Source organism: Variovorax sp. SG517 (assembly GCF_013376045.1).
In the GTDB taxonomy this organism is placed as follows: Bacteria; Pseudomonadota; Gammaproteobacteria; order Burkholderiales; family Burkholderiaceae_C; genus Variovorax.
This window is the reverse complement of the sequence record NZ_JABMJG010000014.1, coordinates 1-56,760: the sequence shown is the minus strand read 5'-3', so window position 1 is coordinate 56,760 and position 56,760 is coordinate 1. Positions and strand designations below refer to the sequence as shown.

Below are 56,760 nucleotides of genomic sequence, written 5' to 3'. Positions count from 1 at the left end.
ACCGGGGCGCTCTACCGCTACGACGCCGACGGCCGCTGCACAAAGCACGACGACGGCTTCGAGGTGACCAACGGCCCGACCTGGTCGGCCGACGGCCGCACCATGTACTTCAACAACACGGTGCTCAACAACCTCTACGCCTACGACTTCGACATGGAAGCCGGCACCGTGTCGAACCGCCGCGTGTGGCACCGCTTCCCCAAGCCCGACGGACTGCCCGACGGCATGACCACCGACGCCGCAGGCCGCCTGTGGATCGCGCACTGGGGCGGCTCCTGCGTGACCTGCCACGACCCGGTGAGCGCGGCCGAACTGTGCCGCATCGCCATACCCGCGAGCCACGTCACAGACTGCGCCTTCGGCGATGCGGACCTGCGCACGCTCTACATCACGACCGCGCGCAACGGCCTCACGCCCGAGCAGGAAGCGGCCGAGCCTTTGGCGGGCGGCCTGTTCAGGGTGCGCATCGACAGCCCCGGCGTGCCGGCGGCGCTGTTCGCGGGCTGAGCAGAAACGATACTCGGCGTCCTTCATCACTACACCCGCGCATCGGCTCCGGCGGCGGCATCCACGCATCGAACATGGCAGCGCTTCTTTCTTCCTACATCGGCAATCTCTTTTCCAGGGTCTTCGCGGGAGACGCACCGCCGCAGCATGCGACGAAGGGGCGGGCGGGCATCCATCCTTGGCTCCAGGTCGGAGAGCGAGTGAATGTCGACGTGCTGGCGGACGGCAAGGCCATCGCGAGGCTGGAGCACACGGCGACGGTGCCGGGGCTGAAGAAGCTGCCATCGCTGGTGTTCGAGCTGCCGGAGAACCTTCGTCGGCTCGAGCTGCGCGGATCGCACGTCGATGCCCAGGGCAAGGCCACCTCGTTCAAGCGGCGCTGGTCGGTGCTCGACATGGCCCGCATCTCCCACCCTCTCTACGACACGGCCCGGCCGCTGGTCGAGCGCATCCGCGCCTTCGCCGAACTCTCCGGACTGGTGGAGGTCGGCGACGCCCATCTGCCTGCCGGCACCAGCGCCGAGGCTGTGCTGCTCGAAGCCGAAGCCCGGCTGGGCACCACGCTGCCCTCGCCGCTGCGCGCACTGCTGGCCGAAGCCGACATCCGGATCGACAACTCGTACTTCGTGCAGCCCCATCGGCTGCAGACGGCCGAAGGCCTGCTGCTCGGCCCCGGCGGATACGGCGACGGCAACGGTGACCTCGGCGTGCTGCTGCCGCATTCGGTCCTGGCGCGCTACCGCCGCAGCGTGGCCGTATTCGTGGAGATCGGCGACGGCCTGGGCGCCCTCGCTTGGGATCCGCAGGGCGTGGTCCCCGGCGAGCCGCCCAACGCCCCCGGCGACCAGGACAACCCCGGCGCGCGGCCCGCGACGCCGAACGAAGGTGTCTGGTACTGGCTGCACCAGGAGCACATCGCCGAGCCCGCACTGCTGCTGGACGACGGCTATCAGCCGCAGACGGCCGAAGCGGCACTGACCCACGTGTTCAAGCGCCTCGCCCTTTCTCAGGCTGCGTCGCCCGAAAGCGAAGAGCAGCTGCTGGTCGACACGGCACACCCGCGCAATCTGCTGCAGCTGCACTTCGACGAGCCTCGAAAGCCGCGGCTGCGCTTTCGCAGCTACGACCACCACTACAGCCTCTATTGACCTGCGATTGCATGTGCAATCGCGAAGACGGCATCAACCCATCAGCGAGAACCGATGCTCCGTCGCGCTGTGGAAGCGCTCGCCGGGCCGCAGCACTGTTGAAGGAAAGTCCGGGCGGTTCGGCGAATCGGGAAAGTGCTGCGTCTCCAGGCACAGCCCGTCGCCCTGCCTGATGCTCGCGCCCGCGCTGCCGAAGAGGCTGCCGTCGAGGAAGTTGCCCGAGTAGAACTGCACGCCGGGCTCGCTGGTGTGCACCTCCATCACGCGGCCCGAGGCATCGTGCTCCAGCCGCGCCGCGAGCGCGAGGCCCTGCGCGGCACCGGTTCGATCGAGCACCCAGTTGTGGTCGTAGCCATGGGCGCGCAGCAGCTGCTCATGGCCTTCGCGGATGCGCTCGCCGATGCGCGTCGGGGTGCGGAAGTCGAAGGGGGTGCCGGCCACCTCGGCGACGTCCAGCGGGATCAGCGTCGCGTCCACCGGGCAGTAGCGGCTCGCGGCGAGCGTCAGCCGGTGGTCCATCACCGAGCCGCTGCCCGCGAGATTGAAGTAGTCGTGGTGGCTCAGGTTCAGCACCGTGGGCCTGTCGGTGGTGGCGCTGTAGTCGATGCGCCATGTGTTCGCCTTCGTGCTCAGCGTGTAGCGCACCGCGAGCCGAACTTCTCCCGGGTAGCCCTCTTCTGCGTCGGCACTGGTGTTGCTCAGCTCGATGGCGATGGCATCGGCGCCTGCCTGCTGCGCGGAGAGCGGCTCGATCTCCCAGTAGCGCTTGCCGAAGCCCGTTGCGCCGCCGTGCAGGGAATTGGGGCCGTCGTTCAGGCCCAGCTGGTGCACCTTGCCATCGAGCGTGAAGCGCCCGCCCGCGATGCGGTTCGCGTAGCGCCCGACGATGGTTCCCAGGTGCGGATGCGGCCCCAGGTAGTCGGCCAGCGAAGGCAGGCCCAGCACCACGCTGTCGCAGCGCCCCTGCCGGTCGGGCACGCGCAGCGCGGTGACGATGCCGCCGATGTTGATGGCGCTCAGGCTCAGGCCGAGGCCGTTGTCGAGGGTGTATTCGGTGACCACGCGGCCGTCGGGCATGCGGCCGTACTCGCGCGAGGCGATGCTGCTTTTCTGTTCTTGATTGCTCATGTGTCTGGTGATCAGGGAAGGAGTGACTCGCGCGCGCACTGCGAGGCGGTGCGCAGCGCGATGCCGTCCTTGAGGTCATGGAAGTCGGGCGGCTCGGCCGCGTGGGTGCGCAGCTCGATGCGGTGGCCGGCCTTGGTCACGGCATCGGCAAAGCGCTCCTGCAGCACGAAGGGCGTGTTGCGGTCCTCGCGGCTGCCTATCAGCACGATGCGCCGCGCCGGGTCGCGCGCGATGCCGCCCACGTGGTCGAGCGGGTCGTAGAACTGCGTGCTGCCTGTGGTGTCGGTGCGGCCGTCCTTCGAGCGGCCCAGCATGCGCGCGCGCTCCAGCAGGCCGTAGGCGCCCGAGGTGAGCACCGCGCAGGCCACGCGCGTGCGCCCCATCGTGAGCAGCGCGGCTCCCGCGGTGGCGCCGCCGCTGTGGCCGACGATGACGATGCGCTGCAGCCGGTGGCGCTGCATGAGCGCGTCGAGCGCCGCATCGAGCGCGTGGAACTCCACGAGCTGGCGGCGCTTGCGGTGGTCGCCCGAAGAGCCGTACGTGCCGGGCCGCGCCACGAAGATCCACGGCACGCCGGCGCGGTCGCGGCTGCGCTGCGCGTCGAGCGTGCGCAGCTCTTCGGTGTTGCCGGGAATGCGCGTGGGCGCCTGGTCCATCACGCCGTCGCGGTCGCCCGAGAACTGCACGATGGCGATGCGCGCGCCGTCGATGTCGTCGCTCGCGAAGTAGCGGATGCACGACGGCCCCTCCGCGGCCTGCACCCACAGGAAGCCGTTGCGGTCGGGGCAGAGGCTGCGGTCGGCGGGCTGGTTCCAGTACAGCACCTCGTCGGCGCCGGCTGCGAAGACGCGCGGCACGTCGGGCCCGGTGCGCTGGGCGCAGGCGGTCTGCGCCAGCGCGACGAGCAGCAGCACGAAGCGCAGTCTTCGAAGCGTGCGCAGCAGCCTCATAGGCTTTGCAGGAGCCCCGGGATGCTGCCGAAGTCGGAGCCGACGCGGTCGCCCTTCACCAGCACGAGGTCGCCGTTGCGCAGCACGCCGCCGAGGTAGAGCGCGAGCTGCGCGGCATCGTCGAAGTGCGGCCCGAGCAGCTCGGCAGGCACTTCCTCGCGCAGCCAGCGCATCTCCTCGCCGTGCGTCACGAGGTGCCCGATGCCCGAGGCCAGCAGCGGCGCGGCCAGGCTGCGGTGCATGGCCTCGGCATCCTTGCCGAGGTTGACGATGCGCCCCAGCACGCCGATCTTGCGCAGCACCGGGCCGTTGTCCGCGCGCTGCCAGGTGCGCACGAAATCCATGGCGTTGCGCATCGACATGACCTCGGCGTTCCAGCTGTCGTCGATCAGCGTGGCCTGCACGCCGGCCTGCGTGCGCAGCGCGCGCACCTGCATCACCGATGCCGGCAGGCGCACCCGCGGCATGCGCGCGCAGGCGGCCTCGCCGTCGAAGCCCATGGCCAGCAGCGCCGCGAATGCGAGCAGCGAATTGCGCACCAGCCCCGCGCTTTCGACAGGGAACAGGTACTCGTAGATGCGTCCGGGAACGGCAACCCGCACGCGGCAGCCACCGCCGGGCTCGGGCCGCGCGTCGAGCATGCGCACGTTGGCGTCGGGGCCGCTGCCCACCACCCAGATCGCGCCGGCCGTGAGCGCGGCGGCGTCCACCACCTGGCGCAGGCAGGGAATGTGGTCGGGCACGATCGCCACGCCGCCGGGCTCCAGCCCGAGGAAGATGCGCGACTTGTAGGCCGCCGTGAGCTCCAGCGTCGATGCCTGCCGGGTCTGCGACAGGCCGATCTCGGTGACGATGGCCACGTGCGGACGAGCCACCAGCGAGATCGGGCCGCGGTCCATCCACAGGCCGCTCTGCGCCATCTCCAGGATGCACACGTCCACGTCGGGCCCGAGGTTCGCGAGCGTGGCCGGCACGCCGACGCGCGAGTTGTAGTTGTCGATGGTGGTGTGTACCCGCGCGCGCTCGGGCAGCAGGTCGCGCAGCATCGCGATGGTGGACGACTTGCCGACCGTGCCGGTCACGCCCACCACCATGCCCTTGTAGCGCGCCCGCGCCGCGGCGCCCATGGCGATCATCGCGGCGATGGGGTCGTCCGCCTGCAGCAGCGGAAAGGCCGGGTCGAGCCCTTCCACCGGATGCGCAACCACCGCGCCGGCCAGCGCGGAGTGCAGCCGCGGCAGTTCGAGATGGCGGTCCCAGTTGTCGGCGCGCGGCTTGCTGTAGCTCTCGTGCACGGCCAGCGTGCGGTAGTCGGAGGCGATGAAGAGCGAGGGCCCGGGCAGGAGCGACATGTGCAAGGGCCCGCGTACCACCGAGTTGGCGAACCAGCCCGGCGGCGGCTCGACCAGCCAGCGCCCGCCGGTGACGCGCTGCAGTTCCTCGGCGGTCCACACGGGCGCGGCTTCGGGGCCGGCACCGGGGCGGTCGGCCGAGAGCACCGGCGCCGGACGCTGCGGCAGCGGCACGGGCGCATCGGGCACGCGCAGCCCGCACCACAGCGCGAGGCGCCGCGCGGGCGGCAGCCCGGGCCATTCGCCGCGCAAGCACACCTCGATCTGCAGCACGTCGCTTTCGAGCAGCCCCGCGCGCGGCGGGCGCAGCCCGTAGCGGTCGCGGTAGATGCGCCCGGGCTCCCAGCGGCTGGTGGGCCACATCCAGTCGCAGGGATCGTGGTCCATGCCCTCGCCCCACGGCGGCATGCGCTTGCTTCGCATCGGTAGCGCGCGGAAGTGCAGGCGCAGGTCTGCGGAAACGGGCGCGTCGGCGCTCCAGAAGGATTCGACCCACAGCATGCGCCGCCCGACGATCTGCCGCGGCACGCAGCGCAGCCCCACCAGGCGCAGGGGGCCGAACTGCAGCGGCGCGATGCGTGCCTCCGCGGGCACCTCGTCCACCAGCCATTCGGGCCGCGGCGCCGGCAGGGGCGCAATGGCTGGAACAGGCTGAACGTGCCGTGCGCCGGCACCGGCCGGGTCGGCATGGAACGCGGGCCGCTCGGGCGGCGACAGGCGAACCGCGCAGCGACCGTCCGGCAGCTGGCTCATCCGCGTGCCGAGCGCGAGGCACTGCGCGGCGAAGCGCTCGCTCAAAGCGCGCGCCTCGTCGCCTTCGAGCTGCCGCGAGAAGCCGAAGCCCACACCGACGGGCGTGAACCTCACTTCCTCCACGCCGCGCGGGCTCAGCTTCAGCGTGAACACGCCGGAGTCGCCGAAGTCGTTGCGCACCGAGTCGAAGAGCAGGTCGCCGGCGTCGTGCAGGATGGGCCTGCCCTTGTGGATCTCGATGCCCTGCAGCACGTGGGCCGAAGTGCCGAGCACCGCGTCGGCACCGGCATCGACGATGGCATGGCCCACGGCAATCTCGGCCGGCGACGGTTCGGTCTCGAGGTTGGCGCCCCAGTGCACCGCCACCAGCACCACGTCGGCCTCGCGGCGCGCGGCCTCGATGCGCGGCGCGAGCGTGGCGGTCCATGCGGCGGGGTCTTCGAGCGGGAGCCATGCGGCGCCCGCGCGCGTGGCGGTGGCGGCAAAGCGCGGCTGCGTGGCATCGAGCGAGAACAGCGCCACGCGCACGCCGCCGGCGCGGCGGAAGGCCGGGCGCAGCGCTGCCTCCAGCGTGCGGCCGGTGCCGGCCTGCGCGATGCCCGCGACCTGCAGCAGGGCGTGCTGCTCCATCAGCGCCTCGGGGCCGTAGTCGCCGCTGTGGTTGTTGGCGGTGGCCACCATGCCGATGCCGGCCTCCGTCAGCACCGCGAGCATCTCGGGGCGCGCGCGGTAGTAGTAGGGGCCGGTCTCGTCCTTGTCCACGCCCTGCTCGCCGACGGTGGCGACCACGCATTCGAGGTTCACGATGCCCAGGTCGGCCTCGCGCAGCGCGGTGATGTCGCCGAGCATCCTGTGCGCACCGCCGAGGTCCTTCAGCCGGTAGTGCTGGCGGCGCGCAAGGTTCACGTCGCCGCCCCATGCGACGGTGCCCGTGGCGCCGCTCACGGCATCGGCATCCGCATCTGCTGTTGCGGCGGCCTCGCCCGCCTTCAGCATGCGGTGGTAAGCCACGTAGCCCGAGAGGTAGTGCTCCACGTCGTCGATGCGCACGCGGAAGCTGTGGTGCTTGATGAAGAACGAGCCCGCGATGCGCGCCGGGTTGCGGAAGAACATCGCCAGCTCGGGCCAGAAGTGGCCGTTGGCGAGGTAGCGCGCGCGGTACTCGAGCGCGCGGTCGAAGCGGTCGCGATCGAGCCCTGCCAGCAACGGGCGCAGCTCTGGGTCGGCCTCCAGCCGCAACACCATGTCGCGCGCGGCCATCATCAGCTCGAGCAGCGTGGGGAAGGTGGTGATGCGCTCCAGCACGAAGTCGAGATACCCGGCCACGTTCTGCAGGCCGAAGCGGTAGTAGCGCAGCTCGGGCCGGTAGCGCGTGAGCTCGTTGACGCAGTAGCTCAGCCAGTGGTCGTGCGCGCGCCAGTGCTCGGCGGCGATGAAGTGCTCGAAGGCCTTCTCCACCACCGCGAGCCATCGCGCGTCGCGCGTGAGGCCGTACAGGCGCATCAGCCCGAAGGCGGCCTCGCCGTCGTAATAGATGACGCGGAACCTGTCCTTCACGTCGAGCGCGGGCGCATTGAGCACGTGCACGAAGCTGCCGGTCTCCGGGTCCTGCATGTGGCGGATGCCGAGCGCGAGCTGCTCCAGCAGCGGCAGGTATTGCTCGTCGCCGGTGAGCTCGGTGTACTTGACCAGCGCGAGCAGGCACACCGCATTGCCGCCGAGCTTGATCTCGTTGCCGATGTCCAGCAAGTAGGCCGCGCGCGTGCCGTCGGGCAGGTTGGCCGGGCGGATCAGCGTGCCGGTGAGGAAGGCCAGCGAGCGGTCGATGGCCGCCTTCAGCGTGTCGTTGCGCGTGAGCTCCCAGGCCTCCAGCATCGCGTAGGTCGAGCTGGCGTGGCGCAGCGTGTTGTAGGTGGGAATGGTGCGGTCGAAGCAGGGGAACCAGCCGTAGTGGAACTCGCCCGTGGGCTTGACCTGTTCGGCGAGGTAGTTGCCCGCGTCGTCGATCAGCGCATGCACCTGCTGCGCGTTCCAGTCGTTCAGTTCGCGAAAGCCCGCGGCCTGCCCTTCGGCGGTGATGGGCCACGCGCCCTTCGCGTCGACGTACACGGCCCGCGTGGTGAAGCACCACACCGGAGCAGCGTCGTCCGAAGGAAAGTCGAGCTCGCGGCCGAAGCGCCGCCGGGTGTGCAGGCGCAGGTTGCCGGTGTTGGGCTCGGCATGGTCCACGTCGCCGTTGTAGAGCACGGCGCTGCCGTGCATTTCCTGCGCGAGCAGGGCGAACTCGAAGTTCGCGTCGAACGCAATGCCCTCGTTGAAGTAGTTGCGCTTGGTCTGCGCGAGCCTGGCCTTCAGGTCGCCCCAGCGCATGGGCACGACCTTGTCGACGATCTCCGCGCGCAGGCGCTGCGGCGGCTGCGCACCTCGCCTGGCCTGCGTGGCGATGGCTTCGGCGGCGGCGTGCCATGCAGCTTCGATGTCCGCGCCGCGGCCCGAGGCCACGCGGGCCCGGCTGCCGTCCTCGCCGATGGCGAAGAAGACCACGCAACCCGCTTGCGCTGTGGCCGCAGCCGCGGCGGGCATCGCGCCCGCCTGGTCCGCCAGGGCCTGCCTGGCGCGGTTCAACAGATCTGCAAGAGGATTCTTCGCGTCGTGATTCATGCAGCCGCGAATCATGACAGGCCCCGGCACGGGCCGCCATCCCGTCAATCCATGGGACCTCGGGCGAGCCTGACCGTTGGCTGACCGCACCCCGGCCGCCACGCGAGGCGCAGCCTCAGGCCCAGGCCTCCATCACGGCCTCTTTCACCGCCTCGACCGCGACGGCGCGACGGGCACCGGCCGGCGCGACCCAGCACAGCCACGTGTGCGAGCGCCAGCCCTTCCAGATCGCGAGCTCGCCGTTGCGCTCGCCCTGCTGCGCCTGATCGAGCCGGATCAGCCCCGCGCCCATGCCGCTGGCGACCATGCTGCGAATGGCGCTTTCGCCGTCGGCCGTGCGGCCCTGGCGGTACTCGCGGCCTGCGCCCGAGAACAGCTTCTCGATATGCACGCGCAGGATGCATGAGGGCGGCGTGCCGACCCACGGCAGGTTCGTGAGCTCGTCGAGCGACAGGTCGGGATGCGCCTCGGCCACCGGCGGCGGCAGCGCCACGACCAGGTCGACCGCGCCCAGGCGGTGCAGCTCCAGCCCCTCGATGTGCTCCGCGTCGCTGAGCACGTAGGCGCAGTCGAGATCGCCGCGCTGCACGGCCGAGAGCGTCTCGTACGACAGCCCCTGCTTGAGCTGCAGCGTCACCTGCGGATGGCGCTGCGCCAGCTTCACCAGCACCTCGCCGAGCCGCAGCGCGACCGGATCGACCACCGTGCCGAAGCGCACCACGCCCTGCGCCGCGCCGCGCAGCTGGTCGGCGGCCGAGCGCATGCGCATCGCGGAATCCAGCGTGCGCTCGGCCTCGTCGAGCAGGCGCACGCCGGCCTCGGTGAGCGACATGCCGCGCGGCGTGCGCTCGAACAGCTTCACGCCGAGTTCGTCCTCCAGCGCCTTGAGCTGGGCGCTCACCGCGGGCGCGCTGGTGAACACGCGCTCGGCGGCGCGGGTCAGGCTGCCCTCGCGGGCGATGGCAACGAAGGTCTTCAGTTGGTAGAGCTCCATGGCTGCCGATTGTGAGCGCCGGCGCCGAAGGAGTCCGTTCGCTTTTTTGGAGCCCCCTGTCCAAAGATGCGAATGGCAATGGCGCCCCGCAGCCCCGATTCTTGGGGTATCGATCCATTGCAAAGAAAAGGCTGGCTTCCCATGTCCACTCGCCAACGCATCGCCGGCACCGCCGCGCTGCTGCTCGCCACCTCCGGGTGGGGCTCCCTGTTCCTCGTGAGCAAGGGCGTGCTCCACCATGTCGAACCGGTGTGGTTCACGCTGATCCGCTACACGCTGTCGGCGCTGCTGTTCGTGCTGCTGATCCTGCCGCGCGGAGCGGCGCCCTGGCGCAAGCTGCGGCGGCATGCCGGGCCACTGGCCCTGCGCGGCGCCGCCGGCTTCGGCGTGTTCAGCGTGATGCTGCTGGTGGGGCTGGCGCACTCGGTGCCCTCGCACGGCGCGGTCATCATCGCCACCACGCCCATGACCACGCAGCTCGTGCGCTGGGTGCTCGACGGCGTGCGCCCCACGCGCACCACGCTGCTGACCAGCGCGCTCGCGCTGCTGGGCGTGGCGACCGTCTCGGGCCTGCTGGCCGGCGGCGCGGGCTCCGCGAGCGGGGCGAGCACGCTGATGGGCGACGCGATCGCCTTCGTCGGCACGCTGGGCTGGGTCTGGTACACGCGCGGCGCCGCGCGCTTTCCGGAGCTCGACGTGATCGAGTACACCGCGCTCACGGTGCTGGCCTCGTGGCCCGTGCTGCTGGCGGCGGCCGTCGGCGCTTCGGTGCTGGGCTGGTCCGCGGTGCCGAGCGTGGAAGGGCTGCGCCTGTCGTGGCATGCGCTGCTCTTCGTCGGCGTGGTGCCTTCGGCCATCTCGGTGCTGGCTTTCAACTACGGCGTGCGCGCGCTCGGCGCGGTCACGGGCACGGCTTTTCTCAACTTCGTGCCGGTGTCGGCGCTGCTGATGAGCGCGGCGCTGGGCCACCTGCCCACGGCGGGCGAGGCCGCCGGCATGGCGATGGTGATCGCGGCGCTGCTGATCCATACCGCATCGAGCCGCAAGGCTTCCGCCGCCGCGGCTGCACCGACGGCGCGGCCACAGCAGAATTACCGGACCTGCGGAGCCACACCCTCATGAGCATCAGCGACAGCAACCACCGAAGCCATCTTTTCGAGCCCCTGCAGCTCGGCCCCTTGAAGATCGACAACCGCATCGTCATCGCGCCGATGTGCCAGTACTCCGCCACCGAAGGCACGCCGGGCGACTGGCACCTGATCCACCTGGGCCACCTTGCGCTCTCGGGTGCCGGGCTGCTGATCATCGAGGCGACGGCGGTGGAGGCCGACGGCCGCATTTCGCCCGGCGACCTCGGCCTTTATTCCGATGCCAACGAGGAAGGCCTTGCGAGGGTGCTGCAGGCGATGCGCGCGCACTCGCCGATCAAGGTCGCCATCCAGCTCGGCCACGCGGGGCGCAAGGCGTCGAGCCGCGCGCCGTGGGAAGGCGGCAGGCAGATCCGCCCCGGCGAGCCCGGCGGCTGGAAGGCCTGGGCGCCCTCGGCCGTGCCGCACGCGCCGGGCGAAGACCCGCCGATCGCGCTCGATGCCGCCGGGCTGGCCCGCGTGCGCGACGCCTTCGTGGCCGCGGCCCGCCGCGCCGCGCGGCTGGGCATCGACGGCATCGAGCTGCATGCGGCGCACGGCTACCTGCTGCACCAGTTCCTCTCGCCCATCGCCAACCATCGCGAAGACGAATACGGCGGCAGCCTGGAGAACCGCCTGCGCTTTCCGCTCGAAGTCTTCGACGCGGTGCGCAAGGAGTTCCCCGCCGACCGCCCTGTGTGGGTGCGCGTGTCGGCCAGCGACTGGGTGCCGGGCGGCTGGGACCTCTACAGCACCGTCGCCTTCTCGCGCGCGCTGCAGGCCCGCGGCTGCGCGGCCATCCATGTGTCCAGCGGCGGCGTGTCGCCGCAGCAGGCGATCACGCTGGGCGCGGGCTACCAGGTGCCGTTCGCGGAACGCATCAAGACCGAGGTCGGCCTGCCGACCATCGCGGTCGGGCTCATCACCGAACCCGCGCACGCCGAAGCCATCATCGCCAACGGGCAGGCCGATGCGGTGTCGCTGGCGCGCGCGATCCTGTACGACCCGCGCTGGCCCTGGCATGCGGCGGCCGAGTTGGGCGCGCAGGTGAAGGCGCCGCACCAGTACTGGCGCTCGCAGCCGCGCGAGTTCAAGGACCTGTTCGAGAACGCGGCGTTCGGCGCGCGTTAGAACGCATCGGCTGCGAAGCGGCCCCTCGTCGCGCAGGCCTTCACTTCAGCTCGCGATAGAAGAAGGTGGTTGCGCAGGGCTCGCCCTGCGGCAGCAGCGCGAAGCCGGGGATCGTTCCGACGCGCACCCAGCCCGAGCGCTCGTAGAGCCGCTCGGCGTCGGCACTCGATGTGTCGAGCACCAGCAGCGTCTTGCCGCGTTCGCGCGCCACCTGTTCGGCCGCCTTCATCAGCAGTGCTCCGACGCCGCGGCGGCGCGCGCGGCGGTGCACGAGCATCTTCGCGACCTCGCCGCGGTGCGGCTGGTTCTCGGGCTGCGCCAGCACCACCTGCACGGTGCCGAGGATGCCTTCCTCGTCCTGCGCCACCAGCAGCGCGCGTTTGCCGCTGTCAACGCCGGCGGCCACGTTGCGCCAGAAGGCCTGCGCGCGCTCCTCGCTCAGCGGATGCATGAAGCTCACCGAGGCGCCGCCATCGACGCAATCGGCCAGCACGGCGGCAAGGTCGCGCAGCTGCGCTTCGGAAACGGAGTCCAGCAGGCGGATGGCCGGGGCGGTGCCGGCAGAAACGGTCGTCATGTTCATCTCCAGGAAGAAGGGGCGGTCGCGATCACCACGGCGTAGCGGGTGCTCTTGCGCGAGGGGTTGTGGTAACTCATGGGGCGGTCGAGCACCATCGCCAGGCAGTCGCCGGTGGCGAGCCGGTGCTGCTCGTCGCCCAGCGTGAGTTCGATGACGCCGTCGAGCACCCACACCTGCTGGTGGATGAGAGGCTCGCGCGCCGAGGTCTCGTAGGCCACGCGCGCGCCGGGCGGAAACTCCACCTCGACGATCTGGATCGGCGACGCGAAGCCGCTGGGCGACACGTTCCTGCGCAGGTAGCCGGAATGCGGATCGCGCCACTGCAGCTGGTCGGCCAGCCGCGAGACCGGGTCGGCAGCGGGTGTGGGCGCCTCGAACAGCGAGGCCAGCGACACGCCCAAGCCAGTCGCGAGCTTTTCGAGCACCACGGCGGTGGGGCTGCTCTCGCCGCGCTCGATGAGCGAGATCATCGAGCGGCTCACGCCGCACTGGGTGGCGAGCGCGTCGAGCGAGAGGCCCCGCGCGGCGCGCAGGTCGCGCACGCGCTGGGCGATGCGGTGGTTGAGGCCGGACGGGCTTTCCGTGTCGGCCGATTCCTTGATTTCCGTCATAGTAGATGAAATATCCACTATTCAGGAAATAGCGTCAAGCCCGCTGGCAGGTTCCTGCCGTCAGCGCGGCGGGCCGACCAGCGCGGCGCGCGCGGCCTCGGAGGGGAAGACGCAGGCCACGTCGTGCGCGCAGCCCGGCACCACCACGACCTCGCGGCGCTTGTCTGGCGCGAGCAGCTTGCGGTCGTACGCCGCATAGGCCAGGCCGCGCTGCATGCGGAACGAGCCCTGCGCGAGCGCGGCGCACGACTTGTCGAGCACGCGGTACGCGGTGCCCCTGGCGTCGCTGCTGTCGAGCGCGCCTTCGAGATAGCTGATGTCGGCCTGTGCGTACTGCCGGCGCGCCTGTTCAGCGGTGCGGCCCAGGTGGGCGGGCAGGTCGTCGGTGCCGTACTTCCAGCGGTTCATCTGCGGGCATGCCGCCGCGTCGGGTGCGGCGAAGCCGGTCACCGAGGCACCGTCGGCCGAGAACTGCGGCCGCACCGGGTCGAAGTAGAGCCAGGTGCTCGGGTCGGCGACCACGTAGCGCATCGCCGGCTTGCCGTCGTGCTGCGTGAAGGCGACGTAGCGCTGCACGAACTGCCCGCCTGCCGAGAAGCCGGCGACGGTGATGGTGCGCAGGCTGGGCCAGCGCTGCACGAGTTCGTCGACGAGTGCATCCATGACCGCGAAGGAGCCGATGCGGTTGCCCGATGCCGAGCGCACGCCTTCGAGCCACGAGCCGCAGGTCCACAGCAGGTCGCCGGGCTGAGCGACTGGCACGCCCGCTGTGTTGCAGCGGCCGGCCACCGCCTTGTCGGCCGCGACCTGGAAGAGCGGCGCGACCACCAGCGTGTCGCCGAGCGCATCGGCGTTGCGTAGGGTGCGCAGTGCAGCTTCGAAGGTCCTGTCGGCATCGCGCGAGTGGCCGTGCATGGCGATGAGCGCCCGGGTCGGCCCGGCTGCCGGCGCATCGGGATCGAGCGACGAGTAATAGTGAAGCGCGCCTCCGGCCCCCGGCGGCGTGAAGCTGCGGAAGCACTCCGCCGCGGCAGAGTCCTGGCAGGCGGAGGCTGCGGCCGTCGCCGCGCGCGCCTGCCATGGCGCGGTGAACGAAGCGGCGAGGGCCAAGGAAAGGAACCATCTGCGGCTGCTGGGCATGTTCGTGTCACTCCCGGAATCGACGGAACGCGGATTCTCTGCCCGCCCCTTCGCACCAACCTGACCGTTGCGCTGGTTTACCGGAGATTTACTCTACCGGAACGCCACTCTTCGAACACAAATTCGGCTTCGAGGCGCGGATCATCCAACAAATCCCACCACGAAGCACCATGAACCCCGACCCCCTGCCCTCCTCCTTCGCGGCCTTCGCCGACGGACTGCCCTCCGACCCGGCGCCGCTGCGCGAGCGCATCACCGCGGCATGCCGCACGCCTGAACCGCAAGCCCTGCCGCCGCTGCTCGCGCAGGCACGGCTGTCCGGCGACCAGGCGGCAGAAGCACAGGAACTCGCCCACCGCATCGCGCGGCAGCTGCGCGAGCGCAAGAGCGCGAGCGGGCGCGCCGGCCTCGTGCAGGGGCTGCTGCAGGAATACGCGCTGTCGTCGCAGGAAGGCGTGGCGCTGATGTGCCTGGCCGAGGCGCTGCTGCGCATCCCCGATGCGGGCACGCGCGACGCGCTGATCCGCGACAAGATCGCGCACGGCCAGTGGCAGGCGCACGCGGGCCGCAGCCCCTCGGTGTTCGTCAACGCCGCGACCTGGGGCCTGCTGCTCACCGGCAAGCTGGTGGCCACGCACAGCGAGAGCAGCCTGTCGACGGTGCTCACGCGCCTCATCGGCAAGGGCGGCGAGCCGCTGATCCGCAAGGGCGTGGACATGGCGATGCGGATGATGGGCGAGCAGTTCGTCACCGGCGAGACCATCGCGCAGGCGCTCGCCAACGCGCGCGAGCTGGAGGCGCAGGGCTTTCGCTATTCGTACGACATGCTCGGCGAAGCGGCGCTGACCATGGAAGACGCGAAGCGCTACCGCACCGCGTACGAAGACGCGATCCACGCGATCGGCAAGGCGTCGGCGCGGCGCGGCGTGTACGAGGGGCCGGGCATCTCGATCAAGCTCTCGGCGCTGCACCCGCGCTACAGCCGCGCGCAGCATTCGCGCGTGATGGCCGAGCTGTATCCGGTGCTGCGCGAACTCGCGCTGCTGGCGCGGCAGTACGACATCGGCCTGAACATCGACGCGGAGGAAGCCGACCGGCTGGAGCTCTCGCTCGACCTGCTGGAGCGCCTGTGCTTCGAGCCCCAGCTCGCGGGCTGGAACGGCATCGGCTTCGTGGTGCAGGCCTACCAGAAGCGCTGCCCCTTCGTGATCGACTTCGTGATCGACCTCGCGCGCCGCAGCGGCCACCGGCTGATGGTGCGACTGGTGAAGGGCGCCTACTGGGACAGCGAGATCAAGCGCGCGCAGCTCGACGGGCTCGACGGCTATCCGGTCTACACGCGCAAGGCCTACACCGACGTGTCGTACCTCGCCTGCGCACGCAAGCTGCTCGATGCGCCCGAGGCGGTTTACCCGCAGTTCGCCACGCACAACGCCCACACGTTGGCCGCCATCTACACGATGGCGGATCCGTCGCGCTACGAGCCGGGGCAGTACGAGTTCCAGTGCCTGCACGGCATGGGCGAGCCGCTCTACGAGCAGGTGGTGGGCCCGCTCGCGCGGCCCTGCCGCATCTATGCGCCGGTGGGCACGCACGAGACGCTGCTGGCCTACCTGGTGCGACGGCTGCTGGAGAACGGCGCCAACACCTCCTTCGTGAACCGCATCGCCGACCCGACCATCTCGCTCGACGTGCTGGTGGAAGACCCGGTCGCCACGGCGGAGCGCATGGCGGCGCAGGAAGGCACTGCCGGCCTGCCGCATCCGGCCATTCCGCTGCCGGCGGCGCTCTACGGAACGCAGCGCGCCAACTCGCGCGGCCTCGACCTCGCGAGCGACGACAGTCTGCGCGCGCTGGGCCATGCGTTGCGCGAGAGCGCGGGCGAGCGATGGCACGCCGCGCCGATGCTCGCCGAAGCCGCGCCCGCCGATGGCGAAGCGGCCGAGGTGCCGAACCCTGCCGACCATCGCGACATCGTCGGCCGCGTGCGCGAAGCCACGCTCGCCGATGTCGAATCGGCCATCGCGCAGGCCCACGCCTTTGCGCCGACATGGGCCGCCACGCCACCCGCCGAACGCGCAGCGCTGCTCGAACGCGCCGCAGACAGCCTCGAACAGGGCATGCCGCGCCTGCTCGGCCTGCTCACGCGCGAGGCCGGAAAGACCTACGCCAACGCCATCGCGGAAGTGCGCGAGGCGGTGGACTTCCTGCGCTACTACGCGGCGCAGGCGCGCAGCGATTTCTCCAACGACACGCACCGCGCGCTCGGCCCGATGGCCTGCATCAGCCCGTGGAACTTTCCGCTGGCGATCTTCACCGGCCAGGTGGCGGCTGCGCTGGCTGCCGGCAACCCGGTGCTGGCCAAGCCGGCCGAGCAGACGCCGCTGGTCGCGGCCGAAGCGGTGCGCGTGCTGTGGGAGGCCGGCATTCCCCGCGCGGCGGTGCAGCTGCTGCCCGGGCGCGGCGAGACGGTGGGCGCGGCGCTGGTGGCCGATGCGCGCGTGCAGGGCGTGATGTTCACCGGCTCCACCGAGGTCGCGCGCATCCTGCAGAAGACGCTGTCGCAGCGCCTCGGTGCGCACGGCGCGCCGGTGCCGCTCATCGCCGAGACCGGCGGGCAGAACGCGATGATCGTCGACTCCTCGGCGCTGGTGGAGCAGGTGGTGGCCGACGTGATGGCCTCCGCCTTCGACAGCGCCGGCCAGCGCTGCTCCGCGCTGCGCGTGCTGTGCGTGCAGGAAGAGGCGGCCGACCGCGTGGTCGCGATGCTCAAGGGCGCGATGGCCGAGGCCGCCATCGGCAACCCGGCCCGCCTCGCGGTGGACGTGGGCCCGGTGATCGACGCAGAGGCGCGCGACGGCATCGAACGCCACGTCGAGGCGATGCGCTCTAGCGGCCATGCGGTGTTCCGCCAGGCCCGCGAGCATGGCGACGACACGCGGCACGGCACCTTCGTGATGCCCACGCTGATCGAGCTCGACAGCATCTCCGAGCTGCAGCGCGAAGTGTTCGGCCCGGTGCTGCACCTCGTGCGCTTTCGCCGCCGCGACCTCGGTGCGCTGGTCGGGCAGATCAACGGCACCGGCTACGGGCTGACGCTGGGCGTGCACACGCGCATCGACGAGACCATCGCGCAGGTCGTGGAGAACGCGAAGGCCGGCAACGTCTACGTGAACCGCAACATCGTGGGCGCGGTGGTGGGCGTGCAGCCCTTCGGCGGCGAGGGCCTGTCGGGCACGGGGCCGAAGGCGGGCGGGCCGCTGTACATGCTGCGCATGCTGGCGGCACGGCCGGACGACGCGATGGCGCGCGCGGTTTCAGGTGGTGCACCTGCTGTGCAACCCGCGCTGTCGGCACTGGCCCGCTGGGCCGATGCCACCGGCCGGGCCGCGCTGTCGGCGCAGTGCGTGCTGTTCGCGGCGCAGTCGCGCTCGGGCAGTTCGCGCACGCTCGCCGGACCGACCGGCGAGCGCAACGTCTACAGGCTGGAGCCGCGCGAGGCCGTGCTGTGCCTGGCCGATGCGGAAGCCGACCGGCTGACCCAGCTTACGGCCGTGCTCGCGGCGGGCAGCAGCGCGATCTGGCCCGCCGATGCCGCAGCGCAGAGCCTGCGTGCATCGCTGCCCGCTGAGGTGCAGCAATGCGTGGCGATTGCAAGCGACTGGTCTTCGGACACGGTGGCGTTCGACGCCGCGCTGCATCACGGCGATGCACAGGGGCTTCGCGAAGTGCTGCGGCGCATCGCCGCGCGGCCGGGCCCGATCGTCGGCGTGCGCGGCTTCGCGCCGGGCGAGGCGCGCATTCCGCTCGAAAGCCTGGTGGTGGAGCGCGCAATCAGCACCAACACCGCGGCGGCGGGCGGCAACGCGAGCCTGATGACGATCGGCTGAGGGCGCCTGCCCAGCCCTGCTATTTGTCGAACGCGGGATCGATCGGCACGCGGTAACCATTGACGAGCCGGTTGGTCTCGTTGGCCATGCCGACCACGGCCATGAGCTCGGCGAACATCGCGGGCGTCATGCCGGCCTTCTCGGCGCCGGCGTGATGGCTCGCGGTGCAGTAGCCGCAGCCGTTGGTCACGCTCACGGCGAGGTAGACCATCTCCTTCACCACCGGGTCGAGCGCGCCGGGCGCCATCACTTCCTTCAGGCTGCTCCAGGTGCGCCTGAGGGTGGCGGGGTCGTTGGCGAGGTACTTCCAGAAGTTGTTGACGTCGGGCACGTTGCGCGTGGTCTTGATGTCGTCGAAGACCGCGCGCACTTCCGCTGAAGCATCCGCGTATTCGATGGGCTGGGGTTTCATGCAAGGCTCCTGCTGGTGTCGAGGCCGACGGTACCAGCCTTCTCGCTGCGCCGGTCGATCCGTCAGTAGGTCTGCAGAAACCGGGCGTGCTCCTTGTGCATGTGCGAGCGCGCGAGCAGCCACTTTCGCAGCGAGGCCTGCGTGTCGGGAGAAAGATCCCTGGAGCACTGGTCGAATGCCTCGCCGAGCAGCTTGAACTCGACGTCCAGGTGCCGGCGCGTAGGCGAGGCGCCGGCCACGGGGCCGTTGTTCCTCGCGAAGTCCAGCAGCGCCACCTGGCCGAAGGCCTCCATCTCCTTGACCAGGCGGCTGCGCTCGAGCATCAGGCGGCGAACGATGGCGTTGCGCCGGCGCGGGCCGAAGCGGCGGAGTATGGGATTGGCGTCGTCGCCCTGCACGGTCGCCAGGATGATGTCCAGCTGCTCGAGCAGACGGAGCCATTGCCCGGCCTGGAAGAACTCCGAGGATGGCGTCGCAGGTGCCTTGTCCTTTTTCACGACGAGCATGGTTGTCTCCTGCTGTCATTCTTTTGCTGAAGAGCCCCGGCCTGCTTCGGACCGGGGCTTCGTTCATTCACTGCTGGTGCACGCGGCGGGAGACCGGCTGGAGCCGGCCTCCCGTTCGCGGTCGATCACCTGAGGTCGAAGCGATCGAGGTCCATCACCTTGGCCCAGGCGGCCACGAAGTCGCGCACGAACACCTGCTGCGCATCGCTGGAGCCATAGACCTCGGAGAGCGCGCGCAGCTGCGAGTTGGAGCCGAACACCAGGTCGGCGGTGGTGGCCGTCCACTTCACCTCGCCGCTCGTGCGGTCGCGTCCTTCGAGCACGTTGGCGTCCGCGGCCGACTTCTTCCAGGCGGTGCGCATGTCGAGCAGGTTCACGAAGAAGTCGTTGCTCAGCGTCTCCGGCCGCTTGGTGAAGACACCGTTCGGCGACTGCCCGAAGTTCGCGCCCAGCACGCGCAGGCCGCCGACCAGCACCGTCATCTCCGGCGCGCCCAGGCGCAGCAGCTGCGCCTTGTCGAGCAGCAGGTCGGCGGTGGCCGCGGGGTTGGTGCCCTTGCGCAGGTAGTTGCGGAACCCGTCGGCCGTCGGCTCCAGCACGCCGAAGGATTCGACGTCGGTCTGCGCCTGCGAAGCGTCCATGCGGCCCGGCGAGAAGGGCACGGTCACGTCCTGCCCGGCCTTCTTCGCGGCCGCCTCGACGGCCGCGTTGCCCGCCAGCACGATCAGGTCGGCCAGCGAGATCTTCTTCTTGCCGCCTGCCTGCGCCGCGTTGAACTCCTTCTGGATGCCTTCGAGCACCGACAGCACCTTCGACAGCTCGGCCGGCTGGTTCACTTCCCAGTCCTTCTGCGGCGCGAGACGGATGCGCGCGCCGTTGGCGCCGCCGCGCTTGTCGCTGCCGCGGAAGGTCGAGGCCGAGGCCCAGGCGGTGCGCACCAGTTCGCCGATGCCCAGGCCCGAGGCCAGCACCTTGGCCTTAAGCGCCGCGGTGTCCTTGTCGTCGACCAGCGGGTGGTCGATGGCGGGGATCGGGTCCTGCCAGATCAGCTCTTCCTTAGGCACCAGCTTGCCAAGGTAGCGGGCGCGCGGGCCCATGTCGCGGTGCGTGAGCTTGAACCAAGCGCGCGCGAAGGCGTCGGCGAACTCCTGCGGGTTGGCCATGTAGCGGCGCGAGATCTTCTCGTAGGCCGGGTCCACGCGCATGGCCATGTCGGCCGTGGTCATCATGGGGGCGTGGCGGCGCGACGGATCGTGCGCATCGGGCACGGTGTTCGCGCCGGTGTCGCCCTTGGGCTTCCACTGGTGCGCGCCGGCCGGGCTCTTCGTGAGCTCCCATTCGTAGCCGAAGAGCGTCTCGAAGTAGCTGTTGTCCCACTTGGTGGGCGTCGGCGTCCAGGCACCTTCGATGCCGCTGGTGGTGGCGTGCACGCCGATGCCGCTTTCGAAGCTGTTCTTCCAGCCCAGGCCCAGCTCCTCGATGTCGGCACCTTCCGGCTCGACGCCGACCTTGGCCGGATCACCCGCGCCGTGGGCCTTGCCGAAGGTGTGGCCGCCGGCGGTGAGCGCCACGGTTTCCTCGTCGTTCATCGCCATGCGGGTGAAGGTCTCGCGGATGTCGCGGGCCGACTTCAGCGGATCGGGGTTGCCGTTCGGGCCCTCGGGGTTCACGTAGATCAGGCCCATCTGCACGGCCGCGAGCGGGTTGGCGAGATCGCGCTCGCCGCTGTAGCGCTCGTCGCCCAGCCACTTGTTCTCGGCGCCCCAGTTGACGTCGTCTTCCGGCTCCCAGATGTCGGGGCGGCCGCCGGCGAAGCCGAAGGTCTTGAAGCCCATGGACTCCAGCGCGACGTTGCCGGTGAGGATCATCAGGTCGGCCCACGAGAGCTTGCGGCCGTACTTCTGCTTGATCGGCCACAGCAGGCGGCGCGCCTTGTCGAGGTTGCCGTTGTCGGGCCAGCTGTTCAGCGGCGCGAAGCGCTGCGCGCCCGCACCGCCGCCACCGCGGCCGTCGAAGGTGCGATACGTGCCGGCCGAGTGCCAGGCCATGCGGATGAACAGCGGCCCGTAGTGGCCGTAGTCGGCGGGCCACCAGTCCTGCGAATCGGTCATCAGCGCGCGGAGGTCCTGGACGACGGCGTCGAGGTCGAGGGTCTTGAACTCCTTGGCGTAGTCGAAAGCCTCGCCCATGGGATTGGACTTGGCGGAGTGCTGGTGCAGCAGCTTCAGGTTGAGCTGGTTGGGCCACCAGTCGGTGTTCGTCGCGGCGCGACGAGCGGTGCCGGTGGTTGCATGGCCCGGGAACGGGCATTTGGCTTCATCGGACAAGGGGTTCTCCTTTGGTTGTCGGGTGCTCGGGGGTGGAGCGGGCTCAGTCTAGGTAGGCCGGGCCCATCCATCAACCAAATTGGGTTCATTGGGTGAATAGCGAAGAGCTATTCACCCAATGTGAGCAGCGCGGGCGCGTCGGGGGAGCCCATCGCGGAGCGTGCCGCCTGAAGGGAGCCCTCAGCGCGGCGGAGTCTGGATCTGCCAATAGTTCTGCTCGCCAAGGCGCTTCATGGTCAATCCAGGCCTCTGGCTCGCGCGCATACCGCTGTAGAAGAGAGCCATGTCCCTCAGCAGGACGGGTGAATCGCCGTACTTCGAATGCCCGAGAACGTCGGTGCTAATGTCGCTCGCATCGACGGTCTCGATGCCGGGCGAGAGTGCCAGCGCCGTGCCCGCAATGCCCGCGCGAGCCCTCCCCCAGACGATCCTGGAAGCGTTCAGCGCCTTGTCGTTGTCCGATGCATAGAGGTTCACAGCGTAGCCGGCCTTGACCATCGCTGGCGCGATCTGCACCGTGAACACCCTGGCATCGATGTCGGGAGCCGCCAGCGTAACCAGCTTCACTTTTGCCGTCAGCTTCGGGCGATTCAAGGCGAGAGACATCAGTGCATGGGTCGTCGTCCAGGAGCCCATGCTGTGCGCAAGGACGAAGATTTCATCGGCGCGGGTCTTCTCTCCGAACTGGACGAGAAACTCCTCGAGCGCGGGAATGGAGCTGATGGCCTTGGTGAAGTCCCGCAAATAGTTGGCGGTTCCCTCGACGGGCGACTCGCCATTCGAGGGCCAACTGAAAAAGGCCGGCACCACGGGCAGTTGCATGTCCACGGCGAGTTGCGCCGTTCGCAGCGCGGCATCGCGGAAAGGGACATTGAAGCCGTGCACGAATACGAAGCCGATGTTCTTTCGGGGAGCGGCGCCGAAGGATCGATTCACCTGCACGATGAACTCCTCGGGCCTCAAGGGCACCGCGTCGAGGAGAAGCATGAACTTGTCCGGGTTGCTTTTGTCCCGGTCGAAGACGGTCGGCGTTTCGACCTCACCCTTTTCATGGATCCACGGCAGGCTGACCAGGGTATACCCATACTGGACTTGCGTTGCCTCGTTGTCGTCGAAGTAGACGGGCCTTGCGACCGGGGTGCGATTCGTTCCATAGAACACCGCGACCTTTACCGGATGCCCTTTCTTCGCGTCCTCGATCCGGGGGATTCCCGCGGGAACGATCAGCGGAGCCGGCGCGGTCGCGCAGGCCGCCAGCGCAAGTGCCACCAGAACGGGGAAGCCCCGCAATGCGATGAAGCGACCGCACCGTACCAAGCGCATGAAAAGCCTGTTTGCCATGAATCCCTCCTGATCTGCTTCTCCGGATGAACGAGATCCTTCATGCCCAAAAGGATCCGAAGGCCGCGCTTCATCTTGCGGCAGCAGACCAGGGAAAACATCCCCCGAATTGATGAGGCAGCCGAAAGCCGTGTGTGATCTTGACTCGCCGACGAATGAATCGGTGTACTCGCTGACTCTCACCACCATATCGCTGGTTCAACCAGCCAAGAGCCAAGAGCCCTGTCGCGCGCGGCGGCGCCATCCGGTTCGAGGCGGTCAGCAGTTCCGGCATGCCGCTCGCGAACGCCTACAAGGTCAGGTGGCGCATCACGAACAACGACCGGATGGCCGAGCGGGCCAATCAGCTGCGCGGCAACTTCTATCGCTCGGACAGCAACACGAATGACCGCCACGAAACCCTGTCCTACCGGGGCGTGCACATGGTGGAGGCCTTCGTCATTCACAAGATGACCAACCTGCTCGCGGGCAGAAGCGAGCCTTTCTAGCAGACGCATTCGGAGATTCGACGACCAACACCAAGTCGGCCAGTTCCGGACCGTACAACTTCTGGGTCATCGGAGATGCGGGCGTCCATTTGACCTTGGGTCTGTGATGGCAGAAGACCCCTGTCACGGTCAAGCCGCCCTTGGGAAGAGCGGCGCAAGCCCAAGCTGATACCAGCTGCTGCGGCAGCTGGTATCAGCCTGGCGACATGCGCGGGCTCGCCATCATCCTTATAGACGGAGTCGTCACCCCAGGCCGCGGCAATCGCGCGCTCGGTCGCGCTCAGCAGTGGATTCGGTGGCGGCAAGGACAGGGCTGCAGCGGGGGATCGGACGGCTTCATCGAAAGTCTGGCCTTGAGGCGGGCAAACATAGCGGCGCCGTGACATCGCCTCCGGGAGTTAGCGCTGCGCCGACCGCAAGTGAAGCCACGACGCGAGTGCGTGGCCATCGTCAGATTGGATTGCGCCCGCAAGCCTGCTCCTGAGCCGCCAAATAAAATCCTACTGGCGACCCTGAAACATCTGACTTGACCAGAATTCCTTGAACCCGCTTGCGCCCCAGCAGAGACCGAGCGCCGCGATAGCGAAGGATCACTATCTGGCCGACTACAACGTCTCTACTTCAGATAGTTGGAACGGATTTCGTCACCATCCAATGGCGTAACAGTGCACCCACGACCCACTCCGAATCTCGTCTCCGCCTCCGCCGGCGTATCCACCAACGTACCGCGGGCAAGGGCGTGCAAGGACATCAGCGTGTGCAAGTCGGGTTTCACCATCTCGTGCAAAGCGCGCAGCATCAGCGAGACGCCCGCCAGGTTGCCCGCCACGCTGTTGGAGAAGCGCGGGTGGTCCCGCAGCGCGAAGTCTGCCCATAGCACTTCACGACGCTCCAGGTCCAGCACAAGAGGCAGGCTGATCCGGGTGTCGGAGGCAAGATCGACACGGTCCACCACCGTGCGGGCTTCGAAGGGCTCGCCCGAATTGAGGTTCTTGCGAGACATCCAGCCCGCAAAGCACTCCGGCAGATCGCAGTAGGCCTGACCCGAGTAGCTGTTGATACACATCATCACGAAACGCACGCCTCTGGAGCGCAGCAACTGCACGTCCAGATCGATGAACTCGGCGGCCCCCTTCGGCGCGTCGACGATGTCGCCACTGTGGTGTGCGCCCCAGCCACGCAGGTTGTAGAAAGCGATGGTGTCCACGTAGCGGTAGTCATCGCCGTAGAACACCACGGAGAGGTCGATGTCGACCCGCGAACGGCCATTCATCCACCATAGGAAGAGACGCACGAACCCGCCATCCGGCATCGGGATTCGGCTGCCCCGCGCGAAGGTCCGCAACGTCTTGGATGCAGCACGCTGCGACATCGGCACCACATAACTCGCCAGCGCCGGATCGACATGACAGCGGCCCAGGGGAGGCAGTTGAGCAAACCTTGCCAACAGCGCCTGCTTGCAACCGTGCACCACCCGTTGCGCGGTATCCAGGTCGATCGCGGCGCGGCGGTCCTCCAGTGCAAAGACCTTCGCAACATCGCCCTTCGGAAAGAACACGCGCAGCCGACCTTCGTCTGCCCGAGCTTGGAAATGCGCCAGGACCTGCAGCAAGACCGTCGTCGACACCCGCGGGGCCAACTCGGCGAAGCGCTGCAGAAGCGCTTGGGGCTCTTCGCTCTTTCGCAGCAATGCATCGAGCCGACGCGCATATTCCCCAGGTCGGTCTTCCAGTACCTGCGCCGCGCCTCGGATATCCCCCGCGGCCAATGCCTGTTCAACGCGGCTATTGAAGCTTGCGACTGGCAGGCCGTTGCGGACAACGCCGAACGCCGCAGCAGCCTTGGGATAGCGTTCGGCCTGTTCGCCGGGGTGCAGCCGCTCGCCCAGTCGTTTAAACGGCTCAATCCTTCGATGCATGTCCTCGATCAAGCCACCGCAGTCCTCGAGCAATGCCAGCAGCATCCTGCGCTGGTGGCGCGAGAAAGAGACGAAGCGCGTGGAGGCAGCCAGCGACACATCGCCTCCCGAGAGAGCCACGGCCAGGCGCAGCACATCGGTCGCGGTGCGGAAGTTGTCCTTGACGAAACGGTGTGTGCGCTCGTCGGTCCCCACATGGATGACCAGCTGTGACCCCAGTAACGCCAGGTTCTCCTTGAACGGGAACTTCGCGGGCAACAATCGAAAAATGTCAGCCCGATACTGACGCACGAACCAGATGAGGTCGGCCCGGTCTTGCTCGGACAGGGACACCGCCGAGCCCGCCAGCTTCGTGCAGATCGTCTCGAAGTCCTCTACAGAACCCAACTCCACAATGCGCGGGTATCGCTTGTGAAGCAGCGGTGGACGCTTCTCGTCCGTGTTGGGCATGCGGCGCAGGCTCACATAGTGGCTGAGCGCATTCAGGTACAGCTGCGCTTCCGACAGCGCCATCACCTGGCTCGGGAAGCCGGGGTGCAAAGGCTCGTGCTGGCGATGTGCACCCACAAGCTTGCGCATGTCCTGCATCACGCCACGCAGCGTACGGGCAGCATCCTCGAACGGCAGGGAAGACAACCGCGAGACCACCTCGTCGGCCAGCACAAACCCCAGCGGCTCAATCTCCTTGAGCATCGAGGCAAGTTGCTCGGGGGTGACGCCCCCCTCACCCGAGCGCACATGCAGTCGCATGCGCCGGCGCAAGTAGATTTCGTTCATGCTCCTCCTCCCTGAAACAGGATCGCCTGCCGGAGGCAGGCGACGAGCGGAAAGCGGGGACCCTAGGTTGACAGGTTTTAGAAGGAAGGGCCCCCATAGCCGCGTCCAAACTATAGCGGGTCTGGATGCATCCCGACAAGCAGTGAACGACCAGTTGCCTGCTCACCGAGGGCCGAGCTCACTGGCAACGACATGTGCAGCTGATGCAACTTGCCATGTCAAACAAATGAAGCCTTCGGCCTCATGCGCCGTATCCTCCATTGGAGCACCCGACAGACTTTGGCTTCCTATTCTTCGACAGTCCTTATTCTTCTCGACTGACTATATTTTTCTTAGGCACGGCAGCCAAGCTGCCCGCCGCATCACTCCACCGTCACGCTCTTCGCCAGATTTCGCGGCTTGTCCACATCGGTACCGCGCGCACACGCCGTGTGATACGCCAGCAGCTGCAGCGGCACCACGTGCAGGATCGGCGAGAGCGCGCCGTAGTGCTCAGGCATGCGGATCACGTGCAGGCCTTCGCCGCTCCTGATCTTCGTGTCGCCGTCGGCCAGCACGTAGAGCACGCCGCCGCGGGCGCGCACTTCCTGCAGGTTGCTCTTGAGCTTTTCGAGCAGCGCGTCGTTGGGGGCCACGGCCACCACGGGCATCTCGCTGGTGACCAGCGCGAGCGGGCCGTGCTTGAGTTCGCCGGCGGCGTAGGCCTCGGCGTGGATGTAGGTCACTTCCTTGAGCTTGAGCGCGCCTTCCAGCGCGATCGGGTAGTGCAGCCCGCGGCCGAGGAAGAGCGCGTTGTCCTTGCGCGCGAAGTCTTCGGCCCAGCCGATGATCTGCGGCTCCAGCGCGAGCACCGACTGCAGCGCGACCGGCAGGTGGCGCATCTCCTTCAGGTAGCGCGCCTCCTCGGCCTCGCTCAGCCGGCCCTTGGCCTGCGCGATGGCCAGCGTGAGCAGGAACAGACCCGCGAGCTGCGTGGTGAAGGCCTTGGTCGAGGCCACGCCGATTTCCACGCCGGCGCGCGTGATGTACGCCAGCTTGCACTCGCGCACCATCGCGCTGGTGGCGACGTTGCAGATGGTCAGCGTCTGCTCCATGCCCAGCGAGCGAGCGTGCTTGAGCGCGGCCAGCGTGTCGGCGGTTTCGCCCGACTGGCTGATGGTGACGACCAGCGTCTTCGGGTCGGGCACCGATTCGCGGTAGCGGTATTCGCTCGCGATCTCGACCTGCGTGGAAATCTTCGCGATGCCTTCCAGCCAGTACTTGGCGGTGCAGCCGCTGTAGTAGCTGGTGCCGCAGGCGAGGATGAGGATCTTGTCGATGTCCTGGAACACGCGGTGCGCGCTCGCTCCGGTGGCGCCGTCCTGGCCGATGCCGTCGAACAGCTCGGGCACGATGCCCTCCACGCCCTCGAGCGTGTCGCCGATGGCGCGCGGCTGCTCGAAGATTTCCTTCTGCATGTAGTGGCGGTACGGGCCGAGTTCGGCCGCGCCGCTGTGGGCGAGCACGGTGCGCACCTGGCGGGTGACCGGCTTGTGGTTCTTGTCGACGACCCAGTACTTGCCGGGCTGCAGGTCGACCACGTCGCCCTCTTCCAGGTAGACGATCTGGTCGGTCACGCCGGCCAGGGCCATCGCGTCGCTGGCAAGGAAGTTCTCGGCGCCGTCCTTGCCCGCGCCCAGGATCAGCGGCGAACCCGCGCGCGCGCCGACCACGCGCTGCGGCTCGTCGCGGCAGATCACGGCGATGGCGTAGGCGCCGTGCAGCTGCAGCACGGCCGCCTTCACCGCCTCGAACAGGTCGCCGTCGTAGAGGCTGTCGACGAGGTGGGCGATGACCTCGGTGTCGGTCTGGCTCTCGAACGCATAGCCCTTGGCTTCGAGCGCGGCGCGCAGCGTCTCGTGGTTCTCGATGATGCCGTTGTGCACCAGCGCGATGCGGCCCGGCCGCGCGGCCTGCGCGTCGGCGCCGGGGCCATGGCTGAAGTGCGGATGCGCGTTGTGCACCGCCGGCGCGCCGTGCGTGGCCCAGCGCGTGTGGGCGATGCCGGTGAGGCCCTCGACCTTGTCGTCGCGCACCTGCGCCACGAGGTCGGCCACGCGCGAGGTGGTGCGCGCCCGCGTCAGGCCGCCGGCATGCACCGCGACGCCGCAGGAGTCATAGCCGCGGTACTCGAGCCGCTGGAGGCCCTGCACGAGGACCGGAACGATGTTGCGATGGGACGCTGCCCCGACGATGCCGCACATGGTGAGCTGCCTTTGAATGGAGAAGAGACTCGATGGTAGGAAGGCAAAGAAGAAATATGCATTCGAAGTTTCATTGATTTCGGACTTTTATTTCTTCATTTCTGTTAATTGGAGTTTTATTCCATAATTCCTTCGAATATGGAATCAATCTCGCTCGATTCAACCGACCTGCGCCTGCTAGACGCCCTGCAGCGCGACGCCTCCCAGACCAACCAGCGCCTGGCGGCCGACGTAGGCATCTCCCCGCCCACCTGCCTGCGACGCGTGCAGCGCCTGCGCGAGATCGGCCTGATCGAGCGCCAGATCGCGCTGCTGTCGCCCGAGCGGCTCGCCACGGTGCTGGGCCACGGCCTGCAGGCGGTCATCGAGATCTCGCTCGACCGCCAGGACGCCGCCTCGCTCGACGCCTTCGAGGCGCGCGTGATCGCCGACGACGCGGTGCAGCAGTGCTGGCGCGTGTCGCCCGGCCCCGACTTCGTGCTGGTGGTGGCGGCGCGCGACATGCCGGACTACGGCGCGCTCACGCAGCGCCTGTTCACGGCCGACGCGAACGTGCGCAACGTCAAGGCCTTCTTCAGCCTGAAGCGCGCGAAGTTCGAGCCCCGGATGCCGCTGGCATCGGGGGCCTGAAGGCCGTCGTCAGGCCTTCGGCTTCTTCTGGGGACGCTTCCAGTTGGGGAAGCTCACCGCCTTGCTGCGCGCCACGGTCAGCGCGCCCGGCTCGGTCGACTTGTTGATGGTCGAGCCGCCCCCGATGGTGCCGCCCGCGCCGATGGTGATGGGCGCCACCAGCACGCAGTTGCTGCCCACGTGCACGTCGTCGCCGATCACGGTGCGGTGCTTGTTGGCGCCGTCGTAGTTGGCGGTGATGCTGCCCGCGCCGTAGTTCACGCGCTCGCCCACGGTGGCATCGCCCAGGTAGGCCAGGTGGTTGGCCTTGGCGCCGGCGGCCAGCGTGGAGTTCTTCACTTCCACGAAATTGCCGATGTGCACCTCGGCGCCCAGCTGCGCGCCCGGCCGCAGCCGCGCGAAGGGGCCGATCAGCGAGCCCGCGCCGACGGTGACGCCGGCCTTCTCGCCCTCGATGTGGGTGAAGGGATGGATCACCGCGCCGGCCTCGATGCGCGCGTTGGCGATCACGCAGTTCGCGCCGATGCGCACGCCCTCGCCCAGCGACACCGCGCCTTCGAACACGCAGTTGACGTCGATCTCCACGTCGCCCGCGCATTCGAGCGTGCCGCGCAGGTCGAAGCGCGCCGGGTCGGCCAGGCGCACGCCCTGCTCCATCAGCGCATTCGCCTGGCGCAGCTGCCATGCGCGCTCCAGCGCCGCGAGCTGGGCGGGGCTGTTGATGCCGGCCACCTGGAGCGCGTCGGTGGTGATGTGCGCGACCACGGGCACGCCGTCGGCGGCCGCCAGCTTCACCACGTCGGTCAGGTAGTACTCGCCCTGGGCGTTGCGGTTGTCCAGCCGGCCGAGCCAGCCCTTGAGCACGCGCGCGGGCACGGCCATCACGCCGCTGTAGATCTCGCGCACCGCGCGCTGGGCCTCGGTGGCGTCCTTGTGCTCGACCACTGCCTGCACGTCACCACTGCCGGCTGCGCGGATGACCCGGCCGTAGCCCGTGGGGTCGTCGAACTCGATGGTCAGCAGCGCCAGCTTGCGGCCGGCGCTGGCGGCGACGAGCGCGCGCAGGGTTTCCTCGCCGATGAGCGGCACGTCGCCGGAGAGCACGACCACCGTGCCGTCGTCCGCCAGCAGCGGCGCGGCCTGCTGCACCGCGTGGCCGGTGCCCAGCTGGGGCTCCTGGCGCGCGAAGCGCACCGCGGCATTGCCGACGCCGCCGGCCATGGCCGCCTCGACCTGGTCCGCGCCGTGGCCCGTGACCACCACCACGTCGCGCGCCCCGATGCGCGCGGCCGTGCCCGCCACGTGCGCCAGCAGAGCGCGGCCGCCCAGCCGGTGCAGCACCTTGGGCAGACGGCTCTTCATGCGGGTACCCTTGCCGGCGGCCATGATGACGACGTCGATCGGTCCGTGGTCGTTGTTCTGTTGCGGAGGCTGATTCATGCGTTTCTTTTCCAGGATTCGTTGCGCGACTTGCTCGGCATGGGCTCGAATTATCGGCGCGCTGCTCGTGGCGGCCGCCCTGGGTGCCTGCAGCGCGATCCAGCTGGCCTACAACAACCTGCCGACGGTGAGCTACTGGTGGCTCGACGGCTACCTCGACTTCGACGGCACCCAGACCCCGAAGGTGCGTGACGAGCTCGACCAGCTGCTGGCCTGGCACCGGCAGAACGAGCTGCCGCGCCTGGCCTCGCTGCTGAAGGAGGCCCAGGCCATGGCACCGGGCGAGGTCACGCCGGAGCAGGTCTGCGCCATGGCCGACCGCATCCGCGAGCGCCTGCTGGCCGTGACCGAGCGCGCCGAGCCCGCGGGCGCCGAACTGGCCCTGAGCCTGACCGAGGCGCAGCTGCAGCAGCTGGAGCGCAAATACGCCAAGAACAACGCCGAATACCGCAAGGACTGGCTCGACCGCACGCCGGCCCAGGTGCAGGAAAAGCGCTACGACCAGTTCCTCGAGCGCACCGAGGACTTCTACGGCCGCCTGAGCGCCGAGCAGCGCGAGCTGCTGAAGCAGCAGGTCGCGCAGTCGGTGTTCGACCCGAAGCTCGCGGACGCCGAGCGCCGCAAGCGCCAGCAGGAAGCGCTCAGGCTGCTGCGCGGCTTCGCCGCCGGCAAGCCTTCGCCCGCCGAGGCGCGCGCCGCGCTGCACGACTACATCCAGCGCATCGCCGAGCCGCCGCCCGGGCCCTGGCGCGACCATCAGCAGGCCCTGCTGCAGGAAGGCTGCCGCAACACCGCGGCCATGCACAACGGCACCAGTGCCAGCCAGCGCGCGCAGGCGGTGCGCCGGCTGCAGGCCTACCAGGACGACCTGCGCCAGCTGGTGGCGGCGCGCTGAAGACGCCGGCTCCGGCAGGCGGAGCTCAGAACAGCGGTGTCGGCCGCATCGGCCGCTCGAAGTAGTCGCCCAGCGCTTCGAGCGCATGCGGCTCCATGATGCGCAGCCAGCCGGCGTCGATCTTGTACAGCCCCAGGCGCTGCAGCCGCCGCAGCGTCTTGTTGGTGTGCACCAGCGAAAGCCCCAGCGCGTCGGCGATGTGCTGCTGGCTGAACGGAAACTCGACCCAGCCGTCGCGCTCCATGCCTACGCGCTGCGCCCGGCGGTACAGGTGCATCAGCAGCATCGCCACCCGCTCGCCGGCATTGCGCCGGCCGGTGGTGACGAGGTTGTCGTCCACCATCTTCTCCTCGCGCGCGGCCAGCCAGGTGATGTCGTAGCCGAGCTTGGGCTGCGCATGGAACAGCTCCCACAGCCGGTCGCGCGAGAAGGCGCACAGCGTGACGTCGGTGACCGCCTCGACGCCGTGGGTCTGGCCGTCGGCGAACTCGTCCTGCAGGCCGAGGAAATCGCCGGCCACCAGGAAGCTCAGGATCTGCCGCCGGCCGTCGCTCAGCGTCTTGTAGCGGAATGCCCACCCCGCGTAGAGGGTGAACAGCTGCGGGCTGCGCCGGTGCTCCTCGATGATCGAGCCGCCGGCCTCCACGTGGCGGGCGCCCACGCGGAAGGACTGGATGGTCTTCAGCTCCTCCTGCGAGCACGGCAGGAAGGCGTCGAGGCGGCGCAGCGCGCACCGGTCGCACGGATTCGCGCCGACGGGCGGGGCCGCGGCAGCTGGGTAGTCCTCGAATTTCACACCGCACTATAGGCGGCCGGCCTGTGTCTTTTGACATTTCGAGGCCTTCCCCGCCCACCTACACTCGGCGCGCCCCTCCGACTCCGAACGCATGACCGACGAAGCAACGCTCCCACTTCACGAAATCTTCTACTGCAGCATGCTCTCGCACAGCCTGCCCCCGCAGACCGTGGGACAGATCGTCTCCCGGGCCCGTACCCAGAACGCGCTGCACGGCATCACGGGCCTCCTGGTGTTCGACGGAATGCGTTTCTGCCAGCACCTGGAAGGCCCGGCCGACGCCGTCAGTGCGCTGATGGAGCGGATCGAGAAGGATCCGCGCCATGTGGACGTCAGGGTGGTCCACCGGGCCCCTCTGGAAGTTCGCCGCTACAGCGGCTTCGGCATGGGGCTGGCGGAATGCGAGGGTCCCGACCTGATGGCGGGCGTGCATGCGCTGACCGGGGAAGCGGCGCTGAGGCACTTCCTGGCGCTGGTACCCAGCTTCGACATCAACGGCTGAGCGGCCCCAAAAAAGGAAAAGGCGGCCGAAGCCGCCTTTTCAAGCACCTGGAGACTGGAACGATCAGGCGTTGTCCCAGCTGTAGGTGGCGCCATAGCCATCCCACGCCTCCATCACGATGCGCTGGCCTGCGGCCACCATCAGCGACTCGCCGGGTGCGAGCACCAGGTCTTCGCTGGGGTTAGCGAGCGTGGCGTCCGGCGTGATCCACACGCGGCCCTGCCTGACGCGCAGGATGCTGGCCGCCCGCGCCTTCAGGCTCATCGCCTCGCCGGGAGCGATCTGCCACGCACCGCGGCGCACGGCCGGCGGAACGGTGGCGGCGCGAGCCGGGACGGTGAGGGACGAGAGCGATTCGGTGGTGCAGACGGCGGTGGACATGGTGTAACTCCTTGGGGCTGTGCCGACGCGCTTGACAGAAAGAGGCAATGGCGCAGTTCGGGAATGAATGATCGTTTCTACGGCGTTGGCGGTCCAATGAAAACGAGGTAGCCTACTGATGCTGGTTTCGCATCAATTGACCGGCCGCGAACCGCCCTCGATTCATACCCATGCAACATTCCCAGACCCATCTGCGCTCCCGCCCGATCTCCGCGGGGCACCTGCGCGCCTTCGAGGCGGTGGCCCGCCACCTGAACTTCCGGGCGGCGGCGGAGGAAATGGCACTGACCCAGTCGGCGGTGAGCCGGCAGATCCAGTCGCTGGAAGAAGAAGTGGGCGTGGCCCTGTTCCTGCGTCATACGCGCGCGGTGGAGCTCACCAGCGCCGGGGCCCTGCTGCTGCTGGCGGTGCAGCAGTCGCTGCCGCGCATCGACACGGCCGTGCGCCAGATCCGCCAGAGCGCGGGGCGCCAGAGCGTGTCGCTGACCACTTTCGCCTCCTTCGCCTCGATGTGGCTGATCCCGCGGCTGGAGGCCTTCCAGCGGGACAACCCCGAGATCGACATCCGCATCGACGCCAGCGACGTGGCGGTCGACCTCGACGTGGCCGACGTGGACATCGCCCTGCGCTACGGCCCGCGCGATTCCATGCCCTCCGGCGCCGTGCGCCTGTTCGGCGAAACGCTCACGCCCGTGGCCAGCCCCTGGCTGCTGAAGAGCAGCCCGCCGATCAAGACGCCGGAGGACATGACCCGGTTCACGCTGATCGAGGCCGGCGACGCCCACCGCACGCACCTCGAATGGCTGACCTGGCGCCGCTGGTTCGAGGTGAACGGGCTGGAGCGCGCACAGCCCAAGCGCTGGCTGTATTTCAACTACGCCTACCAGATGGTGCAGGCCGCCCTCACCGGTCAGGGCGTGACCCTGGCGCGCAGCTCGCTGATCGCCGAGAGCCTGGCCAACGGCGACCTCGTCGAGGTGCTGCCGCAGCACCGCATGGATTCGCCGATGTCCTACTGGATGATCGCCGGCCCGCGCAGCATGCAGCGCCCGGAGATCAGGGCCTTCTGCGACTGGCTGCAGTTGCAGGCCGTGACCACGCGCGAGACCATCGGCGAAGTGCCCGACCCGGACACCGTCGACGACATCGACTGAGGTTCAAGAGAAAGAACAGCCTGGCAGCTTCTTCCAGGAACACCGCGGAACCGGCTCCGCCGGGCCGCTGGTGTTGCCCCCGGAAGGGGGTTGGCGAAGCGACACGAAGTGCGCGAAGACTGGGGGAGAGCCCAGTGCGCGACACGAAGCGCGCGAAGCCTGGGGGAGAGTCAGGCCACGGGCCAGACGACGCCGTTGTCGTTGAGGATGGCGTCCAGCGGCAGGTCGTGCGCCTCGGGCACGAAGTCCGCGACGAAGCCGTTGGTGAAGCCCAGCCCCACCGTGAACGGCCGGGGCTCCAGCGCCGCCAGCGTGCGGTCGTAGAAGCCGCCGCCGTAGCCCAGCCGGTAGCCGCCGGCGCTGTAGCCCACGCAGGGCACGAAGAGCAGCGTGGGCACGATCAGCTCGGTGTCCTTGGGCTTGGGAATGCCGTAGGCGTCTTCCTCCATCTGGCAGCCCGGATACCAGGCGTGGAAGGTCAGGGTCTTGTGAACTTTGTCGATCACCGGCAGTCCGATGCGGCGGCGCTGCGGCTCTTCCATGAGCTCGCCGTCCTCCTTCCAGCGGTGCAGTGCGGGCAGCGGATCGAACTCGCCCTTGATCGGCCAGTAGGCGCCGATCACCGTGTCGGGCCGGCCCACGAGCCAGATCCGCATCACGCGCTGCAGCAGGTCGGCGCGTGTCAGCCGGTCGGGCATCGCCAGACGTTGCTCGATGAGGGCTTTCCTCAACTGTTCCTTAAGAAAACTCGCCGTTGCCGAGGTGTCGGCACCCTTTGACTTGTCCATAATCCCCCGATGCAGTTCCCAAGCATTTTGGCATCCAAGCGCTGCCATCCGCGCAATGCGGTCCCCGCGCTGGTTTTTTCCGCGGTTATCGCCTTCGCCGCACTGCTCTCGCAGCAGCCCGCCGCGGCCCAGAGCAACACCAACGACGACGTCCTGATCCAGATGAAGCAGGCTTTCCAGCGCGGCGACAAGGCCCGGCTGACGGCATTGCTGCCTCAGGCCCGCGGCCATGCGCTCGAACCCTGGGCCGCCTACTGGGAACTCAAGGCCCGCCTGCAGGAAGCCGCCCCGAATGAAGTGCAGGACTTCTACGCCCGCTACCCCGGCACCTACCAGGAAGACCGCCTGCGCAACGACTGGCTGCTGCTGACCGGCCAGCGCCGCGACTGGGACAACTTCTCCGCCTCGCTCGACGGCTACCGCATGGGCGACGACGCGCAGGTGCGCTGCTACGCGATCCTGGTCGACGCGCTGCGCAGCGGCACCGCCACGCAGGCGCAGGCCGACGAGGTGCGCCGCAACTGGTTCGCCCAGAAGGACCTGGACGACGGCTGCCTCACCGCCGCCGACCGCATGGTCGCCGCCCGCCTGCTGTCGACCAACGACGTCTGGAAGAAGGCTCGCCTGGCCATGGAGGCCAACCGCCCGCAGGCCGCGCGCGCCGCCGTCACCATCGCCGCGCCCGACGCGCTGCCGCTCTTCGAGGAGCTCAACGCGAGCTCGGCCAAGTTCCTGACCGGCCGCGCCTTCGTGGCCGCCAAGTCGCGCAAGGAGCTGGTGGTGCTCGCGCTCATCAAGGTCGCCATCGCCGACCCCGAGCAGGCCGCCTCGCAGCTCGACAGCAAGTGGGGCCCGATGCTCTCGGCCGAGGAGCGCAACTGGCTCTGGGGCACCATCGGCCGCGCCGCCGCCATCAAGCTGTGGCCGCAGGCCGGCAGCTACTTCGCCAACGTCACCAAGAACGGCGACCTGTCCGACGACATGCTCGCCTGGCGCGTGCGCGCCGCGCTGCGCGCCGGCCAGTGGAAAGAGGTGGTGCCTGCCATCAACGCGATGAGCGAGACCGCCCAGCTCGACCCGACCTGGGTCTACTGGAAGGCCCGCGCGCTGGCCAGCGCGGGCGGCGACGACCGCCGCGCCCAGGCCCGCGAGCTCTACCAGAGCATCGCCGGCTCGCGCGGCTTCTACGAAATGCTGGCGCTGGAGGAACTGGGCCAGCGCACCGTGGTGCCCACGCGCCCCGCCCCTCTCACGCCCGAGGAGAAAGCCGCCGCGCGCAGCAACCCCTCTCTGGCGCGCGGCCTCTACGCCATCGCCATCGGCCTGCGCCCCGAGGGCACGCGCGAGTGGAACTACGCCACCAACCTGCACGACAAGGGCGGCATGGACGACCGCGCGCTGCTGGCCGCGGCCGACTTCGCCTGCCAGCGCGAGGTGTGGGACCGCTGCATCAACACCAGCGAGCGCACCAAGGGCGTGGTCGACGTGGAGCAGCGCTTCCCCATGCCCTTCCACGACACGGTGCTGCGCAAGAGCCAGGACATCGGCCTCGACCCGGCCTACGTCTACGGCCTGATCCGCCAGGAAAGCCGCTTCATCATGGACGCGCGCTCCGGCGTCGGCGCCTCGGGCCTGATGCAGGTCATGCCCGCCACCGCGCGCTGGACGGCCCGCAAGATCGGCCTGAGCGACTTCTCGCCCAGCCAGATCAACGACCGCGAGACCAACATCACCATCGGCACCAACTACCTGAAGCTCGCGCTCGACGACTTCGACGGTTCCATGGCGCTGGCCGCCGCCGCCTACAACGCCGGCCCCGGCCGCCCGCGCAGCTGGCGCAACGGGCCGGTGCTCGACGCCGCCATCTGGGCCGAGAACGTGCCCTTCAACGAGACGCGCGACTACGTGAAGAAAGTGCTGGCCAATACCACCAACTACGCCGCCATCATCAGCGGGCGGCCGCAGTCGCTGAAGGAGCGCCTGGGCCGCGTCGGCCCGCGCGACGCCTCCGAGCCCGAGCCGAACAAGGACCTTCCCTGAAGCCAGCCATCTGACATGAGCTGGCGCGACGAAGTCCTCGACACCATCGCGTCCGAGTTCTCGGATGCGGGCGACGTCGCCCAGCTCACGCGCATCGTGCTGCGCCTCACGCTCGCGGGCGCGCTGGGCTTCGCACTCGGCTTCGAGCGCGAGCAGCAGGGCAAGGCCGCCGGCGTGCGCACACACATGCTGGTGGCGATCGGATCGGCGCTGTTCGTGCTGATCCCGCAGCAGACCGGCATCGTGCCGGCCGACATGAGCCGCGTCATACAGGGGCTGGTGGCGGGCGTGGGCTTCCTGTGCGCCGGCACCATCCTCAAGCAGGGCAAGGACGAGAGCCACGTGCAGGGCCTGACCACGGCCGCCGGCCTGTGGATGACGGCCGCCATCGGCATGGCCTGCGGGCTCGGCCGCGAGGTGACGGCCGTGGCGAGCGCGCTGCTCGCGCTCGCCGTGCTGGCGCTGGTGCCGCGCCTGGTGAGCCTCGTCGAGCGCGTGTCCGGGCCGAAGAAGCAGAACGGGAGCGGCAAGGACGGCAGCCGCCGGCACTGACAGCGCGCCACTGCATCAATTGGCGCCTCGTTCGGCATCAATCGCCCTCCGGCGCACGGCTAGCATCGAAGGCTTTGTTTCAAACCCCGCAACGGACCGGAGATCCCTCATGCGCAAGCTCTACGTCGGCAACAAGAACTACTCGTCATGGTCCATGCGGCCCTGGGTGCTGATGAAGCAGGCCGGCATCGACTTCGAGGAAGTCGCCGTGCGCTTCGATTCCTTCGAGGCCGACTCGCAGTTCAAGCACACCATCGGCGCGCTGAACCCGGTGGCCAAGGTGCCAGTGCTGGTGGAAGACGACGGCCTCGTCATCTGGGACACGCTGGCCATCTCCGAATACCTCGCCGAGACCTTTCCCGAGAAGCAGCTCTGGCCCCGCGCCGCGGCCGACCGGGCGCGCGCCCGCAGCGTCTGCGCCGAGATGCACTCGGGCTTCGGCGGCCTTCGCAACCACTGCGGCATGAACCTCGAAGCCTCGCTGCCCGAGGTGGGCGCGCGGCTGATGAAGGAAGTGCCCGAAGTCGCCAGCGACCTCGCGCGCATCGTGCAGATGTGGGGCGGCCTGCTCGACGCGCATGGCGGCCCGATGCTGTTCGGGCGCGAGTTCGGCATCGCCGACGCCTACTTCGCGCCGGTCGGCACCCGCATCAAGACCTACGGCCTGCCAGTGCCGGCGCACATCACGGCCTACATCGAACGCGTGCAGGCGCTGCCGGGCGTCAAGGCCTGGATCGATGCGGGGCTCGCGGAAAAGGACTTCCTGCAATTCGAAGAGCCCTACCGCACGGGGCGATAGGGCTCTTCGAAAGGCCAGGACTGCCGCCTCGGCGGGGGATCAGAACCTGTACGTCGCCGACACGTAGGTGACGATCGGGTTCAGCTTCAGGCTGGCCTCGCTGGTGGCCACGGGCAGGCCGTAGACCGAGGTGGTCGTCAGCTTGGCCTTGGTCTTCAGGGGGATGTACGACACCGAGAACGAGATGCCCCAGTGCTTGTCGAACTGGTAGGCGGCGCCCACGTTGATCACCGGCGCGAAAGAGCTGTCGAGCTTGGCCGTGGTGTTCACGGCGAAGGGCGACTGGTGGAACTGCGAGGCCAGCGCGCCCTGCAGGTTCGGGGTCAGCTTGACGTCGCTGTACCAGACATAGGTGGCACCCAGGCCCACGAAGGGACGGAAGGCGTCGTTGGCTTCGTTGAAGAAATACTTGCCCAGGATCGTCGGGCTCCACTGGCGGGCCTCGCCGAGTTGCCCCACGCGCCCGAGGGTGCCGGTGCCGTTGAGCTTGAACTTCGGGGGCACGCCGAACACGCCTTCCACCGCCCAGTGGCTGTCCAGGAAATAGGTGGCGCTGAGACCGAGGGTGTCGGAGTCGCTCACGCTGGCACCGGAACCGGCCAGCACGCTCGGAATGGGCGAAGTCACGGTCAGCGGCTTGCTCGAATCCTGCGGTGACAGATGGAACCACCCTGCACCGACGACCCAGTCGCCGGCCTGTTGCGCCATCGCGCTGCCGGACGCCAGGGCGCCCAGGGCTGCAAGCGCAATCGTTGTTTTCTTCATGATGAGAATTACTCCTTTGTATTGAAATATCCCTCTACGGATGCGGGCATCGGCTGTGACCGCCGCTGTAAATCTTCCGCATGACGACAGATTGCCCGGTCCGGTCGCCAGATTATCGAACGACCGTTCTATTTTCAATCCGGGGAGTATCCCTACACTGCGGCCATGAAGATCTTTCTCGTCGGCGGCGCGCTGCGCGACCGCCTGCTGGACCGCCCGGTATCCGACCACGACTGGCTGGTGGTCGGCGCCACGCCCGAGGAAATGGTGGCGCGCGGCTACCTGCCCGTGGGGCGCGACTTTCCGGTGTTCCTGCACCCCCGGACGCGCGAGGAATACGCGCTCGCCCGCACCGAGCGCAAGAGCGCGCCGGGCTATCGCGGCTTCACCGTGCACGCGGCGCCCGACGTCACGCTCGAACAGGACCTTGCGCGCCGCGACCTCACCGTCAACGCCATCGCGCTGCCGGCCGAGCTGGTGGGTGCCGACGGCCGCTTCGAGCCCACGCCCGAGACCCTGGCCGACCCCTTCCACGGCCAGCGCGACCTGCGCGACAAGGTGCTGCGCCACGTGACCGACGCCTTCCGCGAGGACCCGGTGCGCATCCTGCGCGTGGCGCGCTTCGCCGCCCGCTTCGACGATTTCGGCGTGGCGCCGGAAACCATGGCGCTGATGCGCGAGATGGTGGCGGCCGGCGAAGTCGACGCGCTCGTGCCGGAGCGCGTGTGGCAGGAGCTGTCGCGCGGCCTGATGGAAACGCGCCCTTCCCGCATGTTCGAAGTGCTGCGCGAGTGCGGTGCGCTGGCGGTGCTGCTGCCCGAGATCGAAGCGGACGCACGAACCATGCGGTCGATCGACCTCGCCGCGCGGCAGGAGGCGCCGCTGGCCGTGCGCTTCGCCTGCCTGACCGGTGGCCTCGGCCGGAGCGGGCCTTCCGGTCTGAAGGCGCTGCATGCGGTGTGCGAACGCTGGCGCGTGCCGGTGGAGATCCGCGAACTGGCCGAGGTGGTGGCGCGCGAACACGGCCACATCGACGGCAGCGGCGCGCTCGACGCCGCCGGCCTGGTCCGACTGCTGGAGCGCTGCGATGCCTTCCGCAAGCCGGCGCGCTTCGCCGAGGCGCTGCAGGCCTGCGAGTGCGATGCGCGCAGCGCCAGCGACGCACCCTACGCGCCGCGCCAGCGCCTGCTCGCGGTGCTGGCCACGGCGGCGGCCGTACCCACCGACGTGGTGGCCAGGGCCGCCCAGCAGTCCGGCGCCGCCGGACCGAAGATCGGCGAGGCCATCCACCGGGCACGTGTGGAGGCTGTCGCCGCATCGCTCGCCTGAACATCTCCTGAAGGCTGCCCGCCGGGACATGACTTCTGGCACTTCCCGGTGCAGGCCCGCTCGCTAGCATCGGCCGGGTGAATGCCACCGCGCCGCAGCCGTCACGCGAATCCGCCGACTTCCCCCTCCCCGCGGGGCCGGACGAACTGGCCCTGCGCGTGCTGCGCGAGCACGTGGCCTCGGTGTACGCGGCCTACAACGCGTCGGTGTTCGTGCACTTCGGCCTGGGCGCGGCGCTGGGCACCGCCATGTACGTGCACCAGCCGCGCACCTGGATCCTGGTCTGGATGGCGGTGCATCTCTCGCTCGGACTGTTCCTCTTCCTCATGCCGCGCTGGCACCCGGGCGTGCCGCTCGCCGACACCAGGCGCTGGGCGCGCCGGCACTCGCGCACCGTCACCGCCGTGGGCGTGGGCATGGCGAGCGCGCCGCTGCTGTTCATCTCGCCCGACGACCTGCCCGTGACCTCGGTGGTGACGGTGGTCATCATCGGCAGTTGCGCCCGCGCCATGCAGCTGCTGTGGCCGCTCAGGCCCGCGCTGTACGGCTACACCCTGCCGATGATGCTGAGCCTGATCGCCGTACTGGCCTGGCAGGGCGACGCGATGCACTTCTTCCTCGCGCTCTTCAGCCTGGGCTACCTGCTGTTCACGCTGCGCGTGGGCAACCAGCAGCACAGGCTTCTGACCGACTCGCTGGTGCTGCGCTTCGAGAACGAGGCGCTGGCCGGACAGCTCGGCAGGCAGATCGCCGTGGCCGAGCGCGCGAGCGCGGAGAAGACGCGCTTCCTCGCGACCGCCAGCCACGACCTGCGCCAGCCGCTGCACGCGATCGCCCTGTTCGGCGCCGCGCTGGAAAACGAGCTGCGCGAGCACCACGGCGGGCGCAATGCGCGGCAGCTGATGCGCGCGGTGAACGCGCTGGGCAATTCGCTGGACACCATGCTCGACGTGTCGCGCCTCGACGCGGGCGTGGTCACTCCCACCGTGGTGCCCGTGCCGCTCGACGCGCTGTTCCGCTCGCTCAACCACATGTTCGCGGCGCGAGCCGAGCAGCGGCAGCTCCAGCTGCGCGTGCAGGCCAGCGGCCTGTGGGTGCGCAGCGACCCACAGCTGCTGTACCGCATGCTCTCGAACCTCGTCGACAACGCGCTGAAGTACACGGCACACGGCGGCGTCGCGGTGCGAGCCCGCGCGCGGGGCGACATGGTGTGGATCGAGGTGTTCGACACCGGCATCGGCATCGCGCCCGAGCAGCAGGAGCGCGTGTTCGAGGAGTACTACCAGGTGCACAACCCGGGCCGCGACCGCACGCAGGGCCTGGGCATCGGCCTGTCGATCGTGCAGCGGCTCTCGCGGCTCCTGGGGCACCCGGTGCAGCTGAAGTCGCGCCCGGACCGCGGCAGCCGCTTCCGCCTTCAGCTGCCGGCCTCCGGCGCGGACGAGGCGACGGCGCCCGCCGCGGGTTTTGCCCCGCCCTTCGCCGGCGAGGCCATGCCCGATCCGGCGCGCACCGTGCGAACGCCCCTGGCAGCACGCGGACGCATCCTGCTGATCGACGATGAGGCGGAAGTGCGAGAGGCCATGGCCGGCTTCTTCCAGGCCCACGGCCTCGCGGTGGAGGCCGCGTCCGACGAGGCCGAAGCCGCCGAGCTGCTCGCCCGGCCCGTCACGCGCGAGCACCCGTTCGTGCTGCTGGTGTGCGACTACCGCCTCGCCGACGGCGACAACGGGCTCGACGTCGGCCGGCGGCTGCAGCGCCGCTTCGACCTGCAGGCGCCGCTGCTGCTGGTGACAGGCGAGACCTCGCCCGAGCGGCTGCAGCGCGTGCGCGCCTCGGGCGTGCCGGTGCTGTTCAAGCCGGTGAACGCCGCGGCGCTGCTGGGCGTGCTCGCCGAGCTGGTCCCCCAGGCGGAGACGGAAACGGCTCACTGACCGCTGTTCCGAAATCAGCCCCGGGGCAGGCCGCGAGGAGATTGGGCTTTCGCCGACAAGCGCCGCGCACGGCGCGTGTTAAGGTTTTTCCCGATGCCAAAGTCCTCCAGCAACACCTCGCAGTTGCCACCTCCGTTGGGCCGGGACGCAGCCCTCTTCCTCGACTTCGACGGTACGCTCGTCGGACTCGCGCCCACGCCTGAAGCCATCGAGATCCCGCCGGCCCTCGTGCCCCTGCTGGGCGACCTGCGCGACCAGCTGGGCGGCGCGCTCGCCGTGGTGTCGGGCCGCCAGATCGACTCCATCGACCGTTTCCTCGCGCCGCTGCGGCTGCCCGCGGCCGGCGAGCACGGGGTGCAGCGCCGCGACGCCGCCGGCCGCATGCAGGAGCAGCGCCCGCCCGATCTCGTGCCCGTCCTGGACATCGCCAACGAACTCGCGCGCGTGCACGAGGGCCTGCTGGTGGAGCGCAAGCACGCGGCCATCGCCCTGCACTACCGGCTCGCGCCGCAGCTGGAGGCGGTGTGCCGCGACGCGATGTCGCGCGCCATCGCGAACCATCCGCAGCTGGAGCTGATGCACGGCAAGTTCGTGTTCGAGGTGAAGCCAGCGGGCGTCAACAAGGGCATCGCCATCGACGCCTTCATGACCGAGGCGCCCTTCGCGGGCCGCACGCCCGTCTTCCTCGGCGACGACACCACCGACGAGAGCGGCTTTGCCGTGGTGCAGCCGCGCGGCGGCGTCGCCATCAAGGTCGGCTCCGGTCCGAGCCTGGCGCTGCACCGCCTCGAATCGCCGCTGGCCGTGTACGAATGGCTCGTGCAGGCGCGCGACATGCTCGCGGCACGTCCGCAGGACACCGCAAGCCAACCCGAAGAATCACCCAGGAGCCCCCGATGAGCGAACAACAACTGCCGGTGGCGCCCGAGGACCGCGCCGGCCAGGCGCTGGCGGGCGCGGCCGGCCCCGCCGACCGCGCGCCGGTCGACGCGCAGGCCGCCGCAGCCCCCGGGCCGCGAGGATTCGCGCCGCCGGCCGAACCCTCGCTCAACGTGGGCGTGATCGGCAACTGCGCCTACAGCGCGCTCATCGACGCGCGCGGGCGCGCCGTGTGGTGCTGCCTGCCGCGCTTCGACGGCGACCCGGTGTTCAACGCCCTGCTGCACCCCGGCGAAGATGCCGGCGCCTGGAGCATCGACATCGAGGACTTCGCCGAGGCGAAGCAGTGGTACGAGCCGAACACCGCCGTGCTGCGCACGCAGCTCTTCGACAGCGCGGGCCAGGGCATCGAGATCACCGACTTCGCGCCGCGCTTCTACAGCCGCTCGCGCTACTTCCGCCCGCTGATGCTGGTGCGCCGCGTGCGGCCCATCGCGGGCGCGCCGCGCGTGCGCGTGTCGCTCGACCCGCGCTTCCAGTGGGGCTCGTCGGCGCCGGTGGAGGTCACGCGCGGCAGCAACCACATCCGCTACGTCGGGCCCGACGTGACGCTGCGGCTGAACACCGACGCCTCGATCTCGCACATCCTCTCGCGCCAGCCCTTCGTGCTCTCGCGCGAATACAACTTCATGTTCGGCGTGGACGAGACGCTGATGGACGGCATCGCCGACACCGCGCGCCGCTTCGAGCAGGAGACCATCTCCTACTGGCGCACCTGGAGCAAGCGCCTGGCCATTCCCCTGGAGTATCAGGACGCGGTGATCCGAGCGGCCATCACGCTGAAGCTCTCGCTGTACGAGGACACCGGCGCCATCGTCGCGGCCATGACCACCAGCATTCCCGAGGCGCCGGGCAGCCAGCGCAACTGGGACTACCGCTACTGCTGGCTGCGCGACGCCTTCTTCGTGGTGCGGGCGCTCAACTCGCTGAGCGAGGTGGGCACCATGGAGGACTACCTGCGCTGGCTCGGCAACGTGGTGATCGGCTCGCATGGCGAGCACATACAGCCGCTGTACGGCATCGGGCTGGAGCGCGAGCTGCCCGAGTCCTTCGTCGACGGCCTGCCGGGCTATCGCGGCATGGGCCCGGTGCGCGTGGGCAACCAGGCGCAGGAGCACTTCCAGCACGACGTGTACGGCAACATCGTGCTGGGCGCGGCGCAGGCCTTCCACGACCAGCGGCTGCTCAGCCGCGCGGGGCTGGCGGAGTTTCCGCACCTGGAGGCGGTGGGCGAGCGCGCGGTGGCGGTCTACGGCACGCCCGACGCCGGCATGTGGGAGCTGCGCACCCGCGCGCGCGTGCACACCAGCTCGGCGCTGATGAGCTGGGCCGCCTGCGACCGGCTCGCGAAGATCGCGCGCACGCTGGGGCTGCCGGAGCGCGCCGCCTACTGGCACGGGCATGCCGCGCGCATGAAGGAGGAGATCCTCGCCAAGTCGTGGTGCGAGGAGCGCCAGGCCTTCGCCGAGAGCTTCGGCGGGCACGAGCTCGACGCGAGCATCCTGCTGATGGTGGAAGTGGGCCTGATCGACGCGCGCGACCCGCGCTTCATCTCCACCGTGGACGCCATGGAAAAGTCGCTGTGCGACGGCCCCTACATGCGCCGCTACGAGGCCGCCGACGACTTCGGCAAGCCCGAGACCGCATTCAACATCTGCACCTTCTGGCGCATCGATGCGCTCGCCAAGATCGGCCGCAAGGCCGAGGCGCGCCAGATCTTCGAGACCATGCTCGCGGCGCGCAACCCGCTGGGCCTGCTGTCGGAGGACACGCACCCGGTCACGGGCGAGATGTGGGGCAACTTTCCGCAGACCTATTCGATGGTCGGCATCATCAACGCGGCCATGCGCCTGTCCGCCCCCTGGGATTCGTGCATATGAAACAGGCCCCCCGGCTTTTCACTCCATTCGCCCGCGGCCTCCGCAAGGAGGCTCCATGAGCCGCCTCGTCGTCGTTTCCAACCGCGTGGCCGACCCGCGCAAGCCCGCCGCCGGCGGCCTGGCCGTGGCGCTGGGCGAGAGCCTGCAGCAAAGCGGCGGCCTGTGGTTCGGCTGGAGCGGACAGATCGTCGAGGGCGGCCCGACCGGCGAGGGCGAGCTGCACAGGCAGCAGGCCGGCAAGGTCACGCTCGCCACCATCGACCTGAGCCGCGAGGACCACGACAGCTACTACCTCGGCTACAGCAACGACGTGCTCTGGCCGGTGTTCCACGACCGCCTGGACCTCGCGCACTTCGACGCCGGCTTCGTGGGCGGCTACCGGCGCGTGAACCAGCTGTTCGCGCGCAAGCTGCTGCCGCTCTTGAAGGACGACGACATCATCTGGGTGCACGACTACCACCTGATCCCGCTGGCCGCCGAGCTGCGCGCCATGGGCTGCAGGCAGCGCATCGGCTTCTTCCTGCACATTCCGCTGCCGCCGCAGATCATCATCGCGGCCATTCCGCAGCACGAGTGGCTGATGCGCTCACTGTTCTCGTACGACCTGATCGGCTTCCAGGCGCAGCAGGACGTGCAGCACTTCGAGCACTACGTGCGCAACGAGGCCCATGGCGAATACCTGGGCAGCGAGATGTACCGCGCCTACGGCCAGACGGTGCGCGCCGCCGCTTTCCCCATCGGCATCGACGTGGACGAGTTCGCCGCACTCACGCATGCGAAGGAGTCGCGCGACATGTACGAGACCATGAAGCGCGAGTACTCGCAGCGCCGGCTGCTCATGGGCATCGACCGGCTCGACTACTCCAAGGGCATCCCGCAGCGGGTGCGCGCGTTCCGCGAGCTGCTGGCGAACTACCCCGAGAACCGGCGCAGCGCCACGCTGATCCAGATCGCCTCGCCCACGCGCGAGACGGTCGACGCGTATGCCGACATCCGGCGCGAGCTCGAATCGCTGTGCGGCGCCATCAACGGCGACTACGGCGAGCTCGACTGGATGCCGGTGCGCTACATCCACCGCATGGTGGCGCGCAAGCGCGTGCCGGGGCTGTGCCGCGCGGCGGCCGTGGGGCTGGTGACGCCGCTGCGCGACGGCATGAACCTCGTCGCCAAGGAATACATCGCGGCGCAGGACCCGGCCGACCCGGGCGTGCTGGTGCTGTCGCGCTTCGCCGGCGCGGCCGAGCAGCTCAGGGAGGCGCTGCTGGTGAACCCCTACGACACGCACGGCACGGCGCAGACCGTGCAGCAGGCGCTGCAGATGCCGCTGGAAGAGCGGCGCGAGCGGCACCAGAAGCTGCTGTCGCGCATCCGCGAACATGACATCCACTGGTGGCGGCGCAGCTTCCTCGATGCGCTGCGCCAGGCGGCGAGCGAGCGCTGAGCCCCGCCCGGGCAAGTCCGGGCGCTCCCCAGCGATCGCGGCTGCTACCAGCCGGTCAGCAGCCGCACGAACCGCATGACGGGCCGGGCCTCGGCCGCAGCCGCCCTCGACGCCCGCTGCGCGGCCAGCGGCGCGTGCACCCTCAGGTGCACCGGCGTCAGCGCCCTCACCTCGATCCAGCCGCCGTGCGGCAGCCGGTGCACGTCGCCCTCCTCGAGCGGCGTCTCGGTCATGAACACAGTCTCGCCCAGCCAGCCGGGCGGCGAGACCACGCGGGCGCGCCCTTCGGCCAGCTGCAGCCACGCGCCTGCATCGACCGGCAGGCGCAGCGACTGGCCGGGCTCAAGAACGATGGAATCGGGCGCTTGGGAGAGGGTGGTGATCATGGCGAACCTCGGTTGAACGAGGCTTCATCGTAGGAATTCCGGCGCCCGGAAAACAGGCACACGCAATGGCTATTGCAGCCGTAACAGAGGAGGCGCAAAGGCATCTGTTATGGTCGTTTTCCCAACCAACTGCATCTGTTTTCGGATGCCCGATGCGGGGAACATCGACCCCATGGATTCGCTACCGCTCTACCGCCAGCTTTCCGCGCACTACGTGGATGCGATCCACACCGGCTCGCTCAAGCAGGGCGACAGGCTGCCCTCGCTGCGCAGCCTGATGCGGCTGCACGACATCAGCCTGTCGACCGCGCTGCAGGTCTGCCGCGCCATGGAAAGCGACGGCTGGGTCGAGGCGCGCGACCGCTCCGGGTATTTCGTGCGCCGGCCGCAGCGGCTGGCCATCGCGCCGATGGAAGAGCCGGTGGCCCACGTGCCGCCCGACCCGGCGCAGTTCGTGAGCATGCGCGCGCGCATGGCCAACTTCATGGCGCGCGGCCGGCACACCGGCGTGAAGCTCAACTTCGCGATCGCCCGCGCCGCGCCCGAGCTGTATCCCGCGGAGGCGCTACGCAACTCGATGACGCGCGCGCTGCGCCAGCGGCCCGAGCTGCTGACCACCGCCTCGTCGCAGAAGGGCCACCAGCAGTTCCGCGAGGCGCTGGCCCAGCGCAGCCTGCGCGTGGGCATGACGGTGCCGCCCGACGAGGTGCTCGTCACCAACGGCTGCATCGAGGCGCTGAACCTCGCCCTGCGCGCCATCGCGAAGCCCGGAGACACCGTGGCAGTGGAATCGCCCACCTTCTACGGCCTGCTGCAGGTGCTCGAGAGCCTGGGGCTGCGTGCACTGGAAATCCCGACCAGCCCGCAGACCGGCATCTCGCTGGAAGCACTCGACCTCGCGATCCACACCTATGACGACATCAAGGCCGTGGTGGTGGTGCCGCACCTGCAGAACCCCATCGGCAGCATGATGCCCGACAGCCACAAGCAGCGGCTCGCGCACCTGTGCGAGAACCACGGCATCGCGCTGGTCGAGGACGACACCTACAGCGACCTCGTGGAGAGCGACGCGCCGCTGCGCGCCCTGAAGTCGTGGGACCGCACGGGCAACGTGATCTATTGCGCCTCGCTGCACAAGGTGCTGGCGCCGGGGCTGCGGCTGGGCTGGATCACCGCCGGGCGCTGGCATGCGCAGGTGGAGATGCTCAAGTACGCCCAGACCCGCAACAACGAGGCGCTGGCGCAGATCGCCGCGGGCGAATACATCGCGAGCGGCGCCTACGACCGCCACCTGCGCAGGCTGCGCGAGCGGCTGCACGTGCAGCGCGACCAGACGGCGGACGCCATCGCCAGGTACTTCCCGGCGGGCACCCGCATGAACCTGCCGCGCGGCGGGCTCCAGCTGTGGGTGGAACTGCCGGGGCAGCGCTCGTCGGTGGACGTGTTCGACGCGGCGCTGCGCGAGCAGATGCTGGTGGCGCCGGGCGCGCAGTTCTCGAACTCGGGGCGCTTCGACAACTACCTGCGCATCAACTGCGGCTGGCCGTATTCGGATGCCGTCGAGGCCGGCCTGCGGCGGCTCGGCGAGATCGTCTCGGCCGTGCGGCCGGCGGGCTAGGCCCGTTCAGACGATATAGAACAGCACCGCGTCGCGCCTCGAGGCTGCGCCGGCGAAGAAGCGCTTGACGCCTTCCATGAAGTCCGCGAGGTCCTGCGCGCCGTCCTGCCAGACCTTGGCCCAGTACAGCTCGCCAAACTTCGCCGGCTCGCCCGTGAAGCGGCCGACGAGCTCGGCCACGTCGCATTCGGCGAGCCGCTGGGCCGCGCGCTCGACGTGGGCGGCCGTGAGATAGATGCAGCCCAGTCCGTCGGTGCCGTCGAGCTCCTCGCCGTCGACCGCCTCGGGCATCAGCGTGCGCACCACGTCCCAGGCCTGCTCCACCGTCTGGCTGTCGTGCGGGCCCCCCTGCGCGGCGGGCGAGTTCAGGAAGCCCGAGACGGTGGACGGATCGATCACCAGCGCGCGCAGTCGGTAGCGGTCGAGGGCGTAGAAGGCGGCGCCGACGCTCATGTGCTCGGTTCCATGCGAGCCGCGCGGGCGACGGCGGCGAGCGCGATGCTCACGCTGTCGATGTTGCGCTGCGCGTTGTCGATGTTCCTGAAATGGTCGGGCGTGCAGATCTGGTTGAGCAGCAGCGTGCGCTTGAAGTGCACGAGCGCCTGGCGCAGGTCGCCCTCTTCCTGCGCGATCAGGCCCAGGTCGTTGTGGGCGTTGGCGGCCGCCGCGGAAATGCCGCGGCAGCTGCGCTGCTGGATGTCGAGCGAGCGCTCGAACAGCTCGCGCGCACGGACGAAGTCGCGGCGCGACATGTGCAGGCTGGCGAAGTTGTTGAGCATGTCGGAGTGCAGCTCGGTGTCGCCCTCGCCCGGCGGGAGCTTGTCGAGGTGCACCAGGGCGCGGGCATAGCAGAGCTCGGCCTTCACGTCCTGCCCGGACTCGGCGTAGAGGAAGGCCAGGTTGTTGAAGGCGCGCACCACGCCGTCGCTGGAGCCGCCCCCGGCCTCGGAGACCGCCATGGCGATGGTCTTCTTGTAGAGTGCCTCGGCCTCGTCGGCCCGGCCGGCCGCGGCGTGCAGCAGCGCGAGCGTGTTGGTCGGCCCGCGCCGCCAGCTGTCGTCCAGGCCCAGTTGGCCGATCATCGCGAGCGCCTCGTCCGCCAGCGCCTGGGCCTTGTCGTTCCAGCGCAGCCGGCGGCACAGCTCGGCATGGCTGGACAGGTGCAGCACCACGGTCTTGTGGGGGCCGGCGTGCAGCCGCCGGCTGGCGGCGACGGCTTCGGCGCAGAGCTGCTCGGCGCCGGGCAGGTCGCCCTGGGCGAGCGCGTCGCGGTAGCGCGCCTCGCGATCGTCGAGCAGGTTCAGCAGCGCGCCCCCTTCGTCGGAGGTCGCGCCCCGCGCCTTGCGCTGCTCGATGCCGACCAGCGTCAGGTCCAGCGCCTTGCGGGCGACGTCCATGTCCTCGGCGGGCATGCCGATCTTGCGGCCGATGGAAAGGCTTTCCTCGAGGCTGGCCCGCGCCTTGTCGAAGGCATCGATCTGGTAGCAGGCCTGCCCGAGCATGCACAGGGTCATGGCGAGGTTCTGGTGCGGCCCCCTGAACACGCGGCGCATGGCCGCCACGATCTGATCGCCGATGGCGACGGCCTGAGCCCAGTCGCCGGCCTCGGCGGCGGCCACGAAGCGCTGCTGCAGCTTGTTGGCTTCGGCCAGGGCGGCGAGGTCGAAGTCCTTGGCGGCGTCCCTGGGCGCGGAACGACGAGAGGCTTGGCGCGCCGCGGGCGGGGCTTCGTCTTCCCCGTCGTCGTCGCCGGCCAGCTCCTGCTGTTGCAGCCGCTTCATCCGCTGCTGGATCCACCAGAGGTCGAACAGCATCCACGGCAGCAGCAACATCAGGCCGAAGCGGCCTCCCGACAGGCCAGCGATTCCGTACATCAGCAGCACCAGTTGCGCCGCGCCGCCGAGGTAGCTGCCCAAGTAGAAACGATGCGCGCCGATGAAGCCACCCACCAGCCACAGCAGGTAGGCAAACGAGCGACGGCGAGGCAGTGGGGTCATGGTTCGCCGGGTTGCGTGGGTTTGACCGTCCGTTCGTTCAGTCGAGCAGCGCGAGCGCCGCGTAGTCGCCGACCTTGTCGCCCAGGCCTGCGGGGACAAGGCGCACACCTTGCGTGAGCGGCGGCAGCTTGCCGTCGACGTGCGCCTGCAGCTTCGGCAGCAGGAAGTCGCGGTGGTGCCAGAACACGCTGCCACCCAGGCTGATGCGCTGCAGGTCGAGCGTGGCGATCAGGTTGTAGAGCATGCGGCCCATCACGCGGCACAGCGCGTCGACGATTTCCAGCGAGTGCCGCTCGCCGGCCGCCGCCGAGCTGAAAAGATCGGCCGCGGACTGGCCGAAGCGCCGAGCGATCGAGTTGCCGGCGATCAGACCTTCGACGTCGCCCACGTTGCCGCAGCCGCACAGCGCGCCGCTGGCGTCGTCCACCACGAAACTGTGGCCCGCGTGGCCGGCATTGCCGTTCTTCCCGCGCAGCGCACGGCCGTCCACGCACAGGCCGACGCCCACACCGGTGCTCCAGGTGACGTAGGCGCAGTCGTCCATGCCCTTGAGCGCGCCCCAGTGGCGCTCGGCCTCCAGCGCGGCCACCGCGTCGTTCTCGACCCGCACGCGGGCGAAGCGCTTCGCCAGCGGGGCCTCGATCAGCGCGGTCATCCAGTTGTTGGGGAGGCCTCGCGCCGGGCCGGCGATGCCGCCGCAGATGTTGGGCGTCGCTAGCTCGACCTTGCCGTCATGCAGCTCGAAGGGCCCTGCAGACGACACGCCCACGCGGTCGATGGTCGCCGGGTCGACCCCCTGCTCCGCGCAGACCTCGTCGATCATCCGCATGATCTGCACCGCCACCGCGTCGTTGTCGCCGGTCTTGGCCGTGGGCTCGCTGCGGCGGCCGATCAGCGGCGCGTCGCTCGAAGCGGAAAGGCTCACGGCCACCTTGGTGCCGCCGATGTCTACGCAGGCTCTCATCGCTGTTCGTCTTTTCCTTGTTTCGTTTCTCTGCTCTGCCTACAGAAGGCGCGCCACCAGCGACGCGATCATGCTGAGCACGATGGTGCTCGCGATCGGCAGCTGCCACTCGCGGCCGAAGGCGCGGAACTCGAAATCGCCGGGCAGCCGTCCGAAGCCGAAGCGGCGCAGCCAGGCGGTCAGGCCGCTCATGAGCACCAGCGCGAGGACGACGACGATCAGCCAGCGAAACATATGGACAGGAGTCTAGGCCGAGAGAATGGCCATCGCTTGCCGGTGGAGTTCGGGCGTTGCGGCCGCGATCACCCGTCCGTCGGACTTCAGGCCCAGCGGCTGGCCCTGCCAGTCGGTGATGACGCCGCCGGCCGCCTCGATCAGCCCGGCCGGGCCGAGGTAGTCGTAGGGCTGCAGGCCGGTCTCGACCACGAGGTCGATGGTGCCGCCGGCCAGCTGGGCGTAGCCGTAGCAGTCGCCGCCGAAGCGGCGCATGGCGCACTGGCGGCTGAGCCTGTCGAAGGCGGCCCAGTCGGCCGGCGCGAAGATGTCGGGCGAGGTGGTGACGATGCGGGCCTTGGCCACTTCGGTGCAGCCGCTCACGCGCACCGGCTGGCCGTCGCGCGTGGCACCCTGGCCCGCCACGCCGATCCAGCGCTCCTTGAGCACCGGCATGTCGATCATGCCCAGCGCCACTCGCCCGCCCTGCAGCACACCGATCAGCGTGCCCCACAGCGGCGAGCCGGTGATGAAGCTGCGCGTGCCGTCGATGGGGTCGAGCACCCAGATGCGCTCGGCGTCCAGCCGCTCGGGGCCGTGCTCCTCGCCGTAGATGCCGTCCGCCGGCACGCGCGCGCCGAGGATCTCGCGCATGGCCGTCTCGGCGGCGCGGTCGGCCAGCGTGACGGGGCTTTCGTCGGCCTTGGTGATGATGTCCAGCGGCGTGCGGAAGTAGTGCATCGACTTGGCGGCGGCGGCATCGGCCAGCGCTTCGGCGATCGGCGAGAGGTCGGAAATGGAGGGGCTCATGGAAGAGTGGGAAACGCGTGCCAAAACCTGCGATTAGACCCGAGCCGGGCGGGGTTTGACACGCCGGGCCGGCCAGCCCTAGCATGGCCCGAAATTTGCCAGGGACTACGACAAATGGCTTCCTTCACCCACCTCCGTTCGGCGCTGCTCGCCCTCGTGCTCGGCGCCACGGCCCTGCTGGCCCACGCCACACCCTCCGACACCGAAGACAAGCTGATCGACACGCTGATCCAGCGCGTCTCGAAGATGAGCTCGATGATCTTCCTGCGCAACGGCACCGAATACAACGCCGCCGACGCGGCCAAGCACATGCAGGCGAAGTACGACTACTTCAGGAAGGAACTGGTCACGGCCGAGGATTTCATCGAGCGCTGCGCCTCGCGCTCCGAAATGACCGGACAGGCCTACAAGGTCAAGCTCACCAACGGCACGGTGCGCGATGCGAACGAGTTCCTCAACGGCGAGCTGCGCGCGCTGCGGCAGGCCGTCGAGCCGAAGAAGACCGGCAGCTAGCCAGGCTAGCGCTGCTGCCCCCAGCGGCGCACCGTCAGCCGCTCGAGCGTCCTGAAGCCCAGGCTCTCGACCAGCAGGCCGATCAGCACCACCAGCGCGAGACCGGCGAATACGCGGTCGGTGTAGAGCTCGTTGCGGTTCTGGAAGATGTACCAGCCCAGCCCGCCCTTGCCCGAAGAAGCCCCGAACACCAGCTCCGCCGCGATCAGCGTGCGCCACGCGAAGGCCCAGCCGATCTTCAGCCCCGACAGGATCGACGGCAGCGCCGCCGGCACCAGGATCTGCAGCACGTAGCGCAGCCCCCTGAGCCCGTAGTTGCGCCCAGCCATCCGCAGCGTATCGGGCACGCCCTGGAAGCCCGCGTAGGTGTTGAGCGCCAGCGGCCAGAGCACCGAATGGATCAGCACGAACACCAGGCTGCCGCGCCCGAGCCCGAACCAAAGCAGCGCCAGCGGCAGCAGCGCAATGGCGGGCAGCGGGTTGAACATGGAGGTGAGCGTGTCCAGCAGGTCGCGGCCGATGCGCGTCGACACCGCCAGCGTGGTGAGCGCGAAGGCCAGCAGCACGCCCGCGACGTAGCCCTGCAGCAGCACGGCCAGCGAGATGCGCACCTTCTCGATCAGCTCGCCGCTGGCAAGCCCCTCGAACAGCGCCGCCGCGGTGGCGGTGAAGGTGGGCAGCAGCAGGTCGTTGTCCTGCCAGCGCGCCGCGAGCTCCCACAGGACGGCGATGACGGCGAGGATCAACCCCTTGCGCAGCCAGGCCTGCGACCAGATGCGCTCGCCCAGGGGCAGCCGGCGTTCGACCGGCACTTCGGTGAAAGGCTCGAGCGTGCGCTCGTATTCGGGGCGGATGGGCGGAACGACGGCACTCATGCGGCGGCCTCCTCGCTTGCCTGCCCTTCTTCCTCGAACAGCATGTCGTGGATGCGCTGCGCCGTGCCCTGGAATTCGGCACCGCCCAGGCTGTCGAGCGTGAAGGCGTGGCTGTTGATCTCGGCGCGCATGCGCCCCGGATGCGGCGACAGCAGCGCGATGCGATTGCCCACCACCAGCGCCTCCTCGATGGAGTGGGTGACGAACAGCAGCGTGAAGCGCACCTCGTCCCACAGCTCGAGCAGCTCCTGCTGCATCCTGCGGCGGGTGAGCGCATCGAGCGCGGCGAAGGGCTCGTCCATGAGCAGCACGCGCGGCTGCATCGCCAGCGCGCGGGCGATCGCCACGCGCTGCTTCATGCCGCCGGAGAGCTGGTGCGGATGCACGTCGGCGAACTTCGAGAGGCCGACCTTGTCGAGGTAGTGCAGCGCGCGTTCGGCCGCCTCCTTCCTGCCGAGCGTGCGCGAGGCCAGCAGCGGGAACATCACGTTCTGTTTCACCGTCTTCCACGGCGGCAGCTGGTCGAACTCCTGGAACACGACGATGCGGTCGGGACCGGGCTGCGCCACGCGCCTTTTGTCGAGGCGGATCTCGCCCTCGACCGGCGGGATGAACCCGGCCACGGCCTTCAGCAGCGTCGACTTGCCGCAGCCCGAGGGACCGAGCAGCACGAAGCGGTCGGCGGCATGGACGTCGAAGCTCACGCGGTGCGTGGCGCGGACCACGCGCTCTGGGGTGCGATATTCGAGGCTGACGTTGTCGACCTGCAGCAGCGGCGCGCTGTCTTGCTCCCTTTCCCGCTCGCGGGAGAGGGTCGGGGTGAGGGTTGGCGACGATGCCAGAGGCTCCCCCCTCACCCCCGCCCTCTCCCGATGGGAGAGGGAGTCACCGCGCGAATCGAGGACCGCCGCCGTGCCGCTCATCAGTTCCCCGACACGTTCTGCGCGTCGTCGAAGAAGTAGTCCTTCACCGAAGCCGGCTTGTTCTTGATCGCGCCCACGCGGTGCATGAACTCGGCCAGTGGATAGGTGTTCTGCGGCGTGGTCTTGAACTGCACCTCGGGGTTCTTGATGATTTTCAGCAGCAGGTCGCGATCGAGCTTCGCGTTGCTCACCTTCAGGTAGATGTCCGCCGCCTTCTCGGGATTGGCGGTGACGAACTTCGCCGCCTCGTCGAGCGCATCGACGAAGGCCTTGTACGTCTTCGGGTTCTCGCTGCGGAATTTCTCCGTGGCGTAGAGCACCGTCGCCGACGACGGCCCGCCCAGCACCTGGTACGAGTTGAGCACGATGCGCGCATTCGGATTGCCCGCGAGCTCCTGTTCCTGGAACGGCGGATTGCCGAAGTGCGCCGTGATCTCCGTGCCGCCCTTGATGATCGCCGCCGCCGCATCAGGATGCGGCACCGCCACGCTGATCTTGTCGAGCCTGTTGAATTCCTTGTCGCCCCACAGCTTGGCCGAGGCGAACTGCAGCACGCGCGACTGCACCGAAACGCCCACCGCGGGCAGCGCGATGCGGTCCTTGTCGGTGAAGTCGGCGATCGACTTCACGTTCGGGTTGTTGCTCACCAGGTAGTACGGGAAGTTGCCCAGCGAGGCCACGCCCTTCACGTTCTGCTTGCCCTTGGTGCGATCCCACAGCGTGAGCAGCGGCCCCACTCCGGCGCCCGCGATCTCGATGTTGCCCGACAGCAGCGCGTCGTTCACCGCCGAGCCGCCCGAGAGCTTGACCCACTCGACCTTGGCGTCGATGCCCGCGGCCTTCGCGTGTTTCTCGATGAGCTTCTGCTCCTGCGCCACGTTGAGCAGCAGGTAGACGATGCCGAACTGCTCGGCGATGCGGATCTGGCCTTCGGCCTGCGCGGAGAGGCTGCCGGCCAGAAGGCCGAGGCCGGCGGCGAGCGCCGCGACTTTGCGGGTGAAACGGTTCATTGGATCAGGAAGCGAAAAGGGAAATCAGAAAGGCGTGTCGCCGACGATGGTGGTGCGATTCAGGCGCCGGCGCAGGTGGTCGGGCGTACCCGCGGCCAGATGCATCAGCGAGCGGTTGTCCCAGAACACCAGGTCGTGCGGCGCCCAGGTGTGCCGATACACGAACTCGGGCTTCACGCTGTGCGCGAACAGCTCGGCGAGCAGCGCGTCGCTCTCTTCCTGCGGCAGCCCGACGATGCGCGTCGTGAAGTGCTCGCTGACGAAGAGCGCCTTGCGCCCCGTCTCAGGATGCGTGCGCACCACCGGCTGCACCGCGGGCGCGACCTGGTCGATCTGCGCCTGCGAGAGCTTCGGCCGCCAAGGGTTCTTGGCGCGTAGTTCCTCGTACTTCGCGAGGTAGCTGTGCTCGGCCTTCAGCGGCAGGATGCGCTGCTGCAGCTCGGGGCTCAGCGATTCCCAGGCCAGATGCTGATCGGCGAACAGCGTGTCGCCGCCTTCGCTAGGAAGCTCCTGCGCATGCAGCAGCGAGCCCAGGCTGGGCTTGGGCTTGTACGAGATGTCGGAGTGCCAGTAGACACCCGCGTCGCCGAGACCGATGGGCTCGCCGTTCTCCTTGATGTTGGAGACGATCAGGATCTCGGGGTGGTTCTTCAGCTGGAACTGGTGCAGGACGTGGATTTCGAGCGGGCCGAAGCGGCGGCTGAAGTCGATGTGCTCCTGCGGGGTGATCTGCTGGTTGCGGAAGACCAGGACGTGGTGGTCCAGGTGGGCTTTGTGGATGCGGGCGAAGTCTTCGGTGTTGATGGGCTTCGAGATGTCGAGGCCGAGGATTTCGGCGCCTACGGGGGCGGGGAAGGGGCGGACTTCGAAGTGCTGCGAGGGGGCGTCTACCTCGCTGGTTAGGGCGGCAGTCATGCCGGGAATGTAGGGGGCGGGGTTGGGATCGCCAACGAACTCTTTGTTGCTAGCTTATGACTTTGTTTTTTGGGCGTTTGTTTGGGGACTGAGGGGGTTTGCCTTGGCCTTGCCTCGGTGGGACGCTGTTGGGTGATTGCTTCCCGAGGCCGGGTCTCGGCCCGGCGGCCGACCTACTTTTCTTTGCTTCGCTGTATGGACCGGGGACCTGGGTAACAGGTGTGCGCGGACATGGGAAACACTCTGGCAGGTTATCGCCTTGCTGTCAGGGAGTGCAAGTCCAACCG

At 69.1% G+C, this 56,760-nt stretch carries 47 protein-coding genes and 1 pseudogene (1 of these 48 only partly in view); 20 read left to right on the top strand and 28 right to left on the bottom strand.

What is annotated here, in order from left to right; translation table 11 throughout:
- Together FHT32_RS31765 and FHT32_RS31760 are read left to right on the top strand one after the other, a co-directional pair.
- Nucleotides 1–507, top strand: the 3' portion of a protein-coding gene (locus tag FHT32_RS31765) for an SMP-30/gluconolactonase/LRE family protein (protein ID WP_176668533.1). 444 nt of this gene lie to the left of the window's left edge; only the last 507 of its 951 coding nucleotides appear in the window; its start codon lies beyond the left edge, outside the window; the stop codon is at nt 505–507.
- A gap of 200 nt (nt 508–707) precedes the next feature.
- Complete coding sequence (locus FHT32_RS31760) at nt 708–1,655, top strand: hypothetical protein (RefSeq protein WP_176668532.1); 948 nt, start codon at nt 708–710, stop codon at nt 1,653–1,655.
- Nucleotides 1,656–1,688: 33 nt separating this feature from the next.
- On the opposite strand, the gene FHT32_RS31755 is transcribed toward FHT32_RS31760, so the two are convergent.
- From FHT32_RS31755 to FHT32_RS31740, 4 genes are all read right to left on the bottom strand, one after another.
- Entirely contained in the window at nt 1,689–2,783 is a 1,095-nt protein-coding gene (locus tag FHT32_RS31755; protein ID WP_176668531.1) for an aldose epimerase family protein, read from the bottom strand.
- A gap of 11 nt (nt 2,784–2,794) precedes the next feature.
- Nucleotides 2,795–3,733, bottom strand: a complete 939-nt coding sequence (locus FHT32_RS31750) for a S9 family peptidase (protein ID WP_176668530.1) — start codon at nt 3,731–3,733, stop codon at nt 2,795–2,797.
- The gene (locus FHT32_RS31745) at nt 3,730–8,499 is read right to left on the bottom strand and encodes a CapA family protein (protein ID WP_256099238.1); all 4,770 of its coding nucleotides are present in this window, start codon (nt 8,497–8,499) and stop codon (nt 3,730–3,732) included. The genes FHT32_RS31750 and FHT32_RS31745 overlap by 4 nt, the downstream gene beginning before the upstream one ends.
- A 115-nt stretch (nt 8,500–8,614) precedes the next feature.
- A complete protein-coding gene (locus FHT32_RS31740; RefSeq protein WP_176668528.1) occupies nt 8,615–9,493 on the bottom strand; it encodes a LysR family transcriptional regulator in 879 nt (292 codons plus the stop codon).
- Between the two features lie 141 nt (nt 9,494–9,634).
- Here FHT32_RS31740 and FHT32_RS31735 point away from each other — a divergent pair, with 141 nt between their 5' ends.
- Both FHT32_RS31735 and FHT32_RS31730 read left to right on the top strand, forming a co-directional pair.
- The gene (locus FHT32_RS31735) at nt 9,635–10,615 is read left to right on the top strand and encodes a DMT family transporter (protein WP_176668527.1); all 981 of its coding nucleotides are present in this window, start codon (nt 9,635–9,637) and stop codon (nt 10,613–10,615) included.
- Nucleotides 10,612–11,751 carry an NADH:flavin oxidoreductase/NADH oxidase gene (locus FHT32_RS31730; RefSeq protein WP_176668526.1) on the top strand — a complete coding sequence of 380 codons (1,140 nt, stop codon included), beginning with the start codon at nt 10,612–10,614 and terminating at the stop codon, nt 11,749–11,751. Before FHT32_RS31735 ends, FHT32_RS31730 begins: the two co-directional genes overlap by 4 nt.
- Nucleotides 11,752–11,791: 40 nt before the next feature.
- Here the strand turns inward: FHT32_RS31730 and FHT32_RS31725 are convergent, their stop codons facing one another.
- Genes FHT32_RS31725 through FHT32_RS31715 form a run of 3 tightly spaced genes read right to left on the bottom strand, consistent with a single transcriptional unit; the run spans nt 11,792 to nt 14,082 of the window.
- Nucleotides 11,792–12,334 carry an N-acetyltransferase family protein gene (locus FHT32_RS31725; RefSeq protein ID WP_371132302.1) on the bottom strand — a complete coding sequence of 181 codons (543 nt, stop codon included), beginning with the start codon at nt 12,332–12,334 and terminating at the stop codon, nt 11,792–11,794.
- Complete coding sequence (locus tag FHT32_RS31720) at nt 12,331–12,942, bottom strand: helix-turn-helix domain-containing protein (RefSeq protein WP_176668524.1); 612 nt, start codon at nt 12,940–12,942, stop codon at nt 12,331–12,333. Before FHT32_RS31720 ends, FHT32_RS31725 begins: the two co-directional genes overlap by 4 nt.
- A gap of 60 nt (nt 12,943–13,002) precedes the next feature.
- Nucleotides 13,003–14,082 (bottom strand): hypothetical protein, encoded by a 1,080-nt coding sequence (locus tag FHT32_RS31715; RefSeq protein WP_176668523.1) that lies wholly within the window; start codon nt 14,080–14,082, stop codon nt 13,003–13,005.
- 170 nt (nt 14,083–14,252) lie between these two features.
- Between FHT32_RS31715 and putA the strand changes: the two genes are divergently transcribed.
- Entirely contained in the window at nt 14,253–17,972 is a 3,720-nt protein-coding gene (putA, locus tag FHT32_RS31710) for a trifunctional transcriptional regulator/proline dehydrogenase/L-glutamate gamma-semialdehyde dehydrogenase (protein WP_176668522.1), read from the top strand.
- Between the two features lie 19 nt (nt 17,973–17,991).
- Here the strand turns inward: putA and FHT32_RS31705 are convergent, their stop codons facing one another.
- From FHT32_RS31705 to FHT32_RS31690, 4 genes are all read right to left on the bottom strand, one after another.
- The gene (locus tag FHT32_RS31705) at nt 17,992–18,384 is read right to left on the bottom strand and encodes a carboxymuconolactone decarboxylase family protein (protein WP_176668521.1); all 393 of its coding nucleotides are present in this window, start codon (nt 18,382–18,384) and stop codon (nt 17,992–17,994) included.
- A gap of 62 nt (nt 18,385–18,446) precedes the next feature.
- Nucleotides 18,447–18,890, bottom strand: coding sequence for a hypothetical protein (locus tag FHT32_RS31700; RefSeq protein WP_176668520.1), 444 nt, complete (start codon nt 18,888–18,890; stop codon nt 18,447–18,449).
- Nucleotides 18,891–19,015: 125 nt separating this feature from the next.
- Nucleotides 19,016–21,217 (bottom strand): catalase/peroxidase HPI, encoded by a 2,202-nt coding sequence (katG, locus tag FHT32_RS31695; protein WP_176668519.1) that lies wholly within the window; start codon nt 21,215–21,217, stop codon nt 19,016–19,018.
- 180 nt (nt 21,218–21,397) lie between these two features.
- Nucleotides 21,398–22,558 (bottom strand): alpha/beta hydrolase, encoded by a 1,161-nt coding sequence (locus FHT32_RS31690; RefSeq protein ID WP_176668518.1) that lies wholly within the window; start codon nt 22,556–22,558, stop codon nt 21,398–21,400.
- 221 nt (nt 22,559–22,779) lie between these two features.
- Here FHT32_RS31690 and FHT32_RS31685 point away from each other — a divergent pair.
- Nucleotides 22,780–23,046: pseudogene (locus tag FHT32_RS31685) on the top strand (hypothetical protein); the annotation flags it as partial.
- Nucleotides 23,047–23,662: 616 nt separating this feature from the next.
- Here the strand turns inward: FHT32_RS31685 and FHT32_RS31680 are convergent.
- Together FHT32_RS31680 and glmS are read right to left on the bottom strand one after the other, a co-directional pair.
- Nucleotides 23,663–25,741, bottom strand: a complete 2,079-nt coding sequence (locus tag FHT32_RS31680) for a TerD family protein (protein WP_176668517.1) — start codon at nt 25,739–25,741, stop codon at nt 23,663–23,665.
- 362 nt (nt 25,742–26,103) lie between these two features.
- Nucleotides 26,104–27,984, bottom strand: coding sequence for a glutamine--fructose-6-phosphate transaminase (isomerizing) (glmS, locus tag FHT32_RS31675; RefSeq protein WP_176668516.1), 1,881 nt, complete (start codon nt 27,982–27,984; stop codon nt 26,104–26,106).
- Between the two features lie 138 nt (nt 27,985–28,122).
- Here glmS and FHT32_RS31670 point away from each other — a divergent pair, with 138 nt between their 5' ends.
- Nucleotides 28,123–28,614: an Lrp/AsnC family transcriptional regulator gene (locus FHT32_RS31670; RefSeq protein ID WP_176668515.1), complete on the top strand. Its 492-nt coding sequence runs from the start codon at nt 28,123–28,125 to the stop codon at nt 28,612–28,614.
- 9 nt (nt 28,615–28,623) lie between these two features.
- On the opposite strand, the gene glmU is transcribed toward FHT32_RS31670, so the two are convergent.
- Nucleotides 28,624–30,054 (bottom strand): bifunctional UDP-N-acetylglucosamine diphosphorylase/glucosamine-1-phosphate N-acetyltransferase GlmU, encoded by a 1,431-nt coding sequence (gene glmU / locus FHT32_RS31665; protein ID WP_176668514.1) that lies wholly within the window; start codon nt 30,052–30,054, stop codon nt 28,624–28,626.
- On the opposite strand from glmU, the gene FHT32_RS31660 reads away from it, so the two are divergent.
- Complete coding sequence (locus tag FHT32_RS31660; RefSeq protein WP_176668513.1) at nt 30,053–30,949, top strand: DUF6279 family lipoprotein; 897 nt, start codon at nt 30,053–30,055, stop codon at nt 30,947–30,949. The genes glmU and FHT32_RS31660 overlap by 2 nt on opposite strands.
- Before the next feature lie 25 nt (nt 30,950–30,974).
- On the opposite strand, the gene FHT32_RS31655 is transcribed toward FHT32_RS31660, so the two are convergent.
- Nucleotides 30,975–31,745: a Crp/Fnr family transcriptional regulator gene (locus FHT32_RS31655; RefSeq protein ID WP_176668512.1), complete on the bottom strand. Its 771-nt coding sequence runs from the start codon at nt 31,743–31,745 to the stop codon at nt 30,975–30,977.
- Nucleotides 31,746–31,836: 91 nt separating this feature from the next.
- Between FHT32_RS31655 and FHT32_RS31650 the strand changes: the two genes are divergently transcribed.
- Nucleotides 31,837–32,247 carry a BLUF domain-containing protein gene (locus tag FHT32_RS31650; RefSeq protein WP_176668511.1) on the top strand — a complete coding sequence of 137 codons (411 nt, stop codon included), beginning with the start codon at nt 31,837–31,839 and terminating at the stop codon, nt 32,245–32,247.
- 63 nt (nt 32,248–32,310) lie between these two features.
- Here FHT32_RS31650 and FHT32_RS31645 read toward each other — a convergent pair whose 3' ends face one another.
- Complete coding sequence (locus FHT32_RS31645; RefSeq protein ID WP_176668510.1) at nt 32,311–32,628, bottom strand: DUF2917 domain-containing protein; 318 nt, start codon at nt 32,626–32,628, stop codon at nt 32,311–32,313.
- A gap of 170 nt (nt 32,629–32,798) precedes the next feature.
- Between FHT32_RS31645 and FHT32_RS31640 the strand changes: the two genes are divergently transcribed.
- The gene (locus FHT32_RS31640) at nt 32,799–33,782 is read left to right on the top strand and encodes a LysR substrate-binding domain-containing protein (RefSeq protein WP_176668509.1); all 984 of its coding nucleotides are present in this window, start codon (nt 32,799–32,801) and stop codon (nt 33,780–33,782) included.
- A gap of 170 nt (nt 33,783–33,952) precedes the next feature.
- Here the strand turns inward: FHT32_RS31640 and FHT32_RS31635 are convergent, their stop codons facing one another.
- Nucleotides 33,953–34,570, bottom strand: coding sequence for a 5-formyltetrahydrofolate cyclo-ligase (locus tag FHT32_RS31635; protein ID WP_176668508.1), 618 nt, complete (start codon nt 34,568–34,570; stop codon nt 33,953–33,955).
- A gap of 9 nt (nt 34,571–34,579) precedes the next feature.
- Between FHT32_RS31635 and FHT32_RS31630 the strand changes: the two genes are divergently transcribed.
- From FHT32_RS31630 to FHT32_RS31620, 3 genes are all read left to right on the top strand, one after another.
- A complete protein-coding gene (locus FHT32_RS31630) occupies nt 34,580–36,610 on the top strand; it encodes a lytic transglycosylase domain-containing protein (protein WP_176668507.1) in 2,031 nt (676 codons plus the stop codon).
- A 15-nt stretch (nt 36,611–36,625) separates the two neighbouring features.
- A complete protein-coding gene (locus FHT32_RS31625) occupies nt 36,626–37,162 on the top strand; it encodes an MgtC/SapB family protein (protein WP_176668506.1) in 537 nt (178 codons plus the stop codon).
- 109 nt (nt 37,163–37,271) lie between these two features.
- The gene (locus tag FHT32_RS31620; RefSeq protein WP_176668505.1) at nt 37,272–37,961 is read left to right on the top strand and encodes a glutathione S-transferase family protein; all 690 of its coding nucleotides are present in this window, start codon (nt 37,272–37,274) and stop codon (nt 37,959–37,961) included.
- Between the two features lie 39 nt (nt 37,962–38,000).
- On the opposite strand, the gene FHT32_RS31615 is transcribed toward FHT32_RS31620, so the two are convergent.
- A complete protein-coding gene (locus tag FHT32_RS31615) occupies nt 38,001–38,726 on the bottom strand; it encodes an OmpW family protein (protein ID WP_176668504.1) in 726 nt (241 codons plus the stop codon).
- A 165-nt stretch (nt 38,727–38,891) separates the two neighbouring features.
- Here FHT32_RS31615 and FHT32_RS31610 point away from each other — a divergent pair, with 165 nt between their 5' ends.
- From FHT32_RS31610 to otsA, 5 genes are all read left to right on the top strand, one after another.
- Nucleotides 38,892–40,055 (top strand): multifunctional CCA addition/repair protein, encoded by a 1,164-nt coding sequence (locus FHT32_RS31610; RefSeq protein WP_176668503.1) that lies wholly within the window; start codon nt 38,892–38,894, stop codon nt 40,053–40,055.
- Between the two features lie 77 nt (nt 40,056–40,132).
- A complete protein-coding gene (locus tag FHT32_RS31605; protein WP_176668502.1) occupies nt 40,133–41,989 on the top strand; it encodes a hybrid sensor histidine kinase/response regulator in 1,857 nt (618 codons plus the stop codon).
- A gap of 93 nt (nt 41,990–42,082) precedes the next feature.
- A complete protein-coding gene (gene otsB / locus FHT32_RS31600) occupies nt 42,083–42,889 on the top strand; it encodes a trehalose-phosphatase (protein ID WP_176668501.1) in 807 nt (268 codons plus the stop codon).
- Nucleotides 42,886–44,808 (top strand): glycoside hydrolase family 15 protein, encoded by a 1,923-nt coding sequence (locus FHT32_RS31595; protein ID WP_176668500.1) that lies wholly within the window; start codon nt 42,886–42,888, stop codon nt 44,806–44,808. The genes otsB and FHT32_RS31595 overlap by 4 nt, the downstream gene beginning before the upstream one ends.
- A 55-nt stretch (nt 44,809–44,863) precedes the next feature.
- The gene (otsA, locus tag FHT32_RS31590) at nt 44,864–46,249 is read left to right on the top strand and encodes an alpha,alpha-trehalose-phosphate synthase (UDP-forming) (protein WP_176668499.1); all 1,386 of its coding nucleotides are present in this window, start codon (nt 44,864–44,866) and stop codon (nt 46,247–46,249) included.
- A 44-nt stretch (nt 46,250–46,293) separates the two neighbouring features.
- Here otsA and FHT32_RS31585 read toward each other — a convergent pair whose 3' ends face one another.
- The gene (locus tag FHT32_RS31585; protein WP_176668498.1) at nt 46,294–46,635 is read right to left on the bottom strand and encodes a hypothetical protein; all 342 of its coding nucleotides are present in this window, start codon (nt 46,633–46,635) and stop codon (nt 46,294–46,296) included.
- A 172-nt stretch (nt 46,636–46,807) separates the two neighbouring features.
- Between FHT32_RS31585 and FHT32_RS31580 the strand changes: the two genes are divergently transcribed.
- Entirely contained in the window at nt 46,808–48,253 is a 1,446-nt protein-coding gene (locus FHT32_RS31580; RefSeq protein ID WP_176668497.1) for a PLP-dependent aminotransferase family protein, read from the top strand.
- A 6-nt stretch (nt 48,254–48,259) separates the two neighbouring features.
- On the opposite strand, the gene FHT32_RS31575 is transcribed toward FHT32_RS31580, so the two are convergent.
- Genes FHT32_RS31575 through hisN form a run of 5 tightly spaced genes read right to left on the bottom strand, consistent with a single transcriptional unit; the run spans nt 48,260 to nt 52,237 of the window.
- Nucleotides 48,260–48,706: a DUF1877 family protein gene (locus tag FHT32_RS31575; RefSeq protein ID WP_176668496.1), complete on the bottom strand. Its 447-nt coding sequence runs from the start codon at nt 48,704–48,706 to the stop codon at nt 48,260–48,262.
- The gene (locus FHT32_RS31570) at nt 48,703–50,250 is read right to left on the bottom strand and encodes a tetratricopeptide repeat protein (protein WP_176668495.1); all 1,548 of its coding nucleotides are present in this window, start codon (nt 50,248–50,250) and stop codon (nt 48,703–48,705) included. Before FHT32_RS31570 ends, FHT32_RS31575 begins: the two co-directional genes overlap by 4 nt.
- 37 nt (nt 50,251–50,287) lie before the next feature.
- Entirely contained in the window at nt 50,288–51,214 is a 927-nt protein-coding gene (locus FHT32_RS31565; RefSeq protein WP_176668494.1) for an ROK family protein, read from the bottom strand.
- 39 nt (nt 51,215–51,253) lie between these two features.
- Nucleotides 51,254–51,448 carry a DUF2905 domain-containing protein gene (locus tag FHT32_RS31560; RefSeq protein WP_176668493.1) on the bottom strand — a complete coding sequence of 65 codons (195 nt, stop codon included), beginning with the start codon at nt 51,446–51,448 and terminating at the stop codon, nt 51,254–51,256.
- A 12-nt stretch (nt 51,449–51,460) separates the two neighbouring features.
- A complete protein-coding gene (gene hisN, locus FHT32_RS31555) occupies nt 51,461–52,237 on the bottom strand; it encodes a histidinol-phosphatase (protein ID WP_176668492.1) in 777 nt (258 codons plus the stop codon).
- A 114-nt stretch (nt 52,238–52,351) separates the two neighbouring features.
- Between hisN and FHT32_RS31550 the strand changes: the two genes are divergently transcribed.
- Nucleotides 52,352–52,750: a DUF5329 family protein gene (locus FHT32_RS31550; RefSeq protein ID WP_176668491.1), complete on the top strand. Its 399-nt coding sequence runs from the start codon at nt 52,352–52,354 to the stop codon at nt 52,748–52,750.
- A 5-nt stretch (nt 52,751–52,755) separates the two neighbouring features.
- Here the strand turns inward: FHT32_RS31550 and FHT32_RS31545 are convergent, their stop codons facing one another.
- From FHT32_RS31545 to FHT32_RS31530, 4 genes are all read right to left on the bottom strand, one after another.
- Nucleotides 52,756–53,625 carry an ABC transporter permease gene (locus tag FHT32_RS31545; protein ID WP_176668490.1) on the bottom strand — a complete coding sequence of 290 codons (870 nt, stop codon included), beginning with the start codon at nt 53,623–53,625 and terminating at the stop codon, nt 52,756–52,758.
- A complete protein-coding gene (locus FHT32_RS31540; protein WP_371132305.1) occupies nt 53,622–54,467 on the bottom strand; it encodes an ABC transporter ATP-binding protein in 846 nt (281 codons plus the stop codon). The genes FHT32_RS31545 and FHT32_RS31540 overlap by 4 nt, the downstream gene beginning before the upstream one ends.
- 80 nt (nt 54,468–54,547) lie before the next feature.
- Nucleotides 54,548–55,558, bottom strand: a complete 1,011-nt coding sequence (locus tag FHT32_RS31535; protein WP_176668489.1) for an ABC transporter substrate-binding protein — start codon at nt 55,556–55,558, stop codon at nt 54,548–54,550.
- A 24-nt stretch (nt 55,559–55,582) separates the two neighbouring features.
- Nucleotides 55,583–56,473, bottom strand: coding sequence for a TauD/TfdA family dioxygenase (locus tag FHT32_RS31530; RefSeq protein ID WP_176668488.1), 891 nt, complete (start codon nt 56,471–56,473; stop codon nt 55,583–55,585).
- Nucleotides 56,474–56,760 lie beyond the last annotated feature (287 nt).

Coding starts and splice junctions, on each gene's coding strand:
- FHT32_RS31755 (WP_176668531.1), bottom strand. CDS start 2,783: ATGAGCAATCAAGAACAGAAAAGCAGCATCGCCTCGCGCGAGTACGGC.
- FHT32_RS31750 (WP_176668530.1), bottom strand. CDS start 3,733: ATGAGGCTGCTGCGCACGCTTCGAAGACTGCGCTTCGTGCTGCTGCTC.
- FHT32_RS31745 (WP_256099238.1), bottom strand. CDS start 8,499: ATGAATCACGACGCGAAGAATCCTCTTGCAGATCTGTTGAACCGCGCC.
- FHT32_RS31740 (WP_176668528.1), bottom strand. CDS start 9,493: ATGGAGCTCTACCAACTGAAGACCTTCGTTGCCATCGCCCGCGAGGGC.
- FHT32_RS31735 (WP_176668527.1), top strand. CDS start 9,635: ATGTCCACTCGCCAACGCATCGCCGGCACCGCCGCGCTGCTGCTCGCC.
- FHT32_RS31730 (WP_176668526.1), top strand. CDS start 10,612: ATGAGCATCAGCGACAGCAACCACCGAAGCCATCTTTTCGAGCCCCTG.
- FHT32_RS31725 (WP_371132302.1), bottom strand. CDS start 12,334: ATGAACATGACGACCGTTTCTGCCGGCACCGCCCCGGCCATCCGCCTG.
- FHT32_RS31720 (WP_176668524.1), bottom strand. CDS start 12,942: ATGACGGAAATCAAGGAATCGGCCGACACGGAAAGCCCGTCCGGCCTC.
- FHT32_RS31715 (WP_176668523.1), bottom strand. CDS start 14,082: ATGCCCAGCAGCCGCAGATGGTTCCTTTCCTTGGCCCTCGCCGCTTCG.
- putA (WP_176668522.1), top strand. CDS start 14,253: ATGAACCCCGACCCCCTGCCCTCCTCCTTCGCGGCCTTCGCCGACGGA.
- FHT32_RS31705 (WP_176668521.1), bottom strand. CDS start 18,384: ATGAAACCCCAGCCCATCGAATACGCGGATGCTTCAGCGGAAGTGCGC.
- FHT32_RS31700 (WP_176668520.1), bottom strand. CDS start 18,890: ATGCTCGTCGTGAAAAAGGACAAGGCACCTGCGACGCCATCCTCGGAG.
- FHT32_RS31690 (WP_176668518.1), bottom strand. CDS start 22,558: ATGGCAAACAGGCTTTTCATGCGCTTGGTACGGTGCGGTCGCTTCATC.
- FHT32_RS31680 (WP_176668517.1), bottom strand. CDS start 25,741: ATGAACGAAATCTACTTGCGCCGGCGCATGCGACTGCATGTGCGCTCG.
- glmS (WP_176668516.1), bottom strand. CDS start 27,984: ATGTGCGGCATCGTCGGGGCAGCGTCCCATCGCAACATCGTTCCGGTC.
- FHT32_RS31670 (WP_176668515.1), top strand. CDS start 28,123: ATGGAATCAATCTCGCTCGATTCAACCGACCTGCGCCTGCTAGACGCC.
- FHT32_RS31660 (WP_176668513.1), top strand. CDS start 30,053: ATGCGTTTCTTTTCCAGGATTCGTTGCGCGACTTGCTCGGCATGGGCT.
- glmU (WP_176668514.1), bottom strand. CDS start 30,054: ATGAATCAGCCTCCGCAACAGAACAACGACCACGGACCGATCGACGTC.
- FHT32_RS31650 (WP_176668511.1), top strand. CDS start 31,837: ATGACCGACGAAGCAACGCTCCCACTTCACGAAATCTTCTACTGCAGC.
- FHT32_RS31645 (WP_176668510.1), bottom strand. CDS start 32,628: ATGTCCACCGCCGTCTGCACCACCGAATCGCTCTCGTCCCTCACCGTC.
- FHT32_RS31640 (WP_176668509.1), top strand. CDS start 32,799: ATGCAACATTCCCAGACCCATCTGCGCTCCCGCCCGATCTCCGCGGGG.
- FHT32_RS31635 (WP_176668508.1), bottom strand. CDS start 34,570: ATGGACAAGTCAAAGGGTGCCGACACCTCGGCAACGGCGAGTTTTCTT.
- FHT32_RS31630 (WP_176668507.1), top strand. CDS start 34,580: ATGCAGTTCCCAAGCATTTTGGCATCCAAGCGCTGCCATCCGCGCAAT.
- FHT32_RS31625 (WP_176668506.1), top strand. CDS start 36,626: ATGAGCTGGCGCGACGAAGTCCTCGACACCATCGCGTCCGAGTTCTCG.
- FHT32_RS31620 (WP_176668505.1), top strand. CDS start 37,272: ATGCGCAAGCTCTACGTCGGCAACAAGAACTACTCGTCATGGTCCATG.
- FHT32_RS31615 (WP_176668504.1), bottom strand. CDS start 38,726: ATGAAGAAAACAACGATTGCGCTTGCAGCCCTGGGCGCCCTGGCGTCC.
- FHT32_RS31610 (WP_176668503.1), top strand. CDS start 38,892: ATGAAGATCTTTCTCGTCGGCGGCGCGCTGCGCGACCGCCTGCTGGAC.
- otsB (WP_176668501.1), top strand. CDS start 42,083: ATGCCAAAGTCCTCCAGCAACACCTCGCAGTTGCCACCTCCGTTGGGC.
- FHT32_RS31595 (WP_176668500.1), top strand. CDS start 42,886: ATGAGCGAACAACAACTGCCGGTGGCGCCCGAGGACCGCGCCGGCCAG.
- otsA (WP_176668499.1), top strand. CDS start 44,864: ATGAGCCGCCTCGTCGTCGTTTCCAACCGCGTGGCCGACCCGCGCAAG.
- FHT32_RS31585 (WP_176668498.1), bottom strand. CDS start 46,635: ATGATCACCACCCTCTCCCAAGCGCCCGATTCCATCGTTCTTGAGCCC.
- FHT32_RS31580 (WP_176668497.1), top strand. CDS start 46,808: ATGGATTCGCTACCGCTCTACCGCCAGCTTTCCGCGCACTACGTGGAT.
- FHT32_RS31575 (WP_176668496.1), bottom strand. CDS start 48,706: ATGAGCGTCGGCGCCGCCTTCTACGCCCTCGACCGCTACCGACTGCGC.
- FHT32_RS31570 (WP_176668495.1), bottom strand. CDS start 50,250: ATGACCCCACTGCCTCGCCGTCGCTCGTTTGCCTACCTGCTGTGGCTG.
- FHT32_RS31565 (WP_176668494.1), bottom strand. CDS start 51,214: ATGAGAGCCTGCGTAGACATCGGCGGCACCAAGGTGGCCGTGAGCCTT.
- FHT32_RS31560 (WP_176668493.1), bottom strand. CDS start 51,448: ATGTTTCGCTGGCTGATCGTCGTCGTCCTCGCGCTGGTGCTCATGAGC.
- hisN (WP_176668492.1), bottom strand. CDS start 52,237: ATGAGCCCCTCCATTTCCGACCTCTCGCCGATCGCCGAAGCGCTGGCC.
- FHT32_RS31550 (WP_176668491.1), top strand. CDS start 52,352: ATGGCTTCCTTCACCCACCTCCGTTCGGCGCTGCTCGCCCTCGTGCTC.
- FHT32_RS31545 (WP_176668490.1), bottom strand. CDS start 53,625: ATGAGTGCCGTCGTTCCGCCCATCCGCCCCGAATACGAGCGCACGCTC.
- FHT32_RS31535 (WP_176668489.1), bottom strand. CDS start 55,558: ATGAACCGTTTCACCCGCAAAGTCGCGGCGCTCGCCGCCGGCCTCGGC.
- FHT32_RS31530 (WP_176668488.1), bottom strand. CDS start 56,473: ATGACTGCCGCCCTAACCAGCGAGGTAGACGCCCCCTCGCAGCACTTC.